This is a genomic window from Pseudomonas sp. ADPe, from assembly GCF_014843515.1.
Classification (GTDB): domain Bacteria; phylum Pseudomonadota; class Gammaproteobacteria; order Pseudomonadales; family Pseudomonadaceae; genus Pseudomonas; species Pseudomonas citronellolis.
The window spans coordinates 5,718,702-5,776,372 of sequence record NZ_CP062122.1; the positions used below are offsets into that span (position 1 = coordinate 5,718,702).

24 protein-coding genes and 1 other RNA gene (2 of these 25 cut by a window edge) are annotated in these 57,671 nt (G+C 67.1%); 19 read left to right on the plus strand and 6 right to left on the minus strand.

The window, feature by feature from the left end:
* A protein-coding gene (locus IG194_RS26060) for a DUF1302 domain-containing protein (protein WP_058489168.1) crosses the window boundary here: on the plus strand, nt 1-1,167 show its 3' portion. Its footprint begins 807 nt before the window's first position; only the last 1,167 of its 1,974 coding nucleotides appear in the window; the start codon falls outside the window, past its left edge; it ends in the stop codon at nt 1,165-1,167.
* Nucleotides 1,168-1,190: 23 nt separating this feature from the next.
* Entirely contained in the window at nt 1,191-2,561 is a 1,371-nt protein-coding gene (locus IG194_RS26065) for a DUF1329 domain-containing protein (protein ID WP_043266710.1), read from the plus strand.
* A 773-nt stretch (nt 2,562-3,334) separates the two neighbouring features.
* Here IG194_RS26065 and guaD read toward each other — a convergent pair.
* The 5 genes from guaD to IG194_RS26090 all read right to left on the minus strand — a co-directional run bounded on the left by guaD (nt 3,335) and on the right by IG194_RS26090 (nt 11,057).
* On the minus strand, nt 3,335-4,633 hold the full coding sequence (gene guaD / locus IG194_RS26070; RefSeq protein WP_058489169.1) for a guanine deaminase: 1,299 nt from the start codon (nt 4,631-4,633) through the stop codon (nt 3,335-3,337).
* Between the two features lie 63 nt (nt 4,634-4,696).
* Entirely contained in the window at nt 4,697-5,548 is an 852-nt protein-coding gene (gene xdhC, locus IG194_RS26075; protein WP_058489170.1) for a xanthine dehydrogenase accessory protein XdhC, read from the minus strand.
* A gap of 91 nt (nt 5,549-5,639) precedes the next feature.
* The gene (gene xdhB / locus IG194_RS26080) at nt 5,640-8,030 is read right to left on the minus strand and encodes a xanthine dehydrogenase molybdopterin binding subunit (RefSeq protein WP_058489171.1); all 2,391 of its coding nucleotides are present in this window, start codon (nt 8,028-8,030) and stop codon (nt 5,640-5,642) included.
* The gene (xdhA, locus tag IG194_RS26085) at nt 8,023-9,486 is read right to left on the minus strand and encodes a xanthine dehydrogenase small subunit (protein WP_058489172.1); all 1,464 of its coding nucleotides are present in this window, start codon (nt 9,484-9,486) and stop codon (nt 8,023-8,025) included. The genes xdhB and xdhA overlap by 8 nt, the downstream gene beginning before the upstream one ends.
* 437 nt (nt 9,487-9,923) lie before the next feature.
* A complete protein-coding gene (locus IG194_RS26090) occupies nt 9,924-11,057 on the minus strand; it encodes an alkane 1-monooxygenase (protein ID WP_058489173.1) in 1,134 nt (377 codons plus the stop codon).
* Between the two features lie 173 nt (nt 11,058-11,230).
* Here IG194_RS26090 and IG194_RS26095 point away from each other — a divergent pair, with 173 nt between their 5' ends.
* The 6 genes from IG194_RS26095 (at nt 11,231) to IG194_RS26120 (ending at nt 19,789) form a co-directional block, all read left to right on the plus strand.
* The gene (locus tag IG194_RS26095; protein ID WP_043266695.1) at nt 11,231-11,890 is read left to right on the plus strand and encodes a GntR family transcriptional regulator; all 660 of its coding nucleotides are present in this window, start codon (nt 11,231-11,233) and stop codon (nt 11,888-11,890) included.
* A gap of 10 nt (nt 11,891-11,900) precedes the next feature.
* Nucleotides 11,901-15,389, plus strand: a complete 3,489-nt coding sequence (gene smc, locus IG194_RS26100; RefSeq protein WP_058489174.1) for a chromosome segregation protein SMC — start codon at nt 11,901-11,903, stop codon at nt 15,387-15,389.
* Between the two features lie 299 nt (nt 15,390-15,688).
* The gene (zipA, locus tag IG194_RS26105; protein WP_043266692.1) at nt 15,689-16,585 is read left to right on the plus strand and encodes a cell division protein ZipA; all 897 of its coding nucleotides are present in this window, start codon (nt 15,689-15,691) and stop codon (nt 16,583-16,585) included.
* Nucleotides 16,586-16,702: 117 nt separating this feature from the next.
* Nucleotides 16,703-19,087: an NAD-dependent DNA ligase LigA gene (gene ligA / locus IG194_RS26110; protein WP_009619416.1), complete on the plus strand. Its 2,385-nt coding sequence runs from the start codon at nt 16,703-16,705 to the stop codon at nt 19,085-19,087.
* A gap of 33 nt (nt 19,088-19,120) precedes the next feature.
* Nucleotides 19,121-19,399, plus strand: coding sequence for an HU family DNA-binding protein (locus IG194_RS26115; protein ID WP_009619418.1), 279 nt, complete (start codon nt 19,121-19,123; stop codon nt 19,397-19,399).
* A 12-nt stretch (nt 19,400-19,411) separates the two neighbouring features.
* A complete protein-coding gene (locus IG194_RS26120; protein WP_058489175.1) occupies nt 19,412-19,789 on the plus strand; it encodes a cbb3-type cytochrome c oxidase subunit 3 in 378 nt (125 codons plus the stop codon).
* 41 nt (nt 19,790-19,830) lie between these two features.
* On the opposite strand, the gene IG194_RS26125 is transcribed toward IG194_RS26120, so the two are convergent.
* Entirely contained in the window at nt 19,831-20,205 is a 375-nt protein-coding gene (locus tag IG194_RS26125) for a hypothetical protein (RefSeq protein ID WP_058489176.1), read from the minus strand.
* 234 nt (nt 20,206-20,439) lie between these two features.
* Between IG194_RS26125 and ffs the strand changes: the two genes are divergently transcribed.
* The 11 genes from ffs to IG194_RS26180 form a co-directional block, all read left to right on the plus strand.
* Nucleotides 20,440-20,536: signal recognition particle sRNA small type (ffs, locus tag IG194_RS26130), an RNA gene on the plus strand.
* A 325-nt stretch (nt 20,537-20,861) separates the two neighbouring features.
* Nucleotides 20,862-21,491: a response regulator gene (locus tag IG194_RS26135; RefSeq protein WP_009619421.1), complete on the plus strand. Its 630-nt coding sequence runs from the start codon at nt 20,862-20,864 to the stop codon at nt 21,489-21,491.
* A 336-nt stretch (nt 21,492-21,827) separates the two neighbouring features.
* On the plus strand, nt 21,828-33,176 hold the full coding sequence (locus IG194_RS26140) for an Ig-like domain-containing protein (protein WP_058489177.1): 11,349 nt from the start codon (nt 21,828-21,830) through the stop codon (nt 33,174-33,176).
* A 288-nt stretch (nt 33,177-33,464) separates the two neighbouring features.
* A complete protein-coding gene (locus tag IG194_RS26145) occupies nt 33,465-36,251 on the plus strand; it encodes an Ig-like domain-containing protein (protein WP_058489178.1) in 2,787 nt (928 codons plus the stop codon).
* Nucleotides 36,252-36,692: 441 nt separating this feature from the next.
* Complete coding sequence (locus tag IG194_RS26150; protein WP_058489179.1) at nt 36,693-45,842, plus strand: Ig-like domain-containing protein; 9,150 nt, start codon at nt 36,693-36,695, stop codon at nt 45,840-45,842.
* A 911-nt stretch (nt 45,843-46,753) separates the two neighbouring features.
* On the plus strand, nt 46,754-50,842 hold the full coding sequence (locus IG194_RS26155; protein ID WP_058489180.1) for a VCBS repeat-containing protein: 4,089 nt from the start codon (nt 46,754-46,756) through the stop codon (nt 50,840-50,842).
* Nucleotides 50,843-51,131: 289 nt separating this feature from the next.
* On the plus strand, nt 51,132-52,388 hold the full coding sequence (locus IG194_RS26160) for an HlyD family secretion protein (RefSeq protein ID WP_043314445.1): 1,257 nt from the start codon (nt 51,132-51,134) through the stop codon (nt 52,386-52,388).
* A gap of 13 nt (nt 52,389-52,401) precedes the next feature.
* On the plus strand, nt 52,402-54,546 hold the full coding sequence (locus tag IG194_RS26165; RefSeq protein WP_043266669.1) for a peptidase domain-containing ABC transporter: 2,145 nt from the start codon (nt 52,402-52,404) through the stop codon (nt 54,544-54,546).
* On the plus strand, nt 54,543-55,952 hold the full coding sequence (locus IG194_RS26170; protein ID WP_058489181.1) for a TolC family protein: 1,410 nt from the start codon (nt 54,543-54,545) through the stop codon (nt 55,950-55,952). The genes IG194_RS26165 and IG194_RS26170 overlap by 4 nt, the downstream gene beginning before the upstream one ends.
* A 318-nt stretch (nt 55,953-56,270) precedes the next feature.
* Complete coding sequence (locus IG194_RS26175; RefSeq protein WP_058489182.1) at nt 56,271-56,648, plus strand: hypothetical protein; 378 nt, start codon at nt 56,271-56,273, stop codon at nt 56,646-56,648.
* A 343-nt stretch (nt 56,649-56,991) separates the two neighbouring features.
* On the plus strand, nt 56,992-57,671 hold the beginning of the coding sequence (locus IG194_RS26180) for a TolC family outer membrane protein (protein WP_058489183.1). It continues 733 nt past the right edge of the window; only the first 680 of its 1,413 coding nucleotides appear in the window; its start codon is at nt 56,992-56,994; its stop codon lies off the right edge, out of view.

Sequence of the window (57,671 nt, forward strand, 5' to 3'; positions counted from 1 at the left end):
GACGTCGCCTACACCACCGAAGACAGCCCGGAGTTCAAGCAACTGCTGGCCGGCTACCCGCTGGTGGCCGGGCTCGGCCTGCTGGGCAACGGCCCGGCCGGCCCGAACGCCTACCTCAACCCCAACACCGGCACCTTCAAGGTCGCCAGCATCGGCAAGGACCTCGATGCCCGCGACAGCGGCGAATACGGCGTGGCCTTCCGCTATATCGCCGAGCAACTGAACTCCACCGAGTTCGGCCTGTACTTCGTCAACTACCACGCCAAGGAACCCCAGGTGGCGGTGGACCTGCGCAGCTACCAGGGCGCCGACATCGCCGCCCTCAACGGCGTGCTCGGCCCGCTGGGCCTGGGCGAGGCGGTGCCCGGCCTGGCCACCCTGGACCTGGCCAGCAACGCCCAGGCGCGCCGCGACTACGTCGAAGACATCCGCATGTACGGCTTCAGCTTCAACACCACCCTGGGCGACGCCTCGGTGGCCGGCGAGCTGGCCTACCGGCCGAACATGCCGATCAGCATCGCGGCCACCAACGACCTGCTCGGCGACCTGCTGACCCAGGGCGTGCTCGGCCTGACCAACCTCTACGACGCCAACACCCCTGCCGACCAGGCCTGCGCGGCGGTGTCCGGCAAGCAGCTGTGCCGCGGCTCGTTGTTCCAGAACTACGAGCGCGCCGAGACCTACAACGCCTCGCTGACCGGCATCTACAACTTCGGCCCGCACATGACCTTCGACTCGGTGGTGGGCGTGGCCGAGCTGGCCGGCGAGTTCATCCGCGGCAGCAGCCTGGAGTACACCGCCTGGGACGGCAGCAAGCGCCGCTTCGTCGGCGCCCAGGACAAGTCCTATGTCGGCGGTTCCGACGACGGCGACCAGATCAGCCGCGACAGCTACGGCTACACCCTGCTGCTCAGCGGCACCTGGAACGACGTGTTCGCCGGCGTGAAGCTCAGCCCCTACGTGGTCTACCAGGACGACTTCAAGGGCAACTCCGACCGCACCGGCAACTTCATCGAAGGGCGCAAGGCCTACACCCTGGGCGCCGACGCCACCTACCTGAACACTTTCCAGGTGGGCATGCAGTACACCAACTACTACGGCGCCGGGGTGAACAACTCCATGCGTGACCGGGACAACGTCTCGATCAGCGCCAAGTACTCGTTCTGATCAGCCAGGTGATGGAGACTCGCATGATCGCCAAGAAACCCATGATCGCGCTGCTGGCCCTGGCGGCCCTGGTGGCGACCGACGCCCGCGCGGCGGTGAGCGCCGACCAGGCCGCACAGCTCAAGAGCAGCCTGACGCCGCTGGGCGCCGAGAAGGCCGGCAACGCCGCCGGCAGCATCCCCGCCTGGAGCGGCGGCCTGACCCAGGCCCCGGCCGGCTACAAGGGCCCGGGCAGCCACCACGTCGACCCCTTCGCCGGCGACAAGCCGCAATTCACCATTACCAAGGCCAACCTGGAGCAGTACAAGGCGAACCTGACCCCCGGCCAGATCGCCCTGTTCAATACCTACCCGGACAGCTTCCAGATGCCGGTCTACCAGACCCGCCGCAGCGGCGCGGCGCCGCAGTGGGTGTACGACAACACCTTCCGCAACGCCACCAGCGGCAAGCTGGTGGAAGGCGGCAACGGCTTCGCCGACGCCTACGGCGGCATTCCCTTCCCGATCCCGCAGAGCGGCCTGGAAGCGTTGTGGAACCACATCGCCCGCTACCGCGGCAGCTACATCGAGCGGCGCTCGGCGCAGACCGGCGTGCAGCGCAACGGCGCCTACTCGCTGGTGACCAGCCAGGACGCCGCGCTGTTCCGCTTCTACGATCCGAAAGGCAGCTTCGAGCAGTTGGGCAACACCCTGTTCTACTACATGACCTTCACCACCGCGCCGGCGCGCCTGGCGGGCGAGGGCGCGCTGGTGCAGGAGACCCTCGACCAGGTCAAGGAGCCGCGCCAGGCCTGGGGCTACAGCCCCGGCCAGCGCCGCGTGCGGCGCGCCCCGACGCTGGCCTACGACACCCCGATCGAGGACTCCGACGGCCTGCGCACCGCCGACGACACCGACATGTATAACGGCGCCCCGGACCGCTACAACTGGACGCTGGTGGGCAAGAAGGAAATCTACATTCCCTACAACAACTACCGGGTCACCAGCCCCGAGGTGAAGTACAAGGACCTGCTCACCCCCGGCCACATCAACCCGAAATACACCCGCTACGAGCTGCACCGGGTGTGGGTGGTGGAAGGCAAGCTCAAGCCCGGCGCGCGGCACATCTACAGCAAGCGCACCCTGTACCTCGACGAGGACAGCTGGGGCGCGGCGGTGGTCGACCAGTACGACGGCCGCGGCGAGCTGTGGCGGGTGTCGATGGCCTACCTGAAGAACTTCTACGAACAGCCCATGGTCTGGACCGCGCTGGACACCTTCCACGACCTGCAATCGCGGCGCTACAGCGTGCAGTGGCTGGACAACGAGGAGCCGGGCACCGCCGACTTCAGCAAGCCCGCGCCGGACGTGGCGGAGTTCAGCCCGGCGGCTTTGCGGAGGAAGGCTTCGCGCTAGGGCGTGCTTTTTTGTAGGAGCGAGCTTGCTCGCGAATGGAGTTTCCCGGGGGCTGCTGTGCTTAGGATTGACTCCGTTCCCTCTCCCTAACCCTCTCCCTGAAGGGAGAGGGGACTGTTCGGCGTTGGGCGATAGTCAAGCGCCAGCCGGTAATTACAGGAGTACTCCGTTATTTCAGCTGGCAGAGGACAAGCCCCCTCTCCCGCTTGCGGGAGAGGGCTGGGGAGAGGGTGCTCTCGCATCGCCCAGAAGCCCCCGACAAGCGTAGGGCGAATAACCGTTCGCGGTTATCCGCCGATACACCGGGGCCACAGCCAACGCCCAGGTCAACCCCGGAGCCGCCGGGACCAAGGCCAAACGGCGGATAACGCCGTAGGCGTTATGCGCCCTACGCCAGGCCCGACCTTGACGTAGGGCGAATAACCGTTCGCGGTTATCCGCCGATACACCAGGGCCACAGCCAACGCCCAGGCCAACCACGGAGCCGCCGGGAACCAAGGCTAAACGGCGGATAACGCCGTAGGCGTTATGCGCCCTACGCCAGGCCCGACCTTGACGTAGGGCGAATAACCGTTCGTGGTTATCCGTCGATACACCGGGGCCACAGCCAACGCCCAGGCCAACCCGGGAGCCGCCGGGAACCAAGGCCAAACGGCGGATAACGCCGTAGGCGTTATGCGCCCTACGGTTCGACCCCGTCCTCCCGGGAAATGAAAAGCGGCCACACCGGCCGGCGGTCCTGAGCGAGGGCCCGGCCGGGGTGACCGTAAGCGTCAGCCGCGCTGGTGCACCGAGCGGCCGTGGGCGAAGGTTTCGCGGACCGTGCGGTCGTCGCCGAGGATGATCAGGGCGAAGAGTCTTTCCTCCAGGCTCTTCGCCTGCCGCAGGCGGTAGTCCAGCAGCGGGGTGGCCTTGTAGTCCAGCACCACGAAGTCCGCCTCGTTGCCCCGGGCGAAGCTGCCGACCTTGTCCTGCAGCTCCAGCGCGCGGGCGCCGCCGAGGGTGGCCAGGTACAGCGACTTGAACGGGTCGAGTTTGATGCCCTGCAGCTGCATCACCTTGTAGGCCTCGTTCAGCGACTGCAGCTGGGAGAAGCTGGTGCCGGCGCCGACGTCGGTGCCCAGGCCGACCTTGACCTTGTGCTTCTCCAGCTTCGCCAGGTCGAACAGGCCGCTGCCGAGGAACAGGTTCGAGGTGGGGCAGAAGGCCACCGCCGAGCCGGTCTCGGCCAGGCGCTGGCATTCGCCGTCGCACAGGTGCACGCCGTGGGCGAACACCGAGCGCGCGCCGAGCAGGCCGTGGTGGTCGTAGACGTCCAGGTAGCCGCTGCGCTCGGGGAAGAGTTCCTTCACCCACTCGATTTCCTTGCGGTTCTCCGACAGGTGGGTGTGCAGGTACACGCCCGGGTGCTCCTTGAGCAGGCGGCCGGCGGCGTCCAGCTGTTCGGGGGTGCTTGTGGGAGCGAAGCGCGGGGTCACCGCGTAGAGCAGGCGGCCCTTGCCGTGCCAGCGCTCGATCAGCGCCTTGCTGTCGCGGTAGCTGCTTTCGGCGGTGTCGGTCAGGTAGTCCGGGGCGTTGCGGTCCATCATCACCTTGCCGGCGATCAGCCGCAGGTCGAGCTTCTCGGCAGCGCCGAACAGCGCGTCCACCGACTGCGGGTGCACGCTGCCGAACACCAGGGCGGTGGTGGTGCCGTTGCGCAGCAGCTCCTTGAGGAAGATGCCGGCGACGTCGGCGGCGTGGGCCGGGTCGGCGAACTGCTTCTCGGTGGGGAAGGTGTAGGTGTTCAGCCAGTCCAGCAGCTGCTCGCCGTAGGAGGCGATCATGCCGGTCTGCGGGTAGTGGATGTGGGTGTCGATGAAGCCGGGGGTGATCAGCGCGTCGCGGTATTCCACCACTTCCACGCCGCCCAGTTGCGGCAGCAGCTCGGCGGCGTGGCCGAGGCGGGCGACCTTGCCGTCCTCCACCAGCAGGATGCCGTCTTCGAAGTACTGGTAGGATTTGTCGACGCCCACTTCGGCGGGGTCGGCGACGCTGTGCAGGATGCTGGTGCGGTAGGCTTTGCTGGTCATGTCGTTCTCTCGATCTGGGAATCGATGGGTATCGCTTCGCTCAACCCATCCTACGAATGTCGGTTACCTGCCGTTTTCGGCGGTACGGGCGCGGCGGCTGCTGGGCAGGAGTTTGGCCACCGAGTGTTCGCCGCTGGCCTTTTCCTGGCCGAAGGCGGCGTTGTAGGTGGCTATCACTTCGCCGGCGATGGACACGGCGATCTCCACCGGCAGCTTGCCCTTCACCTCGGCGATGCCCATGGGGCAGCGCATGCGTTGCACGCTCTCGCTGGCGAAGCCGCGGTCGCGCAGGCGGTGTTCGAACTTGGCGCGCTTGGTGTCCGAGCCGATCAGGCCGAAGTAGCCGAAGTCGTCGCGTTTGAGTATCGCCGCGGTCAGCTCCAGGTCCAGGGCGTGGTTGTGGGTCATGACGATGTAGTAGCCGCCCGCCGGCATATTCTCGACCTCATCGAGCACTTCGTCATTCAGCACTTTCTCGACGCCGGCCGGGATGCTTTCCGGAAACTCGGCTTCCCGCGAGTCGATCCAGCGCACCTTGCACGGCAGGCTGGCCAGCAGCGGCACCAGCGCGCGGCCGACGTGGCCGGCGCCGAACACCGCTATGTGCGCCTGGGGCTGGCCCATCGGCTCGAACAGCAGCACGGTGGCGCCGCCGCAGCACTGGCCGAGGCTGGCGCCCAGGCTGAAGCGCTCCAGGCGCGGCTGCCGGGTGCGCTGCCGGAGCATCTCGCGGGCGATCTGCAGGGCCTTGAACTCCAGGTGGCCGCCGCCGATGGTGTCGAACAGCCTGTCGGCGCTGACCACCATCTTCGAGCCGGCGTTGCGCGGCGTGGAGCCGAGCTCCTCGATGATGGTCACCAGCACGGCGGCTTCTCCGCGTTGCTGCAGGTCGGCGAGGGCGCTGATCCAGTTCATGACGTCTACCTCGGTAGATGGCTCTTCGTAGGAGCGAGCTTGCTCGCGAAGGGTGGTTGGGTTGTTCGCGAGCAAGCTCGCTCCTACAGGGTTACGCTGGTTCGGCTTGGGTTTGGGTGGTCTCGGCCTGCGCGGCTTTCAACCTGCGCATCTGCTCCACCCCCCAGAGCACCCGCTCCGGCGTCGCCGGCGCGTCGATCTGCGGCTGCACGCGGTAGTCGGCCAGGCTCGCCACCGCGTCCTTGATGGCGCAGAACACCGAGATGCCGAGCATGAACGGCGGCTCGCCCACGGCCTTGGAGTGGAATACCGTCTGCTCGGGGTTCTTGCGGTTCTCCACCAGCTTCACCCGCAGGTCCAGCGGCATGTCGGCGATGGCCGGGATCTTGTAGCTGGCCGGGCCGCAGGTCACGAGTTTGCCCTTGGCATTCCACACCAGCTCTTCCATGGTCAGCCAGCCCATGCCCTGGACGAAGCCGCCTTCCACCTGGCCGATGTCGATGGCCGGGTTCAGCGAGTCGCCGACGTCGTGGAGGATGTCGGTGCGCAGCATGCGGTACTCGCCGGTGAGGGTGTCCACCAGCACTTCCGAGCAGGACACGCCGAAGGCGTAGTAGTAGAACGGCCGGCCGGCGGCCTTGTCGCGGTCGTAGTAGATCTTCGGCGTGCGGTAGAAGCCGGTGGAGGACAGCGACACCTGGCCGAAGTAGGCCTGCTGGATCAGCTCCTCGAAGGGCACGATCAGGTCGCGGATGCGCACCTGGTTGTTGCGGAACTCGACGTCTTCCTCGGTGACCTTCCAGTGCCGCGCGGCGAATTCCACCAGGCGCTGCCTGATGGTCTCGGCGGCGTTCTGCGCGGCCTTGCCGTTGAGGTCGGCGCCGCTGGAGGCCGCAGTGGGCGAGGTGTTCGGCACCTTGTCGGTGTTGGTCGCGGTGATCTGCACGCGGTCGATGTCGACCTGGAAGACTTCCGCCACCACCTGCGCCACCTTGGTGTTCAGGCCCTGGCCCATCTCGGTGCCGCCGTGGTTCAGGTGGATGCTGCCGTCAGTGTAGATGTGGATCAGCGCGCCGGCCTGGTTGAGGAAGGTGGCGGTGAAGCTGATGCCGAACTTCACCGGGGTCAGCGCCAGGCCCTTCTTGAGGATCGGGCTGGCGGCGTTGAACGCGCGGATCTCGGCGCGGCGCTTGGCGTACTCGGCGCTGGCCTCCAGCTCGGCGGTCATCTCCTGCAGCAGGTTGTGCTCGACCTGCTGGTGATAGTGGGTGATGTTGCGCTCGTCCTTGCCGTAGTAGTTGCGCTTGCGCACTTCCAGCGGGTCCTTGCCCAGGTGGCGCGCCACCGCGTCCATCACTTCCTCGATGGCGACCATCCCCTGCGGGCCGCCGAAGCCGCGGTAGGCGGTGTTCGACGCGGTGTTGGTCTTGCAGCGGTGGCCGTTGATGGTGGCGTTGCCGAGGAAGTAGGCGTTGTCGGAGTGGAACATGGCGCGGTCGACGATGGAGCCGGAGAGGTCCGGCGAGTAGCCGCAGTTGCCGGCCAGGTCCATGTGGATGCCGTGCAGCAGGCCGTCGTCGTCGAAGCCCACGTCGTACTCGACGTAGAAGGGGTGGCGCTTGCCGGTCATCTGCATGTCTTCGACGCGCGGCAGGCGCATCTTCGCCGGGCGCCCGGTCAGGCGCGCGATCACCGCGCACAGGCAGGCCGGCGCCGCGGCCTGGGTTTCCTTGCCGCCGAAGCCGCCGCCCATGCGGCGCATGTCGATCACCACCTTGTTGAAGGAGATGCCCAGCACCTCGGCCACCAGCTTCTGCACCTCGGTGGGGTTCTGCGTGGAGGTGTAGACGATGACGCCGCCGTCCTCGCTGGGCATCACCGAGGAAATCTGCGTCTCCAGGTAGAAGTGCTCCTGGCCGCCGATGTGCAGGGTGCCCTGGATGCGGTGCGGCGCGCTGGCCAGCTGGGTGGCGGAATCGCCGATCCTGTGGGTGTGGCTGTCCAGTACGAAGTGCTTCTTGCGCAGCGCCTCGACCACGTCGAGCACCGGCTCCAGGTCCTCGTACTCGATGATCGCCGCCATGGCCGCCTTGCGCGCGGTTTCCAGGCTGTCGGCTGCCACCGCGATGACCATCTGGCCGACGTACTCGACCTTGCCGTCGGCCAGCAGCGGGTCGCCGGCCACCACAGGGCCGATGTCCAACTGGCCGGGCACGTCGTCCTTGGTGATGGCGATGGCCACCCCGGGGAAGTCGTAGCAGGGGCTGACGTCCAGCCGGGTGATGCGCGCGTGGGCGCGGTCGCTCATGCGGGCGTAGACGTGTAGCTGGTTGGGGAATTCCAGGCGGTCGTCGATGTAGATCGCCTCGCCGCTGACGTGCTTGGGCGCGCTTTCGTGCTTGACGCTGCGGCCCACGCCGGTGGTCAGGTCGGCGCGGAACAGCGCCTGGAGTTCTTCCTGGGTCTTGTTGTGCTTATGCATATGCGGTCACCCGAGTCACGGCCTGGGGCGCTTCCAGTTCGAGGAAGCATTTGCGCAGCAGGTTCTGCGCGGTGAGCAGGCGGTATTCCTTGCTGGCGCGGAAGTCCGAGAGCGGGGTGAAGTCCTCGCCCAGGGCGATGGCCGCGCGTTCGAAGGTGGCGGCGTTGAACGGCTGGCCGAGCAGCGCCGCCTCGCAGGCGCGTGCGCGCTTGGGGATCGCCGCCATGCCGCCGAAGCCGCTGCGCACGGCGCTGATGCGGCAGTCCTCGACGCTGATGCTGAAGGCCGCGCAGACCGCCGAGATATCGTCGTCCAGGCGCTTGGACACCTTGTAGGCGCGGAACGCCTGGTTGGCCTGCGGGCGCGGGACTATGACCTTCTCGATGAACTCGCCTTCCTGGCGCGCGGTGACCTTGTAGTCGATGAAGTAGTCCTCGATGGGCAGTTCGCGGCTGCTCTCGCCCTTGCGCAGCACGATGCGCGCGCCCAGGGCGATCAGCAGCGGCGGCGAGTCGCCGATGGGCGAGGCGTTGCCGATGTTGCCGCCGAGGGTGCCCTGGTTGCGGATCTGCAGCGAGGCGAAGCGGTGCAGCAGCTCGCCGAAGTCCGGGTAGTCGTGGGCCAGGGCCGCATAGCAGTCGGTCAGCGGCGCGGCGGCGCCCAGCTCGATGCGGTCGGCGAGGACTTCGACGCGTTTCATCTCCTCGACGTGGCCGACGTAGATCATCACCGGCAGCTCGCGGTGGAACTGGGTGACTTCCAGGGCCAGGTCGGTGCCGCCGGCCAGCAGGCGCGCCTGCGGGTTGGCGCTGTAGAGGTCGGCCAGGTCGGCGATGGTCAGCGGCAGCAGGCAGCGCTTGTCGCCGCTGTTCAGCTCGGCGGTCTCGCGCGGGGCGATGGCCTTGAGCTGGGCGATGGTCTGCTCCTGGGCGGCATCGAACTGGTCCGGGCGCTTCTGGCAGCAGGACTGCTCGGCGGCGTCGAGGATCGGCCGGTAGCCGGTGCAGCGGCACAGGTTGCCGGCCAGCGCCTCGTAGGCCTCGGCCTTACGTTCTTCGGGCGTTTCGCCGGCGCTGTTCTTCTGCAGGGCGAACAGCGACATGACGAAGCCGGGGGTGCAGAAGCCGCACTGCGAGCCGTGGCAATCCACCATGGCCTGCTGCACGCCGTGCAGTTCGCCGCGGTGCTTGAGGTCGTCGACCACGATCAATTGCTTGCCGTGCAGGGCGGAAACGAAGGTCAGGCAGGAGTTGAGGGTGCGGTAGCGGATGCGCTCGGCGCCTTCGGCGCCGACCAGCTCGCCCACCACCACGGTGCAGGCGCCGCAGTCGCCGGAGGCGCAGCCCTCCTTGGTGCCGGTCTTGCCCAGGTGCTGGCGCAGGTAGTTGAGCACGGTGAGATTCGGGTCGAGGCGGTCTTCGACACGCAGCTCGCGATTGAGCAGGAACCTGATCAAGGCATGCCTCCAGGCTTTCTTGTTGTTGGGCGGGGCGCGATGGAGGTGAATCTAGGAAAAGCTGACTTTTAAGTCAACAAAAATTCTGATCTTTCGGTCAGCTATTTCCGGCAAGGCGCTTTTTCGTAGGAGCGGGGCGTTGTGTTTACCGGCAGGTGTAGGAGCGGGCCCTGCCCGCGATTCGCGCGCAGGGCCCGCTCCTACATGGGTACGCCATGGCTGATGCATCGCAGTAACGTAGGGCGAATAACCGTTCGCGGTTATCCGCCGATACACCGGGGCCAGAGCCAACGCCAAGATCAGCCCCGGAGCCGCCGGGAGCCGAGGACAAACGGCGGATAACGCCGTAGGCGTTATGCGCCCTACGCTCCCGGCGGCGCAAAAAAAACGGCAGCCGGGGGTACGTGGCTGCCGCAAAGGCGTGGAACTCGGTGGGCTCAGGCGCGCTGGGTATCGCTCAGCTGGTATTCCTCGCCGGCGTAGTAGGCGCGCACGCGGGGGTTCATCACCGCACGCCACAGCGGCGGGAACAGCGCCAGGACGATCATTCCGGCGTAGCCGTTGGGTAGCTGCGGGCTGTCGTCGTAGTGGCGCAGCACCTGGTAGCGGCGCTTGGCGTAGGCGTGGTGGTCGGAGTGGCGCTGCAGGTGGAAGAGGAACAGGTTGGTCAGCAGGAAGTTGCTGTTCCACGAATGCTCGTGGGAGGTGCGCTCGTAGCGGCCGTCGTCCAGGCGCCGGCGGTGCAGGCCGTAGTGCTCGACGTAGTTGACGATCTCCAGCAGGGTGAAGGCCATGGCCGCCTGGCCGAGGAAATACACCGCGCCGAGCCAGCCGAAGGCGAGGCTGAAACCGAGCAGGAAGAGGGCGCTGACGGCGTACCACCAGATCAGCTCGTTGCGCCAGTGCAGCGCCGGCAGGCCCTTGCGCTTCAGGCGCTGGGCCTCCAGGCGCCAGGCGTTGAGGAAGTTGTGCTTGTAGGCGTGGGGCAGGAAGGCGTACAGGCTCTGGTCGTAGCGCGAGGAGGAGGCGTCCTCCGGGGTGGAAACGTGCACGTGGTGGCCGCGCACGTGCTCCACCTTGAACCCGGCATAGCACACCGCCGCCAGCAGCAGGCCGCCGGCGCGCTGCTCCAGCTGCGGGTCCTTGTGGATCAGCTCGTGGGACACGGTGATGCCGATGGCGCCCATCACCGTGCCCACTGAGAGGATCCAGCCCAGCTTGCCCACCCAGTTCCATGCCTGGTAGTGGGTGATCACCCAGCCGCCGTAGACCAGCATGCCCAGCAGCAGCGGCACGGTCATCAGGCTGAGGAAGCGGTAGTAGCCCTCGCGCTCCAGTACTGGCACTTCACTGGCCTCGTCGGGGTTGGCCGGGTCGCGGCCGACGATGGCGTCGAGCACGGGGATGACCAGGAACACCACGGCGATGACGAACCAGGCCCAGGCGTTGGGGTGGTCGCTGCCGTAGGACCACCAGTAGCTCAGCGGAATGCCGAACACCGGCACCAGCCAGATCCAGTAGCCGGCCTTCTTCAGGCGCAGCATCCAGGCAGGGGGAAGGAAGGCGAACATGGCGCGATTCTCGTTGTAGGATTGTCAGACAATCCTGCGCCCAATCCTTTCTTCGTACGCACCAACCTTCGTTCAGTCGAGCCCCTTGACCGGGGCGTTGCCGGGTAACACCCTGTGTTACACTTCGCGGCCGCAAGCCCCATTCCATCAGCCCTCCAGCGATAAGGACACCCATGACGTTCAAGGCCCCGGACAGCCTGGCTGAGCAGATTGCCCACCACCTCGCCGAACGCATCATCCGGGGCGAGCTCAAGGAACGCGAACGCATCCAGGAGCAGAAGGTCACCCAGGCCCTGAACGTCAGCCGCGGCTCGGTGCGCGAGGCGCTGCTGATCCTCGAACGCCGCCACCTGGTGGTGATACTGCCGCGCCGCGGCGCGCAGGTCTCGGAGCTGTCCGCCAGCCACGTGGAAAGCCTCTACGGCCTGGTCATGGAGCTGTACATCATGCTCGCCAGCGCGGTGGCGCGGACCTGGCGCGAGGAGGGCGACCTGCAGCCGTTCCTGGCCATCCAGCAGCGCCTGCTGGAAAGCCTGCAGCGCGGCGACATCGACGCCTTCGTCGAGTCCAGCTTCGACATCATGCGCGCGGCCTTCCCCTTCGCCGCCAACCCCTACCTGCAGGAGACGGTGGAGAACCTGCTGCCGGCCATCAGCCGCACCTATCACCTGGCCCTGGAACGGCGCAAAAGCGAGATGAGCCAGTTCCTCGACAGCTTCGCCCGCCTGCTGCAGGCGGTGATCGACCGCGACGAGGCGGTCATCCGCGAGGTGCTTCTGGACTACGGCCGCCACAACAGCCAGCTGGTGCTGGCTGCCCTGGCCGAACGCTGAGGAGAGCGGCATGCGCCTCAAATGCATCAAGCTGGCGGGCTTCAAGTCCTTCGTCGACCCCACCACCGTCAGCTTCCCGAGCAACATGGCCGCCGTGGTCGGCCCCAACGGCTGCGGCAAGTCCAACATCATCGACGCCGTGCGCTGGGTGATGGGCGAAAGCTCGGCGAAGAACCTGCGCGGCGAGTCGATGACCGATGTCATCTTCAACGGCTCGAATACGCGCAAGCCGGTGACCCAGGCGTCCATCGAGCTGATCTTCGACAACAGCGACGGCACCCTGGTGGGCGAATACGCCGCCTACGCCGAGATTTCCATCCGCCGCCGCGTCACCCGCGACGGCCAGAACACCTACTTCCTCAACGGCACCAAGTGCCGGCGCCGCGACATCACCGACATCTTCCTCGGCACCGGCCTGGGCCCGCGCAGCTACTCGATCATCGAGCAGGGCATGATCTCCAAGCTGATCGAGGCCAAGCCGGAGGATCTGCGCAACTTCATCGAGGAAGCCGCCGGCATCTCCAAGTACAAGGAGCGCCGCCGCGAGACCGAGAACCGCATCCGCCGCACCCAGGAGAACCTGGCGCGCCTGACCGACCTGCGCGAGGAACTGGAGCGCCAGCTCGAACGCCTGCACCGCCAGGCCCAGTCGGCGGAGAAATACCAGGAATACAAGGCCGAGGAGCGCCAGCTCAAGGCCCAGCTGGGCGCCCTGAAGTGGCGCGAGCTGAACGAGCAGGTGGGGCAGAAGGAACGGGTGATCGGCGACCAGGAAGTGGCCTTCGAGGCCCTGGTGGCCGAGCAGCGCAGCGCCGATGCCAGCATCGAGCGCCTGCGCGATGGCCACCACGAACTGTCCGAGCGCTTCAACCAGGTGCAGGGCCGCTTCTACTCGGTGGGCGGCGACATCGCCCGCGTCGAGCAGAGCATCCAGCACGGCCAGCAGCGCATGCGCCAGTTGCAGGACGACCTGCGCGAGGCCGAGCGCACCCGCCAGGAAACCGAATCGCACCTGGGCCACGACCGCACCCTGCTGGCGACCCTGGCCGAGGAGCTGGAAATGCTCGCGCCCGAGCAGGAAACCAGCGCCGCCGCCGCCGAGGAAGCCAGCGCCCTGCTGGAGGAATCCGAGGCCGGCATGCACGACTGGCAGCAGCGCTGGGACGCCTTCAACCAGCGCAGCGCCGAGCCGCGCCGCGAGGCCGAGGTGCAGCAGTCGAGCATCCAGCACCTGGAACACAGCCTGGAGCGCCAGGGCGAGCGCGAACGCCGCCTGAGCGAAGAGCGCGCGCAGCTGGCCGCCGACCCGGAAGGCGCGGCCATCCTCGAATTGAGCGAACAGCTGGCCGCCGTCGAGCTGCAGCTGGAAGAACTGCAGGCCGAGGAACTGGAACTGGTCGAGCGCCTGGAACAGGTGCGCCAGGGCCTGCAGGACGGCAACGCCGCGCAGCACCAGGCCCAGGGCGAACTGCAGCGCCTGAACGGCCGCATCGCCTCCCTGGAGGCCCTGCAGCAGGCCGCCCTGGATCCGGGCGCCGGCGCCGCCGACTGGCTGCGCGAGCAGGGCCTGGAGCAGCGCCCGCGCCTGGCCGAGGGCCTGCGCGTGGAGCCGGGCTGGGAGCTGGCGGTGGAAACCGTGCTCGGCGCCGACCTGCACGCCGTGTTGCTGGACGATTTCGCCGGGCTGCCCTATGCCGGCCTGGAAAAGGGCGAGCTGCGCCTGCTCGACCTGCCGCGCGGCGCCGCCAGTGCCGCCGGCAGCCTGCTGGACATGGTCAGCACCGATCACGACCTGTCGCCCTGGCTGGCCGGGGTGCGCCCGGTGGAAAGCCTGGAGCAGGCCCTGGAACTGCGCGCCTCGCTGGGCGCCGGGCAGAGCCTGGTCAGCCGCGACGGCTACTGGGTCGGCAAGCATTTCCTGCGCGTGCGCCGCGGCGATTCCGCCGAATCCGGCGTGCTGGCCCGCGGCCAGGAGCTGGAACGGCTGTACGCCGAACGCGAAGAACTGGAAGAACGCCTGGCCGCCCTGGAAGAACAGCTGGAAGCCCAGCGCCAGGCCCAGCGCCAGGCCGAGGACGGCCGCGAGCAACTGCGCCGGCGCATCCAGGAGGAGGGCCGCCGCCACGGCGAGCTGAAGGCCGCGCTCTCGGCCCAGCAGGCCAAGGTCGAACAGCTGACCCTGCGTCGCCGCCGCCTCGACGAGGAACTGGCCGAACTGGCCGAACAGCGCGCCCTGGAGCAGGAACAGCTGGGCGAGGCGCGCCTGCACCTGCAGGTGGCGCTGGACGCCATGGCCGAGGACACCGGCCGCCGCGAGGCGCTGCTGGCCGAGCGCGACGAACTGCGCGAACGCCTCGACCGCATCCGCCAGGAAGCCCGCCAGCACAAGGACCACGCCCACCAGTTGGCGGTGCGCGTCGGCTCGCTCAAGGCCCAGCACGAATCCACCCGCCAGGCCCTGGAGCGCCTCGACGTGCAGGCCGTGCGCCTGGTCGAGCGCTGCGAGCAGCTCAGCCTCAACCTGGAGGAGGGCGCCGCGCCCCTGGAAGAACTGCGCATGCGCCTGGAAGAGCTGCTGGAGCGGCGCATGGGCGTGGAAGAGGAACTCAAGACCGCGCGCCTGACCCTGGAAGACGCCGACCGCCAGCTGCGCGACGCCGAGAAGCGCCGCACCCAGGCCGAGCAGCAGTCGCAGCTGCTGCGCGGCCAGCTGGAGCAGCAGCGCATGGAGTGGCAGGCCCTGACCGTTCGTCGCAAGGCGCTGCAGGAGCAGCTCGGCGAGGACGGCTACGACCTGCACACGGTGCTCGGCACCTTGCCCCACGACGCCGCCGAGAAGGTCTGGGAAAACCGCCTGGAGGAACTGGCCGGGCGCATCCAGCGCCTGGGCGCGATCAACCTCGCGGCCATCGACGAATACCAGCAGCAATCCCAGCGCAAGCGCTACCTGGACGAGCAGAACGACGACCTGGTGGAAGCCCTGGACACCCTGGAAAACGTCATCCGCAAGATCGACAAGGAAACCCGCAACCGCTTCAAGGAAACCTTCGACCAGATCAATGCTGGCCTTCAGGCATTGTTCCCCAAGGTGTTCGGCGGCGGTCACGCCTACCTGGAACTTACCGGCGAAGATCTACTCGATACAGGGGTGGCGATCATGGCGCGCCCGCCGGGCAAGAAGAACAGCACCATCCACCTGCTGTCCGGCGGCGAGAAGGCGCTGACCGCGCTGGCCCTGGTGTTCGCCATCTTCCAGCTCAACCCGGCGCCGTTCTGCATGCTCGACGAGGTCGATGCGCCGCTGGACGACGCCAACGTCGGGCGTTATGCCCGCCTGGTCAAGGAAATGTCCGAGAAAGTGCAGTTCATCTATATCACCCACAACAAGATCGCCATGGAAATGGCCGACCAGTTGATGGGCGTGACCATGCACGAACCGGGATGTTCGCGCCTGGTGGCGGTCGACGTGGAAGAAGCCGTGGCACTGGCGGAAGCCTGACGAAGTGCCTCCTGGACAAATTTCGTACAGTATTCGCCAGCGCCGGGCGCTGACTTGTGCTGTACTGGGGGATATGCCTAACCCCTTGATTCGATTGGGGTAAGCCTGATCTTGGGCGGGCTCGGGAAAAGTTGCGATTATTGCTGCGGACAACAGCCGCAGACGGTGTAAAAGTTGTGTCGGGCATGCTAGCTTAATGCCCACTTTGTTACACGCGAACATACAACTCGAGGTTCGCGTTTTACCGGGATAGGACATCCCTTTTTCATCATCATTTTTATCAGGGGCACTGGGATTAGATGGATATCGGTCTGCGCGAATGGCTGATCGTCATTGGGCTTATCGTGATCGCCGGCATTCTGTTCGATGGCTGGCGGCGCATGCGGGGCGGAAAGGGCAAGCTGAAGTTCAAGCTGGACCGCCACTTCGCCAACCAACTGGACGACGATGACGACGGCGGCAGCGCCGAGGTGCTGGGCCCCTCGCGGGTGGTCGAGCACCACGAACCTTCGCTGGACGAGCACGACCTGCCCAAGGTCAGCGCCAAGGACCCGGCCCGCGGCAAGCGCCGTGGCGAGCCGCGCCAGGGCGATCTGGCCCTGGACGACCCGGCGCCCAACCTGCTCGGCCCGCTGGACGAGGAAGACTTCCCCGACCCCCTGGCCGAGGCGCCCAAGGAAAAATCCCGCGGCAAGGAACGCAGGAAGGATAAGGAAAAGGACAAGGAGCGCCCGGCGCCCGCCGCCGCTCCCGCTCCGGCTCCGGTGGAAGAGGTGCTGATCATCAACGTGATCTGCCGCGACGAGGGTGGCTTCAAGGGCCCGGCCCTGCTGCAGAACATCCTCGAGAGCGGCCTGCGCTTCGGCGACATGGACATCTTCCACCGCCACGAGAGCATGGCCGGCAACGGCGAAGTGCTGTTCTCCATGGCCAACGCGGTCAAGCCGGGCACCTTCGACCTGGACAACATCGACCAGTTCAGCACCCGCGCGGTGAGCTTCTTCCTCGGCCTGCCGGGCCCGCGCCATCCGAAGCAGGCCTTCGACGTGATGGTCGCCGCCGCCCGCAAGCTGGCCCACGAGCTCAACGGCGAGCTGAAGGACGAGCAGCGCAGCGTGATGACCGCGCAGACCATCGAGCATTACCGCCAGCGCATCATCGAGTTCGAACGCCGCGCGCTGACGCAGAAAAGATAAGCTGGAAGCCTAAAGCCCGAAGCCGGAAGCGACCCCTGTCCTTCCGGCTTTGCTTTTTGGCTTTCAGCTTCTAGCTTCTAGCTTCCAGCTTCCAGCCTTTCGCTTATGGCTTCTTCTATGACCACCCAGACCGCCGCCCAACGCATCGCCCAGCTCCGCAGCGAGCTGGACGCGCACAACTACCGCTACTACGTGCTCGACGAGCCCAGCGTGCCGGACGCCGAGTACGACCGCCTGTTCCGCGAACTGAAGGAACTGGAGGCCGAGCACCCCGACCTGGTCACCCCCGAATCGCCGACCCAGCGCGTGGGCGGGGCCGCCGCCTCGGCCTTCGGCGAAATCCGCCACGAAATCCCCATGCTCAGCCTGGGCAACGCCTTCGAGGAACAGGACCTGCTGGACTTCGACCGCCGCGTGCGCGAAGGCCTGGCCGACCTGCTGCCGGGCGGCGACCTGCTCGGCGGCGGCGCCGAGGTGGACTACAGCTGCGAGCCCAAGCTCGACGGCCTGGCGGTCAGCCTGCTGTACGAGAACGGCCGGCTGACCCGCGGCGCTACCCGCGGCGACGGCAGCACCGGCGAGGACATCAGCGCCAACGTGCGTACCGTGCGCAACATCCCCCTGCGCCTGCACGGCGAGGGCTGGCCGGCAGTGCTGGAAGTGCGCGGCGAGGTGTTCATGTCCAAGGCCGGCTTCGAGGCGCTCAACGCCCGGCAGATGGAAGCCGGCGCCAAGACCTTCGCCAACCCGCGCAACGCCGCGGCCGGCAGCCTGCGCCAGCTCGACCCGAAGATCACCGCCAGCCGCCCGCTGGAGTTGTGCGCCTACGGCTTCGGCCGCGTCGAGGGCGGCAGCCTGCCGGACACCCAGATCGGCATCCTCGAAGCCTTCAAGGCCTGGGGCATCCCGGTCAGCCGCGAGCTGAAGCTGGCCCGCGGGGTGAAGGGCTGCCAGGACTACTACGCCGACATCGGCGAGCGCCGCGACAGTCTGGCCTACGAGATCGACGGCGTGGTGTTCAAGGTCAACCGCATCGACTTCCAGCGCGAACTGGGCTTCCGCGCCCGCGAGCCGCGCTGGGCCATCGCCCACAAGTTCCCGGCCCGCGAGGAACTCACCGAACTGCTCGACGTGGAATTCCAGGTCGGCCGCACCGGCGCCGTGACCCCGGTGGCGCGCCTGAAGCCGGTGCAGGTGGCCGGCGTCACCGTGTCCAACGCCACCCTGCACAACATGGACGAAGTGGCGCGCCTGGGCCTGATGATCGGCGACACCGTGATCATCCGCCGCGCCGGCGACGTGATCCCGCAGGTGATGCAGGTGGTCGTCGAGCGCCGCCCGGCCGACGCGCGCCCGGTGCACATCCCCGAGACCTGCCCGGTGTGCGGCTCGCAGGTCGAGCGCACGCAACTGGTCAAGCGCGCCAAGGGCCGCGAGTCGGTCAGCGAAGGCGCCATCTACCGCTGCGTCGGCCGCCTGTTCTGCCAGGCGCAGCTCAAGCAGTCGATCATCCACTTCGTTTCGCGCCGGGCCATGGACATCGACGGCCTCGGCGACAAGATCGTCGAGCAACTGGTGGACAAGGGCCTGGTCAAGTCGCCGGCCGACCTCTACCGCCTGACCTACGAGCAGGTGATCGAGCTGGAAGGCTTCGCCGAGGTCTCCAGCAACAAGCTGCTCAAATCCATCGCCGACAGCCGCCGGCCGAGCCTGGCGCGCTTCGTCTACGCCCTGGGCATCCCCGACGTCGGCGAGGAGACCGCCAAGCTGCTGGCCCGCGCCCTGGGTTCGCTGGCGCGCATCCAGAAGGCCCTGCCGGAAGTGCTGACCTACCTGCCGGACGTCGGCGCCGAGGTGGCCTACGAGATCCACAACTTCTTCGCCGACGAGCACAACCGCAAGGTGATCGCCGAACTGCTCGACGCCGAGCACGGCGTGCAGTTGCAGGAGGAGGGCGAGGTGGCTGCCGAGTTCGCCGCCTGCGCCACCCTGGCCGGCTTCATCGACAAGCTCAACATCCCCTTCATCGCCGCCACCGGCGCGGAAAAGCTGGCCAGCCGCTTCGGTTCGCTGGAAGGCATCATCCACGCCGACTGGCTCGACCTGCGCCAGGTCGAGCGCCTGCCCGAGCGCGCGGCCAAGAGCCTGCGCGAGTTCTTCGACGACGCCGGCAATGCCAAGCGCACCCGTGAGATCGAGGAGCAACTGCGCGAGTTCGGCATGCACTGGGCGAGCGAGAAGAAGCAGGCCGAGGGCCTGCCGCTGGCCGGGCAGACCTGGGTGCTCACCGGCACCCTGGAGGCCATGAGCCGCGACGTCGCCAAGGAGAAACTGGAAAGCCTGGGCGCCAAGGTCGCAGGCTCCGTGTCGGCCAAGACCCATTGCGTGGTGGCCGGCCCCGGCGCCGGCTCCAAGCTGGCCAAGGCCCAGGAACTCGGCGTTGACGTCATGGACGAAGAAGGGCTGCTGAAGCTGCTGGCCGACCATGGCCTGAACGCCTGAACCCATTCCCAAGACCATTCGGAGAAGCAACACATGGCAATGACCAAGGAACAACTGGTACGCGACATCGCCGAGTCCCTCGACCTGACCCAGGCCTCGGTGCGTGGCGTGTTCGAGCAACTGGCGCAGATCGTCCAGGACAGCCTGGAGAACGACGGCGAGCTGACCCTGCCGGGCATCGGCAAGCTCAAGGTCAGCGAGCGCGCCGCGCGCACCGGGCGCAACCCGCAGACCGGCAAGAGCATCGAGATCGCGGCGAAGAAGGTGGTGCGCTTCGTCCCGGCCAAGGCCCTGGCCGACAGCCTCAACTGACCGGAGGCGGCGATGGACAAGGCTAGAAAGCAGCGGCTCGCGGGGCTGATCGCCCTGGTCCTGCTGTTCGCCCTCTATGTGGCCTGGACCGAGCGTCCGCAGATCCAGCTGCACTACGACGCCAACGCCAGCGCGCCGGCGAGCTACAGCTTCAAGGAGAACGGCGAGGAAACCCTCTCCGGGGAAATCCAGCCGGGCGCCGTGCTGAACTTCCCGCTGCGCCTGCTGCGCGGCGGCGACTACCGCGTGGCCTTCACCTTCCACCGCGGGCAGGAGAAGTACGCCAGCTTCAGCAGCCGGCCCGGCTTCGAGAAGAGCGACCTCTACCTGGGGCCGAACCTGGAGGTCTCCACCCAGCCGATTCCCGGCGGCATGATCCGCGCCGAATGAGGCTATCCCCCACGCCGCCGGGCGAGTGGGGGAGGGGAAACTCAGAGGTAGGTGATGTTCAGCATCAGCGGCCGCCCGTTGCTGCGGCCGTCCAGGTTGCGCAGCACCAGGTTCATGCCGCCGTCCTGCGCCTCGTTCTCGGCGCCGAGGTCGACCTTGCGGCCGTCCAGGTCGGTCACCGCCAGTTGGCGGGCCGCTTCCTGCCCGGACGGTTCGCTGAACGACAGGCGCGAGGTCTCGCCGCAGCCGGCCAGGTCCAGGCGTGCCTGTTGCGTGCTGGCCTGGCTGGTGAAGTCGATGATCTTGCACGGCGGCGAGTAGACGTGCCCGCTGAAGCTGATGGTGCCGCCATTGGCGAAGGCAGTGGAAGAGAGAGACAGGCCCAGGGCCAGAACAGCGAAAGCAGACTTGATCATCGGAATTCTCCCAAAGCGTTGAGGGCTGAAGCGCCGAGGGGGAGTCCTTCCCCTCCACCTCACCAGTGCCATGGCAGTGTGCCATCATGTCGCGGAGCAAAGTGATATCAAAATGCTATTTATGTGTATGCCATCGCGGAATTCACCGGTAAGTGCTTGAAGTGCTTGTAACTTGCGCTGGGCTCGGTACAATGTCGCCGCCCGCCACCTAGGCGGGCTTCGTTATGGTGGCCCTGTCGGTCCCCCCGCAACGATCAGCCGTGAACCCGGTCAGGCCCGGAAGGGAGCAGCCGCAGCGGTGACATCGTGTGCCGGGGTGTGGCTGGCGGGGCCACCTCCATTTTCGGGGGGCGCTTTTCCTAGCCACAATTCCCCGTGTACGCCTTCCACCTCCCCCCTTTTTGCCTTCGGGCTCGTCTGATTTTTCCCTACGGCATAGCCGACCTCTCTGTTCCTGTTGAACGAACCCGTAGCCGCGCGTCGGCCTTGGTCCGCCTTGTTTTCCGTCATCCACTGGTACTTGGGTGCCATGTGGGATTTTTCTTATATTGATTGAATAGGCGCTTTTGAGGTGCCGTTTTTCAGGAGCTTCCATTAGATTAGGCAGCCGAGAAAGTTTGCTGTTGTATCGAGTTATCGTCGTTTGTGAGGTTTCCTTGAAAAAGATCAAGATCGTTCTGGCGGATGATCACGCAGTCGTATTGATGGGAGTCCGTGGGATTCTGGAGCGCCATCCGCAATATCAAGTGGCATGTGAGGTGCGAACTTCTGGTGAGTTGGTCGAGGCATTGCGACGGGAACATTTCGATATCGCGATCATCGACTTCAGCATGCCCGGGGACGAAGTCTACGGGGACGGTGTGCGCTTCATCGGCTACCTGGTGCGCAACTTCCCCGAGGTGAGGTTCCTGGTCTTCACCATGCTGTCCAACCGCCTGGTGCTGGACCGCCTGTGCGAGCTCGGGGTGCAGGGCGTGGTGCGCAAGGATGCGGGCATGGCCCAGCTGCTGTCGGCCCTGGACGCCCTGTGCAAGGGTCGCCGGGTGCTCAACCCCTGCACGGGGGACGGCGGCGACCTGCACAGCCGCCTGACCTCGCTCTCGGTCAAGGAATACGAGGTGTTGCGGCTGTTCGTCTCGGGCTTGCGCGTGTGTGAAATAGCGCGCTTGCTGCGGCGCAGCGACAAGACCATCAGCGCGCAGAAGGCATCGGCCAAGCGCCGTCTCGGCGTGACCACGGACCAGGAACTGCTGGCCTGCTGCCTGGAGAAGCATTTCTTCGACTGATGGCCAACAACCTCCAGCCACTCGGAAAAAGCGGGCCTATGCAGCCCGCTTTTTTATTTCCATTTTTCATCCGTGGCGATGTGGCGACAGTTTGATTTTCAGAATGGGTTAAGAATTTTCCGATGGCATATCGGAATTTATCGGCTTGGGTTGGTTCAGGATAATCCTAATTATTGCCGGTGATGAATTTTTAATACTGCCCATCGCTGAAAAGGAATTTCCGAGTTCGCTATTGAATGGCCCGGGCTGGATATTACATGGCACTGGGACAATTCCTTTTCGAGCCATCCCGTGTTCACGAAATTGAAGAAATAGCCTTATCAGGCGGGAGCTCACATGGCCGCAATTCAACTGATTGCGAAAAGTTCGGGGCAGGTTACCGATGTCAGCGGCAAGAACCTGTTGTCGCTGGCGCACCCTTGCGTGGTGAAGATCGCGGCCGCGCCCGACAGCATCCAGTCCATCGGCCGAAATGGCGACAGCCTGGTGATCCGTTTGAAGAACGGCGAAGTCATCAATATTGACAATTTCTTCCAGGCCGTGAACGGCGTGCGCCACGACCTGGTGCTGGAGGCCCCCGGCGGCGAGCTGTGGCTGGCGGACCAGAACGAGCCCTGGGTGACCACCGAGTTGGACTCCATCGAGCAACTGCTGGCGGAACGCAGCGACGACACTTACGCCGTCTTCGGCGTGCTGCCGCTTGCCGGCCTCGGCGCCCTGGGTGTCGGCGGCCTGGCCGCAGCGGCGGGGGGCGGTGGTGGCGGCGGTGGCTCGGACGGCGGCACTGTTACCACCGTCGCCGATGAGAGCGGCAACTGGGCATTTCCGGAGAGTCCGCTGGAAAACGGCGAGAGCGGCAGCATCACCGAGCCCCCGGGGAATGTCGGCCCGCCGATCGTGACCGAGCCGGCCGATGTGATCGCGCCGGAACCGCCAGTCATCACCGACAACAACGGCAATGGCCTGAGCGGCACCGGCGAGCCGGAAGGCATCGTCACCGTCGAGTTGCCGGATGGCAGCACCGTCACGACTGTCGTCGACGAAAACGGTAATTGGGAATTCCCGGAGAACCCGCTGGAGAACGGTGAGTCCGGCAACATCACCATCACCGATCCCTCAGGCAACGTCAGCCCGCCGACTACTACCGAACCGGCCGACGTCATTGCACCGGAACCGCCCGTCATCACCGACAACAACGGCGACGGCCTGAGCGGCACTGGCGAGCCGGAAGGCATCGTCACCGTCGAGCTGCCGGATGGCAGCACCGTGACCACCGCCGTCGACGAAAACGGTAATTGGGAATTCCCGGAGAACCCACTGGAAAACGGCGAGTCCGGCAGCATCACCATCACCGATCCCTCGGGCAACGTCAGCCCGCCGACTACCACCGAACCGGCAGACGTGATCGCGCCGGAACCGCCGGTCATCACCGACAACAATGGCGACGGCCTGAGCGGCACCGGCGAGCCGGAAGGCATCGTCACCGTGGAACTGCCGGATGGCAGCACCGTGACCACTGTCGTCGACGAAAACGGTAATTGGGAGTTCCCGGAAAACCCGCTGGAGAACGGCGAGAGCGGCAGCATCACCATCACCGATCCCTCGGGCAACGTCAGCCCGCCGACCATCACCGAACCCGCGGATACCTCCGCCCCCGATATCTCCCAGGCCGAGGCGGGCCTCAGCCTGATCGACGATGTCGGCGCCATCACCGGGCCTATCGCCCAGGGCGGCCATACCGACGACGACCAGCCCGAGTTCAAGGGCCAACTGGTCGGCGGCGATGCCGTGCTGGTGAACATCTACGACAACGGCGAGCTGATCGGCAGCAGCCTGGTCGCCGCCGACGGCAGCTGGAGCTTCATTCCCACCCAGCCTTTGACCGATGGCGAGCACAATCTGCAGGCCAGCGCGATGGATGCCGCCGGCAATGTCAGCGAGCTGCTGCCGGCCGACGGCTGGCGCTTCACCGTAGACACCCTCGCGCCCGTCGAGCTGCCGGAGGAGGGCGGCTCGCTGAGCCTGCTCGACGACGTCGGCAGCGTCACCGGCGAGATCGTCCGCGGCGGCGTGACCGACGATGCCAGGCCGACTTTCGGTGGCAGTGGCATACCGGCCGACATCGTCAGCGTGAACGTCTACGACAACGGCGTGCTGATCGGCAGCGCCAGCGTCAGCGACGGCCAGTGGAGCTTCGAGCCGGCGCTGCCGCTGCTGGCCGGCGAGCACAACTTCCAGGCCGCGCTGGTGGATGCCGCCGGCAACGAAGGGCCGAAGAGCGCCGACTGGCCCTTCAGCCTCAAGCTGACGCCGCCGGCTGCGCCCTCCATCGAACACGTCATCGACGACCAGGCGCCGATCACCAGCGGCCACCTGCAACCGGGCGCGCAGACCGACGACCGCAGTCCGACCGTCAAGGGCACCGCCGAGCCGGGCACCGTGGTGCATCTTTACGTCAATGGCAGCGAGGTCGGCAGCGTCGCCACCGACGCCGAGGGCAACTGGTCGATCGACCTGGCCGACCTCGGCGCCGACGGCCTGAAGACTCTGACCGCCAAGGCCGTGGATTCGGCCGGGCAGTGGAGCCCGGCCACCGGCGGCTTCGACATCCTGCTGGACACCAGCGCGCCGGCCATCCCGGACGCGCCAAGCGCCCTGGACAACGTCGGCGCCGTCACCGGCCCCATCGCCGGCGGCGTGACCGACGACAGCACCCCTACATTCGGCGGCAGCGCTGAGCCGGGCGCCACCGTCACCATCAAGGATGGCGACAACGTGCTGGGCACCGCCATCGTCGACGGCGACGGCAACTGGAGCTTCACCCCGGCCGAGGCGCTGGGGGAGGGCGAGCACAGCATCAGCACAGTGGTCACCGATGCCGCCGGCAATGCCAGCGAGCCCAGCGACGCGCTGGTGCTGGTGGTCGACACCCGGCCGCTGCAGGTCAGCGTGGCCAAGGCGCTGGACGATGCCGGCAGCCTGACCGCCGAGCTGGGCAACGGCGCGGTGACCGACGACCGCACGCCGACCCTGGTGGGCAGCGCCACCGCCGGCGCCCTGGTCACCGTCATGGACGGCGCCAGCGTGCTCGGCTCGGTCGTGGCCGATGCCGCCGGCGCCTGGAGCCTGGAGCTGCCGGCGCAGGCCGATGGCAGCTACCTCTACAGCGTCACCGCCAGCAACGGCGCCAACAGCGCCAGCACCCGCTTCGAACTGACCATCGACGGCAGCGCGCCGGAGAAGCCCGGCGCGATCCTCGCCGTCGACAACCAGGGCGACGTCACCGGCCCCATCGACAACGGCGTGACCGATGACAGCACCCCGACCTTCAGCGGCAGCGCCGAGCCGGGCAGCGTCATCACCATCAAGGACGGCGACGAGGTGCTGGGCACCGCCACGGTCGATGGCGACGGCAACTGGAGCTTCACCCCGGCGCAGCCGCTCACCGACGGCGAGCACGCCATCAGCGTGAGCGCCAGCGACGCGGCCGGCAACGTCAGCGAGCCGAGCGACGTGCTGACGATCCTGGTCGATACCAGCGACGTGGTGGTCAGCATCGAGGCGGCCATCGACGACGTGGGCGAAACCCAAAGCCTGAGCAACGCCGCGCTGACCAACGACACCACCCCGACTCTGGTCGGCAAGACCCTCGCCGACGCGCTCGTGATCATCTCCGCGGGTGGCGTCGAGATCGGCAGCGTCAGCGCCGATGCCGAGGGCAACTGGAGCTTCCAGTTGCCGGAACAGGCCGACGGCGAACACAGCTATACCGCCAGCGTCTCCAACGGCGCCAACAGCGGCAGCGCCGAATTCAGCCTGACCATCGACGGCAGCGCGCCGGCGTCCGCGGAAGTGGTAGTGGCCACTGACGACCAGGGCCTGGTCCGCGGCCCGATCGCCGTCGGCGGCATCACCGACGACGCCCTGCCGGTGTTCTCCGGCAGGACCGAGGCCGGGGCTATCGTCACTCTCTTCGATGGCGCCGAGGTGCTGGGCAGCGTCACCGCCGACGCCAATGGCGACTGGAGCTTCACCCCGGCCCAGCCGCTGGCCGATGGTGAGCACAGCATCCGCGCGCAGGTCGCCGATGCCGCCGGCAACGCCGGCGAGCCCGGCCCGGCGCTGGCGTTCAGTGTCGATACCGCGCCGGTCAGCGTCAGCGTGATCAAGGCCAGCGACAACGTCGGCGCCAAGCAGGGCGACCTGGCCGACAAGGCGCTCACCGACGACAACCGCCCGAGCCTGGCCGGCACCGCCAGCGCCGGCGCCATCGTCAGCATCCTCGACGGCTCGACGCTGCTCGGCTCGGTGCTCGCCGACGCCGCCGGCCAGTGGAGCCTGGAGTTGCCGGAGCAGGCCGACGGCAGCCACGTCTACGACATCCTGGCCACCGCCGCCAACGGCAACGAGGCCAGCACCCGCTTCGAGCTGACCATCGACACCCAGGCCCCGGACGCCCCGGCGCTGGTCGTGGTGACCGACAACGTCGGCACGCAGCAGGGCGCCCTGGAGGCGGGCGCCGCCAGCGACGATAGCGCCGCGGTGATCAGCGGCAGCGGCGCCAACCCCGGCGACCTCATCACCATCCACGACAACGGTAGCCCGATCGGCAGCGCCATCGTCGACGCCAACGGCAACTGGAGCTACAAGCCGGAAACCCCGCTGGCCGAAGGCGAGCACGCGATCAGCGCCTCGGCCACCGACGCCGCCGGCAACGAAAGCGCGCAGGGCCCGGCGCTGAGCTTCGTGGTCGACACCACCGCGCCGGGCGCCATCACCGACCTGGCACTGCTCGACGACGTGGAAGGCGGCGCCTTCGGCGGCATCGTCCAGGGCGAGCCGAGCAACGACGCCACGCCGACCTACAGCGGCCATGTCGAGGGCGGCGCCGTGCTGGTGCGCATCTACGACAACGGCGAGCTGATCGGCACGGCCAGCGTGGACGAAGCCGGCAACTGGCGCTTCGAGCCGCAGACGCCGCTGGCCGATGGCGCGCACAGCTTCCAGGCCGAGGCGCTGGACGCCGCCGGCAACCTCGGCCCGCGCAGCGAGGCCTGGGACTTCGTGGTCGACACCGCGCTGCCCGAGACGCCGCGCATCACCCGCGTGCAGGACGACTTCGGCCCGCAGCAGGGCGACCTCGACAAGGGCGCCAGCACCGACGACGCCAACCTGAGCCTCAGCGGCACCGGCAGCGCCGGCGCCACCCTGTTCCTCTACGTGCGCCTGAGCGACGACCCGCAGGCGCCCAGCGAACTGCTGGGCTCCACCGTCATCGACGCCAACGGCGAATGGAGCCTGGCCACCGGCGACCTCGCCCGGTTCGGCGGCGACGGCATGAAATACTTCTGGGCCAGCTCGCAGAGCCCTTCGGGGCAGATGAGCGAGACGCCCAGCGAGGACTTCCCGGTCGAGTTGCACACCGCGTTGCCGGAAGCCCCGCAACTGCTGGCGCTGCAGACCGAGGCCTTCACCAGCCAGGTCTGCGGCAACCTCACCAGCGACGCCACGCCGAGCATTTCCGGCAGCGGCGCCCCGGGCTCGCTGGTGCTGGTCTACGACAACGGTGAGGCGCTCGGCTCGGCGCTGGTGGACGAGGCCGGCAACTGGAGCTTCACCCCGCAAGAGCCGCTGGCCGACGGCCCGCACGCGCTCACCGCGACCCTCACCGACGCGGTGGGCAACGTCACCGAGCCCAGCGCGCCCTGGCTGTTCGTGATCGATACCCTGGCGCCGAACGTCGGCCTGGACATCAACACCGCCGAGCAGTTGGCCGGGCAGACCGAGCCGGGGGCGATAGTCACGGTGATCGACAAGGCCGGCACGGCGCACAGCGTCACCGCCGACCAGAACGGCCGCTGGAGCCTGCAGCCTAACCCGCTGGGCCTGGGCGAGGACGGCAGCATCTCGGTGGCGGACGCGGCGGGCAACCAATCGCAGCCCATCGTCATCCAGGGCGACGTGCTGGCCAGCTACGACCTCACGCGCTACACCAGCCAGGTGAACACCACCGAGGCCGGCCCGCAGGCCAACCCCAGCGTCACCACCCTGGCCGACGGCAGGATAGCGGTGGTCTGGCAGGGCGGCGACACTGCCAGCAACAATGCCGAGGTTTACATGCAGCTGTTCGAGGCCGATGGCGTGACGCGCATCGGCGGCGAGCAGCAGGTCAACCAGCGCAGCAGCTACAACCAGGACAGCCCGCAGGTGGTGGCCCTGGCCGATGGCGGCTACCTGGTGGTCTGGGAGTCCTGGCTGGCCGGCCCGGACACCAGCAACGACGGCATCATGGCGCGCCGCTACGGCGCCGATGGCAGCCCGCTGACCGACGAATTCGCCGTCAACCAGCTGACCGCCGGCGGCCAGCTGTCGGTCTCCGTGGTGGCGCACCCAGGCGGCGGCTACACCATCTCCTGGATCAGCGATCCCGATGGCGGTTCCACCGACAGGATCGTCCAGCGCAGCTTCGATGCCGACGACCAGCCGCTCGGCGGTGACGTGGTGGTGGGCAGCGGCACCGGCTATGGCGCCGAGGGCGCGCCGGCCATGGCGGCGTTCGTCGATGCCGCGCACCAGGGCATGTACGTGACCGTGTGGAGCGGCCGCAACGGCCCGGGCGACAGCTCCGGCACCGGCGTCATCGGCCAGCTCCACGCGGCCGACGGCACCTCGCTGGGCGGCAACTTCCAGGTCAACACAGAAACCGGCAACAACCAGGACTACCCGGACGTGATCGTCCTCAAGGACGGCAGCTTCGTGGTGATCTGGGAGGGCAACCCGCCGGGCAGCAGCGGCTTCGACGTCTACATGGCGCACTACAGCGTCGACCCGGCCATCGGCGCTGTGCAACTGATTGGCATGGGCGACGTGCGCGTCAACACCGGCATCGCCGGCGACCAGTACAAGCCCACCGCTGTGGCGCTGGACGACGGCGGCTACCTGGTCATCTGGGGCTCGGCCGGCGGCGACGGCAGCGGCTCGGCGATCTTCGCCCAGCGCTACGACGCCCAGGGCCACAAGCTGGGCCGCGAGTTCCTGGTCAACCCGACCACCGAGGGCAACCAGGGCTGGGCCGGCGACAACGTCGACATGAAGAACCTGCTGGACGCCACCCTGATGGCCGACGGCAGCGTCTACGTGACCTGGCAGAGCGACAAGGCCGACAACAGCGGCTGGGGCATCGAGGCCACGGTGATCGACATCGACGCCGGCTACTACTCCGAATTCCGCGTCAACGGAACCCTCGGCGGCGCCCAGGACCATTCGGCCACCGCGAGCCTGCCCAATGGCGGCTTCGTGGTGGTCTGGGAGTCGGCCTCGGGCGATGGTTCCAGCGACTGCGTCATGGCCCAGCTGTTCGATGCCAGCGGCATGCCGCTGGGCGGCGAGTTCGTGGTCAACACCAGCACCGGCGACTTCCAGGGCAAGCCGGCGGTGGCGGTGCTGGCCGACGGCAGCTTCGTGGTCAGCTGGACCAGCTACGCCGGCGGCAACGACGCGATCATGCAGCAGAAGTTCGGCTACACCTACGACCTCGACGGCAACATCAGCGGCGCGCAGCCCCAGGGCGGCGAGTCCAGGGTCAACCTCAACGATGCCGACAGCCAGCGCTATTCCAGCATCACCGCGCTGGAAGACGGCGGCTACATGCTCAGCTGGAAGTCCTGGGAGGGCGGCGGCTGGCGCATCTACGCCCGCCAGTACGACGCCGACGGCTCGCCGGCCAGCGGCGACCTGCTGGTCAGCGCCACCCACTACACCAGCGACATCATCGGCGCCTCCATCAGCACCCTGGCCGATGGCCGCGTGGTGTTCACCTACGCGCGCAACCTCGGCGGCGGCGACGCCTACTTCCGCATCTACGATCCGAACACCCAGAGCTTCGGGCCCGAGATCGTCGCCAACCAGACCACCGCCAACAGCCAGGCCTCGCCCAGCGTGTCGGGGCTGGCCAACGGCAACTTCATCGTCACCTGGGATTCCAACGACCACAGCGGCCCGGACCAGTCCGGCTACGGCATCTGGGGGCGGATCTTCGACGCCGCCGGCGTGCCGGTGGGCAACGAGTTCCTGCTCAGCACCAGCACCCTGGGCGACCAGGCCATGCCGGTGGTGGTGCCGCGCGCGGATGGCAGCTTCGTCGTGGTCTACCAGTCGGCCACCGACGCGGCGCCGGGCGCCGGCACCTGGGGCATCTACGCCCAGTACTTCGACGCCGCCGGGCGCAAGGTCGGCCAGGAACTGCACATCAACCAACTGGTGAGCGGCGACCAGATGCAGGTCGACGCCACCTTCCTCGACAGCGGCAAGCTGTTCGTCAGCTGGACCGACAATGGCGTCGGCGATGGCAGCGGCAGCGCCATCAAGGGCAGCCTGGTGGACCTCGACGAAACCCTCGGGCTGATTCCGCCGCCGCCACTGGGCGAGGGCGCCACCGGCCTCGACTACGTGCCGGCCAGCCCGCCGCAGATCAGCGTGCTCAGCGTCGGCCTGGACACCAACAGCGCCGAGCGCCTGGGCGGGCGCACCGAGCCGGGGGCGACCGTCAGCGTGGTCGACGCCGAGGGCGTCACCCACACGGTGGTCGCCGACGAATACGGCCGCTGGGACTTCTACCCCAACCCGCTGGCCCAGGGCGAGCAGGGCAGCCTGTCGGCCCATGACGCGGCCGGCCACCAGGCACCGCCGGTGGCCATCCAGGGCGCGGCCCTGGCCGACTACCAGCTGGACCGCCACACCGTGGAAGTGAACACCACCGAGGCCGGCCCGCAGACCAACCCGAGCGCGGCGACCTTGGCCGATGGCCGGATCATCGTGGTCTGGCAGAGCGGCACCGGCACCGACGTGTTCATGCAACTGTTCGAGGCCGACGGGGTGACCCGCGTCGGCAGCGAACAGCAGGTCAACCAGCGCAACAGCGGCGACCAGGACGGCCCGCAGGTGGTGGCCCTGGCCGATGGCGGCTACCTGGTGGTTTGGGAGTCCTACCAGGCGGGCCCGGACACCAGCGGCGACGGCATCATGGCGCGCCGCTATGGCGCCGACGGCACGCCGCTGACCGACGAGTTCGCGGTCAACCTGGGCACTGCCGGCGACCAGCGCCACCCCAGCGCCGTGGCGCACCCGGACGGTGGCTACACCATCAGCTGGACGAGCAACCCCGACTCCGGCTCCACCGACCTGGTGGCGCAGCGCACCTTCGATGCCGACAACCAGCCACTCACCGGCGATGTGCTGGCGGGCAGCGGCCAGGCCTATGGCGCCGAGGGCGCTCCGGCCATGGCGGTGTTCGGCGATGCCGCGCACCAGGGCATGTACGTGACCGTGTGGAGCGGCCGCAACGGCCCGGGCGATGCCTCCGGCACCGGCGTCATCGGCCAGCTCCACGCGGCCGACGGCACCGCGCTGGGCGGCAACTTCCAGGTCAACGCCGGCGCCGGCAACGACCAGAACAACCCGGACGTGATCGTCCTCAAGGACGGCAGCTTCGTGGTGGTCTGGGAAGGCAACCCGCCGGGTAGCACCGGCTTCGACGTCTACATGGCGCACTACAGCGTCGACCCGGCCACCGGCGCCGTGCAGCAGATCGGCCCGGGCGACGTGCGCGTCAACACCGGCATCGCCGGCGACCAGTACAAGCCCACCGCGGTGGCGCTGGACGACGGCGGCTACCTGGTCATCTGGGGGGCTGCCGGCGGCGACGGCAGCGGTTCGGCGGTCTTCGCCCAGCGCTACGACGCCCAGGGCAACAAGCTGGGCCGCGAGTTCCTGGTCAACCCGACCACCGATGGCAACCAGGCTTCGAACGAGGCCGGCTCGAACGTGCTGGATGCGACGCTGATGGCCGACGGCAACGTCTACGTGACCTGGCAGAGCGACAAGTCCGACAGCAGCGGCTGGGGCATCGAGGGCACGGTGATCGACATCGACGCCGGCTACTTCTCCGAGTTCCGCGTCAACGGCACCCTGGGCGGCGCCCAGGACCATCCGGCCACCGCGAGCCTGCCCAACGGCGGCTTCATAGTCGTCTGGGAATCGGCCACGGGCGATGATTCCAACGACTGCATCATGGCCCAGCTGTTCGATGCCGCCGGCATGCCGGTGGGCGGCGAGTTCGTGGTCAACGCCACGACCGGCGACTTCCAGGGCAAGCCGGCGGTGGCGGTGCTGGCCGACGGCAGCTTCGTGGTCAGCTGGACCAGCCATACCGGTGGCAGCGACGCGATCATGCAGCAGACGTTCGGCTACACCTACGACCTCGACGGCAACATCAGCGGCGCGCAGCCCCAGGGCGGCGAGTCCGGGGTCAACGTCAACGACGTCGGCCAGCAGCGCTTCTCCAGCATCACCGCGCTGGAAGACGGCGGCTACATCGTCAGCTGGAGCGCCAACATCAGCGGTACCAGTGGCAAGTGGCAGATATTCATGCGCCAGTACGCCGCCGATGGCTCGCCGGTGGGCGGCGACCGGCTGGTGGGCGACGCCACCTACCACACCACGGCGGGGCCGGACGCGGCGTCCCTGGCGACCCTGCTGGACGGCACCGTGGTGATCGCCTACAACCGCGATATCGGCGGCGCAGCGGGGGTGGAGTCCTACTTCCGCCTCTACGACCCGGCGACCGGGCTGCTGGGCGAGGAAATCCGCGCCAACCAGACTTCGGCCAACAAGCAGTCCTCGCCGGCGGTGTCGAGGCTGGCCAACGGCAACTTCATCGTCACCTGGGATTCCAACGACCACAGCGGCCCGGACCAGTCCGGCACCAGCACCTGGGGGCGCATCTTCGACGTCACCGGCGCGGCGCTGGGCAGCGAGTTCCTGGTGTCCAACAGCACCACCGGCGACCAGTCCGAGCCCATGGTGGTGGCCCGCGAGGGCGGCGGCTTCGTGGTGGTCTACGTGTCGCGCAGCGAGGCGGCGCCGGGCTCCGGCAGCTATGGCGTGTATGCCCAGTTCTTCGACGATGCCGGGCGCAAGGTCGGCCAGGAACTGCACATCAACCAACTGGTGAGCGGCGACCAGATGCAGGTCGACGCCACCTTCCTCGACAGCGGCAAGCTGTTCGTCAGCTGGACCGACAGCGGCGTCGGCGATGGCAGCGGCAGCGCCGTCAAGGGCCGCCTGGTGGACCTGGACGAGACCCTCGGGCTGGCCCCGGCGGTGGCCGAGGGCGGCGCCACCCACGTCGACTACCTGCCGGTCTCCGACGCCGTGGGCACTGCCGCCGACGACATGCTCGACGCCCGTGGCTACACCACCGCCAGCGGCGGCGAGGGCAACGACGTCATCCTCATCGACGGCACCGGCTTCGCCCACATCGACGGCGGCGCCGGCTACGACATCCTGGTCTGGGCCTCGCGCAATGCGCTGGACCTGGGCCAGGTCGCCGACAGGCTGGAGGGCATCGAGGCCATCCGCCTGAGCGAAGGGCTGAGCCAGTCGCTGACGCTGAGCCTGGCCGACCTGCTGAAGGTCACCGAGCCCGACGGCGAGGCCCGGCACAGCCTGAGGATCACCGGCGACAGCGGCCAGAACGGCGTGGTCGACAGCGTCGACATCGACCTTACGGACTGGGTGCGGCAGGCGCAGCAGGTCACCGAGGGCGCCGTCACCTACGACGTCTACACCTCGAAGAGCGCGTCCTATGCGCATCTGCTGATCCAGGAGGGCCTGTACGTGGTCTGAGCGGCCCGGCGCCGGGGCGGCCGCTCCCGGCGCGCTGGCTCCCACCTGCGGCGCGAACCTCGTTCGCGCCGTTTTTCATTGCGGCCGGCGCGCCGGCCCGAGTCCGAAAAACAGCGGGCGGCTTGAGGAATTTCCTAAAAGCCCGTCCCGGGCGTCGGAGTTCCTACGGCTTTAGGGAGTTTCCTAACCCATGCGCCGGCCCGCTGCTCTAGTCTGCCCGCGGTTCGTGGCGAGTACCCATGGCGCATGGGCGATGTCACTTCATTCACTTCGGGGAGAAATTACCAGATGGACGCAATTGAACTGATCGCGAAAAGCTCGGGGCAGGTGACCCCCGTGACCGGCAATGGCCCCCTGAGCCTGTCGCGGCCCGGCGTGGTGAAGATCGCCGCGGCGCCGGAGGACGTCCAGTCCCTCAGCCGCAACGGCGACCACCTGCTGGTGCGCCTGAAGACCGGCAAGGTCATCACCGTCGAGAACTTCTTCCAGGGCTTCGATGGCGTACACAACGACCTGGTGCTGCAGGCGCCGGACGGCCAGCTGTGGCAGGCCAGCTACGAGGAGCCCTGGGACGGCATGGAACTGACCCGCCTGGACTCCGTCGACGAACTGCTGGCCCTGCAGTCGGACGACCACAACGTCGCCTTCGGCCTGCTGGTGCCGGCGGCGGGGCTGGGCGCCATCGGCGTGGGCAACATGCTCACCCAGCGCGACGGCGGTGGCGGCGGCAGCCCGCGCTCGGTGGGCCCGTTGCCGGAAGGACCGGCGCCGGGCGCGCCGCAGATCCTGTTCAACAACCAGCAGGGCCTGACCGGCACCGCCGAGCCCGGCAGCCTGATCACCCTGACCCGCCCGGACGGCAGCACCGAGACCGCCACCACCAATGCCGATGGCACCTGGAGCTTCCTGCCCAACCCGCTGGAGGACGGCCAGTCCGGCAGCGTCACCGCGTCCAACGGCAACGGCACTGGCCCGGCGGTGGACACCGGCCCGGCGGACCTGACGCCGCCGAAGGATCCGGTCGTCACCGGGAATAACGCCGACGGCCTGTCCGGCACCGGTGAGCCGGGCGACACCATCATCCTTACCAAGCCCGATGGCAGCACTGTCACCACCCAGGTGGACGAGAACGGCAACTGGAGCTTCCCGGAGAACCCGCTGGGCAATGGCGAGTCGGGCTCGCTGGTGGAAGTGGACCCCGCCGGCAACCACAGCGGCAGCGTCGATACCGGCCTGGCCGACACCATCGCGCCGGAACCGCCGGTGGTCACCGAGAACAACGGCAACGGCCTGGGCGGCACCGGCGAGCCGGAAGGCATCGTCACCGTCGAGTTGCCGGACGGCAGCACCGTGACCGCCATTGTCGACGAGAACGGCAACTGGGAATTCCCGGAAAACCCGCTGGAGAACGGTGAGACCGGCAGCGTCACCATCACCGACCCTGCGGGCAACGTCAGCCCGCCGACCATCACCGACCCGGCTGACACTATTGCACCGGAGCCGCCGGTGGTCACCGAGAATGGCGATGGTTTGGCCGGTACCGGCGAGCCGGAAGGTATCGTCACTGTCGAATTGCCGGACGGCAGCACCGTCACCACCGTCGTCGATGGAAACGGCAACTGGGAGTTCCCGGAGAACCCGCTGGAAAGCGGCGAGGAAGGCACTGTCACGGTGACCGACCCCGCCGGCAACATCAGCGGGGAAACGCCGACCGGCCCGGCCCCGACCGATCCGGGCGAGCCGGGCGATCCGGGCGATCCGCCGTCGGCCCCCAGCATCGACTGGATCCGCGACGACCAGGAACCGCTGGTGGTCGATCTGCAAGCCGGGGACAGCACCAACGACCGCAGCCCCACCGTCGGTGGTAGCGGCATTCCGGGCAGCCTGCTGACCCTGTACGTCGACGACCAGGCCGTGGGCAGCGTGACCGTGGGCGAGGATGGCAATTGGGAAATCGCCATCGCCGACCTGGGCGCGGATGGCGCCAAGCGCTTCACCGCCGAGCAATCCGTGGGCGGGCAGAGTAGCCCGAAGAGCGAGGCGTGGGAGATAGTGCTGGATACCCAGGCGCCCGGACGGCCGCTGATTGAGGACGTGTACGACGACTACGGCAAAGACGAGGGCACGATCGCCAATGGTGGCCAGACCGACGACTTCTGGCCGACCGTCAGCGGCCGCATCGAAGGTGACGATATCGCCTACGTGAAGCTCTTCGACAAGGGCAGGCTGGTCGGCTCGGCCGCGGTCGACGCATCTGGCACCTGGGTATTCGAGAACCCCCTGCTGGGCGCTGGCGAGCATAACCTGCAGGTGTCGGCGGTGGACAAGGCCGGAAACGAAGGGCCGCTGAGCGCATCCTGGAGCTACTTCGTCCCCTCGCCGATTCTTCCTTATCCGGTTATCAAGGAGGTCGTCGACGACTTCGGCAACGAGATCGGCACGCTGCAGAAAGGCGACTTCACCGACGACCGCACGCCCACGGTGAAAGGCACCGGTATGCCGGGGCACACCATGGAGTTGTACCTGCGGCTGCAGGACGACGGTGGCGAGCTGGACATCGGTACGGCCATCCTCCTGGGCTCGGTCACGGTCGGTGCCGATGGCACTTGGGAGATCGCTTGCCCGGACCTGTTCGAGCATGGCGGCTACGGTGAGAAGTTCCTCTATGCATCGTCCTACGACGCCCAGGGAGACCGCGGGCCGGCCACCGGTGCCTACGACATCGTCCTCGAGCCGGAAGCGGAGAGTGGCGTGCGTGCATTGTCCGGCGAGTCGACGCAGGCGCCGGCCCATGCGCCGGATGAGGGCAGCCTGGTTCTCCAGTTGCTGACGCAAAGTGCCGGTGTGGAGGCTATCCAGCCGCGCGGGCAGGCTGCCTGGGAACAGGAGCGGGAGATCGACCTGGCCGGGCTGCTGGAGGGCACGGGGCAACCGGTCGAGGGACTGCTGGCGAGCCTTGCCGACACAGACGGTGACAGCGTTGGCGGCGTCGCATCGGCCGTCGATGTACCGGTGCCGGCGGTGCCGCGCATCGATCTGCTCGAACTGCTGCACAGCCAGCAACTGGTCCTCTGAGACCTGCCCGGCCGCCGTTGGCGGCCGGTCTTTTCATCGAGGGCGCGAACCGGGTTCGCGCCCTTTTTTCATCCGCGCCCGAAGTGGCCGAAAGGCGTATTACGCCTGCCGGTCGCGTGCTTTAGGGGGTTCCCTAGATACGTTTCCGGGCAACTTTCCTAGCATCGCCGATGGGCTTTAGCACATAGCCAGCACTGCCAGAAGTGAGCGTGCCCACGCTGGAGGCGATCTTCCCGAGGCATTCGGCCTCCCGCCTCGTGGTGCTATTTCAACATCACTGAACAATCAAGGAGCTTTCGGCCCATGACCGAGAAAAACTGGAGCGACGATCAGGACAGAATGCAGGCCAACACGTTGGCGGCTCAGGCAACATCGGCGGGGCAAGCCGCGCCCGCTCCGCGTGCCGAGGAGCCCGCCCAGGCCAAACCCACATTCCAGATCATGGATGACTATGGCTACCTCAAGGGAGAGGTGAAGGCGGGGCAGCGCACCGACGACCTCGACCTGACCTTCAAGGGTCAGGGGTTGACCAAGGATCAGGAGGTGATCGTCAAGGCCGTGCTCGAGTCCGGCGACGTGGTGGCGCTGGGTACTGCGACAGTACGCAAGAACGGTAGCTGGTCCATCAGTCCGAACCTTTCTTTCCTGCAGGAAGGCATGGAAGGCGTGGTGGACTTCTTCATCACCGTCGTTGACGTCGATGGCGTCGATTCCGTCGATTCCGACCCTATCAAAGGGGTGGTCGTCGATCGCGCCAGGCCGGAGATCGAGCTGGAGTCGATGCAGGTGCTGGGCGGTGTCCAGCCGGTGACCATCGATGGCGCCCAGGGCCAGGCCCATGTCAATGCCCAGCGTCCGGTCTTCGAAGGGAAATTCAGCGAGCCGGCCAGCCCTGAGAATCTGCAGCATGTGAGGATCGTCATCAAGCAGGGAGGCAGAACGATCTTCAGCTTCTTGGAGTCGGTTGGGGAAGATGGCTCATGGCGTTACACGTGGCCCGATGAGTTGCTCGGCCAGGCCGGCGACTACACGCTCCTCTTCTACATGATGGACGCCGCTGGTAACTCGCCCGTGAATCCGGACCTCATCGACAAGCCCTTCCAGGAGCTTACGCTGCATCTGGACTACGAGGCGCCCGATGACGTCGTCAGCTTCATCCTGCACGACGACTTCGGCCCCGTTCACGGCCCCGTCGCCGCGGGTGGCAAGACCGACGATGCCACTCCGACCCTGATCGGGAAGGTGGAGCTTTCCGAAGGCTCCGACGTCGAGTCGGTAGCAATCTACGTCGACGGCAGCGAGACCGCGTTGGGCACCGCGTTGGTGGATGGCGAGGGTAACTGGAGTTTCGAGTCTCCGGAGCTGGCCATCGGCGAGCATGTCATCACAGTGGTTCCGGTGGATGGTGCCGGCAACGAGGGCAATGAGGCATCCATCGCCTTCGAGGTGGTGGACCCGGCAGTATCGCCGGACGCGCCGGTCATCAGCGAAATCGTCGATGACCATGGCTCGGTCACTGGCCTGCTGAACGATGGCGACGTCACCGACGACAACAACCTGACCGTCAACGGCACCGCCAATGCCGGCGACATCGTGTTGCTGTACGTCAATGGCGAACTGGTCGCCAGCACCACCGCCGACGAGCAGGGCAACTGGACCGCGGAGCTGCCGCTGAACGGTGACGATGGCGAACAGGTCATCACTGCCAAGGCGCAGGACGATGCCGGCCGTCAGAGCACCGAGACCGCCCCGGTTTCCGTCATCCTCGACACCACCCCGCCGGCCAAGCCGGAAGGGCTGAGTGCCGAAGACGATGAAGGCGTGGTGCAGGGGGCGATCATCGACGGTGGCGCCACCAACGACAGCAGGCCGGAACTCAGCGGCCAGGCCGAGCCGGGCTCCACGGTGATCATCAGCGACAACGGCGAGCCCCTGGGCAGTGTGGTAGCCGACGCCGAGGGCAACTGGAGCTATACGCCCGAGACGCCGCTGGCCGATGGCGAGCACAGCATTACCGCGCAGGCCCAGGACGCCGCCGGCAACCTCAGCGAGCCCAGCGATGCGCTGGAATTCAGCGTCTGGAGCGAAGCGCCGCAAGTGCAGATCCTGCATGCGCTGGATGCCGCCGACCCCGTCACCGGGCCGGTGGCGGACAACGGCAGCACCAATGACAACCGTCCGACCCTGGTGGGGACCGCGACGGCGGGCGCGCTGGTGATCATCTCCGAAGCCGGGATCGTCCTCGGTAGCGTACAGGCGGACACCGAGGGCAACTGGAGCCTGCAGCTGCCCCTGTCCCAGGGCGACGGCCCGCATACCTACCGCGCCGAGGTCCAGAGCGCCACCGGCGAGTTCGGTCGCGACGAGATCACCCTGCTGATCGACACCCGGGCTCCGGACCAGCCGACCATCGACACCGTGCTGGACGATGTTGGCGCGGTCACCGGTGCCCTGCGCTCCGGCGATACCACCGACGACAATACCCCGACCCTGAAAGGCAGCGATGCCGAGCCCAACGGGCTGGTCATGGTCTATGACAACGGCGGCCTGGAGCCGATCGCCAGCACCACGGCCGATGAAAACGGCAACTGGAGCCTGGATCTGCCTGAACTGGCCGATGGCGAGCACCGCCTGACCGTCACCACTTCCGACGCCGCGGGTAACGAAAGCAACCATAGCAATCCGTTCGAGTTGACCGTGGACACCGTTGTGCCGGCCGACCTGCGCATCGACCGCATCGAGCTGGTCGACGATTTCGGTCCGGTCACGGGCATGATCGCCAACGGCGGCACCACCGACGACGCCACCCCGCTCGTGCAGGGCCATGTCGAAGGCGAGGCGGCGTACGTGGAGGTGTACGACGGCGAAACCCTGCTGGGCACCGCCGCGGTGGACGCCGAAGGCAACTGGAGCTTCCAGGCGCCGGAACTGGCTTCCGGTGAACACGCGATCTCGGTTCGTCCGGTGAATGCCATCGGCCAGGTCGGCGAGGCCAGCGACAGCATCGCCTTCACCCTGGTGGGCGAGGAAACCCCGCTGCCGACGTTGCCGGTCATCAGTGAAATTCTCGACGACCTGGGCTCGGTCACCGGCCTGCTGAACGACGGCGACGTCACCGACGACACCAGCCTGACCGTCAGCGGCACCGCCGATGCCGGTAATCTCGTGCTGCTGTACGTGAACGACGAACTGGCCGCCAGCGTAGTCGCCGACGAGCAAGGCAACTGGGCCGCGGAACTGCCGCTGGCCGGCGATGGCGAACAGGTCATCACCGCCAAGGCCCAGGACGATGCCGGTCGCCACAGCGACGAGACCGCTCCGGTCAGCGTCATCCTCGACACCACCGCGCCGGAACAGCCGGGCATGGTGACCGCCGAGGACAACACCGGCGCCATCACCGGCCCCATCGAGCCGGGCAGCGTGACCGACGAAACCCAGCCGACTCTCAGCGGTTCGGGTGAACCGGGCGACACTGTCAGCATCCTCGACAACGGCGAGGTAATCGGCACTGTTGTGATCGATGAAAACGGCCAGTGGGAGTTCACGCCCGAGCAGCCGCTGGAAGAGGGCGACCACAGCATCGGCGTGGTCATCACCGACCCGGCCGGCAACGCCAGCGAGCCGAGCGAGTCCCTGGACTTCAGCGTCGACACCAGCGTGGCGCCGATGGTCATCGATAGCATCGAGCTGCAGGACGACTTCGGTCCGGTAGTCGGAGCCATCGCCAACGGCAGCTCCACCGACGACGCCACCCCGACCGTGGTGGGCCATGTCGAAGGCGAGGCGACGTACGTGGAGGTCTACGACGGCGAGACCCTGCTGGGCACCGCCCTGGTGGATGACGAAGGCAACTGGAGCTTCCAGGCGCCGGAACTGGAGAGCGGCGAGCACAGCATCTCCGCCCGCCCGGTGAGCGCCATCGGCCAGGTCGGCGAAGCCAGCGACAGCATCGCCTTCACCCTGGTGGGTGAGGAAACCGATCTGCCGCAGCCGCCGGTCATCGACGAAATCCGTGATGACCAGGGGTCGGTCACCGGTCTGCTGAACGACGGCGACGTCACCGACGACACCAGCCTGAGCGTCAACGGCAGCGCCGAAGCTGGCAATCTCGTGCTGCTGTACGTGAACGACGAACTGGCCGCCAGCGTAGTCGCCGACGAGCAAGGCAACTGGTCTGCCGAACTGCCGCTGGCCGGCGATGGCGAACAGGTCATCACCGCCAAGGTGCAGGACGATGCCGGTCGCCACAGCGACGAGACCGCTCCGGTCACCGTGACCCTCGACACCACCGCGCCGGAACAGCCGGGCATGGTGACCGCCGAGGACAACACCGGCGCCATCACCGGGCCGATCGAACCGGGCAGCGTGACCGACGAAACCCAGCCGACCCTCAGCGGTTCGGGCGAGCCGGGCGACACTGTGAGCATCCTCGACAACGGCGAGGAGGTTGGTACCGCTACCGTCGACGAGAACGGCCAGTGGGAGTTCACTCCGGAACAGCCGCTGGAGGATGGCGACCACAGCATCAGCGTGGTTATCACCGACCCGGCCGGCAATGTCAGCGAGCCGAGCGAATCACTGGACTTCGTGGTCGACTCGCTGCCGGCCTTCGTGACCATAGACGCGGCCATCGACCAGGTCGGTAGCATCACTGGCGACGTGGTTTCCGGCGGCGTTACCGACGATGCGCGTCCGACCCTCAAGGGCACTGCCAACCCGGGCGCCGTGGTGATCATCAAGGAAGGCCCGGTGGCCTACGGCAGCGTGGTAGCCGACGCCGAGGGCAACTGGAGCATGCGCCTGCCTTTGGTACAGGCCGACGGTGAGCACCTGTACACCGCCGAAGTGCAGAATGCCACCGGTGGTAGCGCGCAAGCCGAGTTCACCCTGCTGGTCGATACCCGCGTGCCGGATCGCCCGGTCATCGATGCGGTGCTGGATAACGTGGGCCTGATCCAGGGGCCGCTGACCTCCGGCGCGGTCACCGACGATGCCACTCCGACCCTGAAGGGCGGCGACGCCGAGCCCAACGGTGTGGTCCGGATCTACGACGGCAAGGTCGAGATCGGCAGCACCACCGCCGACGAATTCGGCGAATGGAGCATCGAACTGGCGGAGCTGGCCGATGGCAAGCACGTCCTGAGCGTCAAGGCGGAAGACGGGGCTGGCAACCAGAGCAATCCGAGCCGTCCGTTCGAGCTGACCGTGGACACCGCGGCGGCCAACCTGGTCATCGACAGCATCGAGCTGGTGGATGACTTCGGTCCGGTCATCGGTCTGATCGCCGATGGCGACAAGACCGACGACACCACGCCGCTGCTGCAGGGCCACGTCGAAGGCGAGGCGAAGTACGTGGAGGTCTACGACGGCGAAACCCTGCTGGGCACCGCCGCGGTAGACGCCCAGGGCAACTGGAGCTTCCAGGCGCCGGAGCTGGAGAGCGGCGAGCACGCCTTCAGCGCCGTACCGGTGGACGCCCTCGGCAAGACCGGCGAAGCCAGCGAAAGCATCCGCTTCGAAGTGGTGGGCCCGGAGGTCGCACAGCCGAACGCACCGGTCATCAGCGAAATCCTCGATGACATGGGTTCGGTCAGCGGCCTGCTGAACGATGGCGACGTCACCGACGACACCAGCCTGTCGCTCAAGGGCACCGCCGATGCCGGCAACCTCGTGATGCTGTACGTGAACGGCGAACTGGCCGCCAGTGTGGTGGCCGACGAGCAGGGCAACTGGACTGCCGAACTGCCGCTGGCCAGCGATGGTGAGCACGTCATCACCGCCAAGGCGCAGGATGAGGCTGGCCGTCATAGCGATGAAACCGCTCCGGTCTCCGTCATCCTCGACACCACTGCTCCCGAGCAGCCGGGCATGGTCACCGCCGAGGACAACACCGGCGCCATCACCGGGCCGATCGAACCGGGCAGCGTGACCGACGAAACCCAGCCGACCCTCAGCGGTTCGGGTGAGCCGGGCGACACTGTCAGCATCCTCGACAATGGCGAGGTGATCGGCACGGTCGTGATCGACGAGAACGGCCAGTGGGAATTCACCCCCGAGCAGCCGCTGGAAGAGGGCGACCACAGCATCAGCGTGGTGGTCACCGATCCGGCCGGTAACGCCAGCGAGCCCAGCGAGTCGCTGGACTTCAGCGTCGACACCTCGGTCAGCGATCTGCGCATCGATCGCATCGAGCTGGTCGACGACTTCGGCGAGGTCCAGGGCCTTATCGCCGACGGCGGCAAGACCGACGACACCACGCCGCTGCTGCAGGGCCATGTCGAAGGGGCCAATGCCGCCTGGGTGGAAATCTATGATGGCGAAACCCTGCTGGGCACCGCCCTGGTGGATGCCGAAGGCAACTGGGCGTTCCAGTCGGCGGAGCTGGCCACTGGCGAATACGTCTTCAGCGCCGTGCCGGTGGACACCATCGGCAAGCAAGGCGAGCCCAGCGAGAACATTCGCTTCGAAGTGGTCGGGCCTGAAGTCGCGCCGCCGCAGCCGCCGGCCATCGACGAAATCCGTGATGACCTGGGTTCGGTCACCGGCCTGCTGAACGACGGCGACCTCACCGACGACACCAGCCTGTCGCTCAAGGGGACTGCCGAAGCCGGCCACACCGTACTGTTGTACGTCGACGGCGAACTGGCCGCCAGCGTGGTGGCCGACGAGCAGGGCAACTGGACTGCCGAACTGCCGCTGGCTGGCGATGGCGAGCACGTCATCACCGCCAAGGCGCAGGATGAGGCTGGCCGTCATAGCGATGAAACCGCTCCGGTTTCCATCACTCTCGACACCACCGCGCCGGAACAGCCGGGCATGGTGACCGCCGAGGACAACACCGGCGCCATCACCGGGCCGATCGAGCCGGGCAGCGTGACCGATGAAACCCAGCCGACCCTGAGCGGTTCGGGCGAGCCGGGCGACACCGTGAGCATTCTCGACAATGGCGAGGTGATCGGTACGGTCGTGATCGACGAGAACGGCCAGTGGGAGTTCACGCCTGAGCAGCCGCTGGAAGAGGGCGACCACAGCATCAGCGTGGTGGTCACCGACCCGGCCGGTAACGCCAGCGAGCCGAGCGAGTCGCTGGACTTCAGCGTCGACACCAGCGTGGAGCCGATGGTCATCGACCGCATCGAGTTGATCGACGACGTCGGCCCCGTCACCGGCGCCATCGTCAACGGCGACTCCACCGACGACGCCACGCCGCTGGTACAGGGCCATGTCGAAGGCGAAGCCGCCTGGGTGGAAATCTACGATGGCGAAACCCTGCTGGGCACCGCCCTGGTGGACGGCGACGGCAATTGGAGCTTCCAGGCGCCGGAGCTGGAGAGTGGCGAGCACAGCATCTCCGCCCGTCCGGTGAACGCCATCGGCCAGGTGGGCGAGGCCAGCGAAAGCATCGGCTTCACCGTGGTGGGCGAGGAAACTCCGCTGCCGCAGCCGCCGGTCATCGACGAAATCCGCGACGACCTGGGCTCGGTCACCGGCCTGCTGAACGACGGCGACGTCACCGACGACACCAGCCTGTCGCTCAAGGGCAGCGCCGATGCCGGCAACCTCGTATTGCTGTATGTCGGTGGGGTACTGGCCGCCAGCGCGGTCGCCGACGAAAACGGCAACTGGTCTGCTGAACTGCCGCTGGTAGGCGATGGCGAACAGGTCATCACTGCCAAGGCCCAGGACGATGCCGGTCGCCACAGCGACGAAACCGCACCGGTCAGCGTCATCCTCGACACCACCGCACCGGAACAACCGGGCATGGTCACTGCCGAGGACAACACCGGCGCCATCACCGGGCCGATCGAACCGGGCAGCGTGACCGACGAAACCCAGCCGACTCTCAGCGGTTCGGGTGAACCGGGCGACACTGTCAGCATCCTCGACAACGGCGAGGTAATTGGCACGGTCGTGATCGACGAGAACGGCCAGTGGGAGTTCACCCCGGAGCAGCCGCTGGAGGAGGGCGACCACAGCATCAGCGTGGTGGTCACCGATCCGGCCGGCAATGCCAGCGAGCCGAGCGAGTCCCTGGACTTCACGGTGCAGGCCCAGGTGCCGACCCTCAGCCTCGATTCGGTGTACGACGATGTCGAAGGCATCCTCGGCGAGATCGCCCAGGGCGGGCTGACCAACGACGCCCAGCCGACACTGTCCGGTACTGCCGGCAACGGCGCGGTGCGGGTGCTCATCCATGATGGTCAGACGCTGCTGGGCAGCGCACTGGTCGATGGCAATGGCAACTGGCAGTTCGAGCTGCCGGAGCTGGCCGACGGCGAGTACAGCCTGAGCCTGGTGGCCGAAACCGCCAGCGGCACGCCGAGCGAAAGCCTCGAGTGGAGCTTCACCGTCGACACCCAGGCACCGGATGCCGTCACGGCTCTGGACCTGGTCGACGACGTGCCGCTGATCACCGGCAGCATCGAGCAGGATGGCCTGACCAACGACGCGACGCCGACCTTCAGCGGCCAGGCGCCGGGCGCCAAGTGGGTGAACGTCTACGACGGCGATACCCTGCTGGGCAGCGCCGCGGTGGACGCCGAGGGTAACTGGAGCTTCACCCCGGACGAGCCGCTGTCCGAAGGTACGCACCAGTTCATCGCCGCCGCCGTGGATGAGGCCGGCAACGAGGGCGAGCGCAGCGCCGGCTGGAACTTCACCGTGGATGTCACCGCTCCGGGCCGGGTCACCAACCTGGGGCTGTACGACATGATCGGACCGAACCCCGAGACGGACTGGGGCGATATCCCGAACGGTGGGAAGACCGACGACCCCTGGCCGAACTTCTATGGTCAGGTGGACACCTTCGGCGTCGAGTACATCTACATCTACGACAACGGCACCTTCCTCGGCTCGGCCACGGTCAACCAGCTCACCCTGGAGTGGGCCTTCGAGCCCTACATGCAGTTGGCGACCGGCAGCCACAGCTTCCAGGCCTGTGCCGTGGATGCGGCTGGCAACATGGGGCCGCTCAGCGATGCCTGGGACTTCACGGTCGCCATTCCGGTGTCGCCATACCCGTCGATCATCAACGTGCATGACGATGTGGCGGGCGTGTACCTGCAGAAGGAAGACTTCACCGAGGACACCAACCTGACGGTCAAGGTTTCCTGCGCCCCGGGCAACCTGGTGACGCTCTACGCCAATGGCGTGGCGGTGGGCTCCCATGTGGTGGACGAGGATGGCTACTGGACCTTCTCCACCGGGGAACTGGCCCACCTGGCCAACGCCGATGGTTCGGTGGACCTGGTGGTCGGCGCCGAGGACCTGCCGTCGTCCGGGCCCTACACCATCTTCCTGGAAGACAGTGTGTTGCAGCCGCAACTGCTGGCCGAGCCTTACGAGGCCGGCGACGCAGCGGTGGCGGGGCTGCTCGGTGCCCTGGCAGTGGGGCAGGAAGCCCGCGCCGAGGCGAAGCCGTTGTCGCTGGCGGACCTGCTGCAGGCCCGTGAGCCGGCGGCCGAAGCCACCGCGCCGGAGCTGCTGAGCGCAGCGGCGGCGCCGGCGGCTCCCGCGGCCGAGCCGGTGGTCTTCGACAACCCGCTGGTGAAACAGGATCTGCTGGCGCTGCAACAGCAGCAGCTGGTCTGACCGACCCGGCCCGCCCCGGCGCTTCGGCGTCGGGCGGGTCGATTTTCCAGGCGGCATGGGCGCAAGCCCATGCCGTTTTTTTTTCGCCTGAAAAACGCTGCGCCCATCACCGAGCGGGCCCGCTCCTACCGGAGCAGGGAAAACACCGTCGTAGGATGGGTTGAGCGAAGCGATACCCATCGCCATGGTTGGCCGGCAGACGGAGGTTCAGCGATGGAGCATCGGCGAAGTCCGTTGCCCTCACCCCAACCCTCTCCCGGAGGGAGAGGGGGCTAGTCCGTGCCGAGAGAGGGAATGGTTTCAGCTGGAAACCGCCGGAGCTGCCGGCTAACTCCAGAATACCCAACTCTGCCCAACGGTCCCCTCTCCCTTCAGGGAGAGGGTTAGGGAGAGGGCGTTCTTCGAAGCCACGCCAAGCCGTTCCGACAGAACTCCATTTGCGAACAACGGCGTCAAGTTCAACTCCGGAGGTGTGTTGATGTCCGCAACCCTCTCCCCAGCCCTCTCCCGCAAGCGGGAGAGGGGGCCGTTCGGAGCGGGCGGTGAATTCGGAGTCATCCTGAGACTCCCAGCCCCCTCGTCACTCCCGCGAACGCGGGACACGCCACGACCATGCGCCCCTGGAACCACCGGCCAGAACACCGCTCCCCATGGGGGCACCGGGGCTCCCCCCGTCCCGCCATGAACGCCCCGCCCCCTCCGCGAACAGCCTTTTCCGCCCCCCCACCGACAGCCGCCGACCAATGCCGCCGGACTTTAGGGAGCGCCTTAGATACACGGCAGCGATGGCCTTTTAGCATCCTCCCTCGCCTGCCGGACGCCCGCACAGACGGGGCCAAGCGGCAGGCCTGCCAAACGAACGGCGGCGGGCCCGGCCCGCCGCCGTTCGACACTAGACTCAGGAGTACCACATGACTGTCAGCAAGAACCTGTCCCGCGAGACGGCCGCTTTCGTGTTCGCCCAGAACGACCCGCTCGAAGTGCCCGTAGCGCCACCCGCCCCGCACATCCAGTACCTGCTCGACGACACCGGGACGCTCGAGTACCAGGGCATGATCCAGCTCAACGGCTACACCGACGACACCACCCCGACGCTGATCGGCAACGGCGCGGCGCCGGGCGACCTGATCAAGATCTACCATGGCGACCGTCTGCTCGGCAGCACCACCGTCCAGGGCAACGGTTCCTGGCGCTTCACCCCGAACGAGCCGTTGCTGGACGAAGGCATGCAGGTGCTGCGCGCCACCGCCACCGATAGCAAGAATGGCCTGGAGAGCGGCTACAGCTCGCCCTTCACCTACATCCTCGACCGCACCCCGCCCAGCGCCGAGGCCAGCATCCATAGCCTTTCCGAAGCCCTGCCGGAGCAGCCGCTGGTCACCGCGGACTCCACGCCCATGCTGTTCGGCAGCCTGAGCACCGCCCTGGCCGCCAACGAGAAGCTGCAGATCAGCCTGGACACCGGCGCCACCTGGCAGGACGTCACCTCCGTCAGCGGCGCCTACTGGCAATACCAGGACGTGCGCGAGCTGCAGAACGGCAACTACACCTACCTGCTGCGCGCCATCGACGCCGCCGGCAACCTGGGCGCCATGACCGCCCAGCAGATCACCATCAGCCGCGAGGTGACCCCGCAGCCGGTGGAAGGCATCAAGGTCAGCATCATCGGCATCACTCCGGATACCGGCGTGGAAGGCGACTACATCACCAGCGCCTCGAAGATCACCCTCATGGGCACCCTCAGCGAGGAACTGCCGGCCGGCGCCAAGCTGCAGGTCAGCGTCGATGGCGGCAACAGCTGGAAGACCGTGCAGGCCTTCGGCACCGACTGGATCTACATCGACCCCAGCGTGCACAACCTCGGCACCCAGGTGCGCTACGAAATGCGCGTGCTGGACGCCCAGGGCAACCCGGTGGCCAGCAGCTACGCGGCCCAGGACGTGATCTTCGACGCCGGCAACCCGCTGCCGGACATGTACTCCAGCATCGAACTGGGCACCGACACCGCGGTGGAGATCGTCGGCCAGTACAGCAACGCGCAGAGCGCGCAGAACAACGACTTCATCACCCGTGACAACAGCGTCACCCTGTCCGGCAAGCTCAGCGCCGCGCTGCAGATCGGCCAGCACCTGCAACTGTCCCTGGACGGCGGCAAGACCTGGGAGACGCTGATGTCCAACGGCGGCCAGCTGTGGAGCTACACCAGCGAACCGCTGTCGGCCAGCCAGCAGCTGGGCGTGAAACTGCGGGTGGCCGACAACGCCGGCAACAGCGTCGAGCTGGGCGAGCGCACCCTGGTCGTCGACCTCGACTCGCCGGTGCCCTTCGCCTTCGCCCCGCAGATCGGTGCGCAGACCCTGAGCGGCGAGCGCGCCTACTACTCCAGCGCCCAGTACGGCCTGGCCGAGGCCGGCGCCACCGTGGCCCTGGTGCAGGACGTCAACCGCGACGGCCGCTACCAGGAAGGCCTGGACAAGATCGTCGGCTACGCCGTGGCCGGCAACGACGGCCGCTGGAGCTTCGACGCCATCCTGCCCGAAGGCCAGCAGCAACTGGGCTTCATCACCTGGGACGTGGCCGGCAACAACTCCGGCTTCGGCCCGCAGGTACTGACCGACGCCTACCGCCCGGTCAACGAGGCCGGCTTCAGCGTCCATGACACCAGCTGGGGCGGTTCGGTCGCCTCGGTGCGCGGTTCCAACACCGCCGCCATGGCCATGAGCGCCGACGGCACCTGGTCGTTCTTCCAGAGCACCGGCTACGCCCTGAGCTCCACCGCCTACAAGAACGCCGGCCACGTATACAGCGGCCTGGACCGTGACGAGTACCGCGCCAGCTACCTGAGCGAGCCGCTGAAGGTCACCTCGGACGGCAACGGGCACATGATCTCCAAGGCCACCTTCGCCGACTACAACCGCGACGGCCTGATGGACGTCATCGCCAATGTGAGTGGCAACTCCGCGGACCTGCCGGTATGGACCGCCAAGGCGGACGGCACCTACACCGCAGGCTCGGTCAACAACCCCAACCGGCTGAACATCGGCGGCGTGATCGCCTGGGACGGCAATGGCGACGGCTACACCGACTTCATCGTGGTCGACAACACCATCGGTAGCTGGGGCTTCAACCTCATCCGCAACGACAACGGCGTGCTGAAAGGGGAGCGGAAGGGCAATACCTGGTGGGGTTCCGAGATCAGCGGCGTCGACCTCAACAACGACGGTGCCGTGGACCTGGCCGGTCACAACGACCAGTACGGCAACACCGCCCTGGGCGTATTGCTGACCCAGAGCGACGGCAGCTTTGGCAAGGAGCAGACCTTCGGCAGGATGTTCCGCAGCGATAGCGCCAGCGGCACGGAATACAGCAACCTGGCCACCTCCATGACCTGGGCCGACTTCGACGGCGACGGTGACCTGGACCTGTTCCTGGCCCGCGGCAGCCGCAGCTCCACCGGCCACAATGGCAACTCCGACGACAGCCGCATCTACCTGAACAAGGGCAACGACGCCAGCGGCAAGTGGCTGGGGATGGACAACGACAATCCGCTGTTCTTCAACGACGCCCTCGGCGAGGACCAGCGCGGCAACCTGGTGCACTTCGACGGCGGCCCGTCCTTCGCCGTGGACTGGAACCACGACGGCAAGATGGACGTCATCGAGGCGCCGCGGCAGCATGCCGAATGGTCCGGCACCAACGCTGCCATGACGCCGGTGCTGTTCATCAACCAGGGCAATGGCGACTGGCTGAACAGCGGCCAGCTGCTGGGCAACGAGGCCTACGACAACGTCACCGGCGCGGTGGCGGTGGACTACGACTTCGACGGCGCCGTGGACCTGCTGCTGTACCGCACCTCCGGCAAGGACCACCTGGGCATGTACACCAACTCCTCGCCCTCGGTGCTGATCCGCAACGAGAACCACGTGGTCGAGGGCACCAGCCTGATCCTGCGCATCCTCGACAAGAACGGCGTGAACAGCTACTTCGGCAACACCGTGCAACTGTTCGACGCGGCGGGCCGCCTGGTCGCCAGCCAGATCCTCAACCCGCAGTCCGGGGTGACCAACGACAGCTCCGGCCTGGTGTACTTCTACGGCCTGGACCCGAACCAGGTCTACAGCGCCAAGCTGCTGGCCGTGCCCGCCATCGGTAACGGCAACATGGTTCCGGGCCGCTTCGAAGAGGACCTGGGCCTGATCAACCCGACCTGGGGCAACCTGGTCACCGGCGCCGCCGAGCACGCCTACGTGCTGACCGCCGGCAAGCCGACCGTGAGCTTCGACAGCCAGGGCGCCGGCACCGTGGGTACCGGCTACAACGACAGCTTCATGGCCACCGAAGGCAACGACATCATCAACGGCGGCGGCGGCTGGAACCTGCTGACCGACGGCAGCAAGGTGTGGAGCGCCACCCAGGGCCTGGACGAGGTGGACTACCAGTTCGCCAAGCAGGGCGTGCAGGTCAACCTGCAGAGCGGCCAGTCGCTGGGCATGGGCAACGACACCCTGATCGGCATCGAGGCCGTGAAGGGCAGCTGGTACGCCGACGCCTTCATGGACAACGCCGCCAGCAACCGCTTCGAAGGCCGTGGTGGTGACGACGTCTACTACCTCTTCGGCGGTGGCAACGACACCCTGGTCTATCGTCCGGTCGATGCCTGGGACGTTTCCGCCGACGGCGGCAACGGCCACGACATCGTCTTCGGCTTCGGCCTGGGCAACGTGCTGAACAACAGCAACGCCGACATCATCGACCTGCGCGGCATGCTCGGCTACGGCGGCCCGGTCAGCCTGGTCAGGGACGACGGCGTGCTGCAGCTGGACGCCTCCTCCCAGGGGCTGCTGGACTACCTGTCGACCCGAGTCGAGGGCAACAACACCATCATCAGCGTCGACCGCGACGGCATCGGCCAACAGGTCGGTTCCACCGACCTGATCACCCTGATGGGTGTGCGTACCGACCTGCTGAACCTGATCCAGAACCACCAGATCATGGTCTGAGGCCCTGAACCGCCCCGGCGCTTGCGCCGGGGCACCGATTCGTTTTCAGCGGCGCCGAATTTTCTCCCCCTTGGTGGCGCCGCTTTTTTCTTTCCGGGCGCGAGCAGGCTCGTGACCCCACATCGGCCTGGCGGCCTTTCTTCGAAGTTCAGAAAAATCTGGCTGATGTAGGTCGTTTTGCTTCCCCAGATTCGGACATCCCCGGTGTTTCCGCCCGGGCTCCATCGGTAGAAAGACCCATCGCCGAACGACAACCCAAAGGCTCCTGATCTTGAGTACCGAAACACCCCTGTTCCGCACCGAGGCCCTGCAAGGGCAGGGCGCCCACTGGCTGGGCCCGATCATCCTCATACGCCCGCTATCCTTCAGCGTGCTCACCGCCCTGGCCACCCTGTTCGCCCTGCTGGTGGCGGGTCTCTTCATCTGGGGCAGCTACACCAAGCGCAGCACCGTGGTCGGGCAACTGCTGCCGGTCAACGGCCAGGCCAAGGTGCACGCGCCGCAGATGGGCGTGATCATCGAGAAATCCGTCCGCGAAGGGCAGAAGGTCGAGCGCGGCCAGACCCTCCTGCGCCTTTCCAGCGAACGCTACAGTGGCCAGGACCAGGCGGTGCAGGCCGGCATCAGCCATCAGCTGGAGGCCAGCCGCGAGTCCCTGGAACAGCAGCTGGAGAAGCTGCAGCGGCTGCAGGCCGACGAACGCCGCAGCCTGCAGGCCAAGGTCGTCAGCCTGCGCGAGGAGCTGGCCACCCAGGCCGCCCAGCTGCAGAGCCAGCGCAAGCTGCTGGCCATCGCCAGCGACGCCGAGGGCCGTTACCGCGGGCTGATGGAGAAGGGCTACATCTCCATGGACCAGTTCCAGCAGCGCCAGGCCGAGCTGCTCGGCCAGCGCCAGACCCTGCAGCGCCTGGAGCGCGAGCGCACGGCGCTGCAACAGCAACTGCGCGAACAACAGGCCACCCTCGACGGGCTCGATGCGCGCCACGCCAACCAGCGCGCCGAGCTGCAACGCCAGCTCAACGGCGTGCGCCAGCAACTGGGCGAGAGCGAGGCCAAGCGCACCCTGCGCATCGTCGCGCCGGAAGCGGGCATCGCCACCGCCGTGCTGGCCGAGGTCGGCCAACTGGTCGACCCCTCGCGGCCGCTGCTGAGCATCGTCCCCGAGAATGCCGAACTGGTCGCCGAACTCTATGCGCCGAGCCGCGCGGTGGGCTTCATCAAGGTTGGCGATACAGCGCGGATCCGCTACCAGGCCTACCCCTACCAGAAATTCGGCCAGTACAACGGCAAGGTGCTGTCCATCTCGCGCACCTCGCTGCCGTACAACGAGCTGGCGGCCATGGCCGGCAGCGTGCCGGGCGTCGGCCAGAGCGGCGAGCAGTACTACCGCATCCGCGTGCGACTGGACGAACAGCAGGTGCGCGCCTACGGCCAGCCGCGCCCGCTGCAGAGCGGCATGCTGCTGGAGGCCGACCTGCTGCAGGAAACCCGCAAACTCTACGAATGGGTCCTCGAACCCCTCTACAGCCTGTCCGGCAAACTCTGAGGTATCGCGCCGTATGGCTATCTTCGACTCCCTCGCGCTGCGCTTCGGCCGGCGCCTGCCCAGCATCCAGCAGACCGAGGCCGCCGAGTGCGGCATCGCCTGCCTGGCCATGGTCGCCGGCTACCACGGCAGCCACCACGACCTGCGCGAAATGCGCCAGCGCTTCAACGTCTCGCTCAAGGGCATCACCCTCAAGCAACTGATCGAGGCGGCGCAGCAGATGGGCATGGCCACGCGCCCGCTGAAGCTGGGCCTGGCCGACCTGCCCAAGCTGCGCACCCCGTGCATCCTGCACTGGGACTTCAAGCACTTCGTCGTGCTCAAGTCGGTGAGCCGCCGCGGCGCGGTGATCCACGACCCGGCCCACGGCATTCGCAAGGTGGGCGTGGAGACGCTGTCGCGTTCCTTCACCGGCGTGGCCCTGGAGCTGTGGCCCGACGCCGCCTTCGAGAAGAAGGAGGCCAAGCCGAACCTGCGCCTGCTCGGCATGCTCGGCAAGGTCAGCGGCCTGTACCGCTCCCTGGGCCAGGTGCTGCTGCTGTCGCTGGCCCTGGAGGTGTTCGCCCTGGTCAGCCCGTTCTTCATGCAGTGGACCATCGACAACGTCATCCCCAGCAACGACCGCGACCTGCTGACCACGCTGCTGATCGGCTTCGGCCTGATGATGCTGATGCAGCAGATCATCGGCGCCGTGCGCCAATGGGTGGGCATGCACATGGGTACGCTGCTCAACGTGCAGTGGCGGGCCAATGTCTTCACCCACCTGCTCAACCTGCCCACGCAGTATTTCGAGAAGCGCCACCTGGGCGACATCGTCTCGCGCTTCGGCGCCGTCGACAGCATCCAGTCCACCCTGACCTCGGCCTTCCTGGTGGCGGTGCTCGACGGCCTGATGACCATCGCCACCCTGGGCATGATGCTGGTCTACAGCCCGCTGCTGGCCAGCATCGCCATCGTCTGCATGGTGCTCTACGCCCTGGTGCGCTGGGTCTCGTACCAGCCGCTGCGCAACGCCACCGAGGAAGAGATCATCCATGGCGCGCGGCAGCAGACGCACTTCCTCGAAACCATGCGCGGCGTGCGCCCGCTGAAGCTGTTCCAGCGCCAGACCGAGCGCCGCGCCACCTGGCTGAGCCTGCTGGTGGAGCAGGTCAACGCCGGCCTGCGCACGCAGAAGCTGGGGCTGCTCTACGGCCAGGTCAACGGCCTGCTGTTCGGCATCGAGAACCTGCTGGTGATCTACCTGGGGGCGAACATGGTGATGGACGGCCACTTCACCGTGGGCGCGCTCATGGCCTTCCAGTCCTACAAGGGCCAGTTCGACAGCCGCGTGGGCAGCCTGATCGACAAGTTCTTCGAGCTGCGCATGCTGCAGCTGCAGGGCGAGCGCCTGGCCGACATCGTCCTCGAAGCGCCGGAGCAGGGCGGCAGCGGCATCGACCCCGACCTGCTGCGCCAGCGCGAGTTCGGCATCGAGCTGCGCGGCCTGCGCTACCGCTACTCGGAACACGAGCCCTACGTGCTCGACGGCATCGACCTGGACATCCGCGCCGGCGAGTCGGTGGCCATCGTCGGGCCCTCCGGCTGCGGCAAGAGCACCCTGGTCAACATCATGCTCGGCATCCTGCCGCCATCCGACGGGGCGATTCGCGTGGCCGGCATGGAACTGTCGCAGATCGGCCTCGACGGCCTGCGCAGCGTGGTCGGCACGGTGCTGCAGGACGACAGCCTGTTCGCCGGCTCGCTGGCGGAGAACATCGCCTTCTTCGACCCTGCGATGGACATGGAGTGGGTGATGGAGTGCGCGCGCCTGGCGGCCATCCACGACGAGATCATGATTGCGCCCATGGGCTACAACACCCTGGTCGGCGACATGGGCACGGTGCTCTCCGGCGGCCAGAAGCAGCGCATCCTGCTGGCCCGGGCGCTGTACAAGCGGCCGCAGATCCTGTTCCTCGACGAGGCCACCAGCCACCTCGACGTGGACTGCGAACGCCGCGTCAACGAGGCCATCCGCTCGCTGAACATCACCCGGGTGATGGTCGCCCACCGTCCCGAGACCATCGCCTCGGCCGACCGCGTGGTGGTCATCGCCGGCGGCAAGGTGGTGGGCGAGCGGGCCGTCGACCCCGGGCTGCTGGAGGGCGAGCCGGCATGAAGCGCATCCTCCCGTTCGCCCTGGCGCTGGCCGCGGGCCCCGAGGCCCTGGCCGGGCCGGACGTCTTCCGAACCGAGCGCACGCTGCCCCAGGCGCCGGTCAGCGAGGCGCGGCACGGCGGCGTGCCCTGCCTGTTCAACGGCGTCCAGGCGGAACTGGCGCTGGACGAGGCCATCGAGCGCATGCTCTGCCAGGACCCGCAGACCCGCCAGGCCTGGGCCGAGGCCAAGGCCCAGGCAGCGCAGATGGGCGTCGCCTGGTCGGCCTACCTGCCGCGCCTGGGCGCCAGCGTCGGCGCCAGCGACGGTCGCAGCCGCACCGACTACCTGGACTTCGACGGCGTCGAGACCTCGACCCGCCAGAAGAGCCTCGATGCCCGTCTCGACCTGAGCTGGGTGCTGTTCGACTTCGGCAAGCGCCGCGCCGCGCTGCGCAGCGCCCGGCACCTGCTGGTGGCGGCCAACGCCAGCCACGACGCGATACTGCAGAACGCCTTCGTCAACGCCGCCCAGGTCTACTACGACGCCCTGGCCGCCCAGGATGCCCTGGCCGCGGCGCAGCAGGTCAAGGACATGGCCGAGGAGAACTTCCAGGCCGCCGACGCCAAGTACCGGGCCGGCGCGGCGGCGCTTTCCGACCGCCTGCAGGCGCAGACCGCCGCGTCCCAGTCCGAGCTGCGCCTGGTGCGCGCCCGCGGCAACCTGGACAACGCCCTGGGCACGCTGGCGTTGCGCATGGGGCTGGCGCCGGACAGCGAGCTGAAGCTGTCCAGCGAACTGACGCCGATGCCCGATACCGGCTTCGTCGGCGCCATCGACCGGCTGCTGGCTCAGGCGCGCAGCCACCATCCCGAGCTGATCGCCGCCCAGGCGCGGCTGGACGCGGCCCAGGAAAAGGTCCGCGAGGCGCGCGCCGAAGGCCGGCCGACCCTGGCCCTGACCGGCAGCCTCAGCCATTCGCGCAACGACCTGCCGCTGGCGCTGAACGGCGACACCCGGCAGCGCGATTCGAGCCTGGGCCTGCAACTGAACATCCCGCTGTTCGAGGGCTTCGAACGCAACTACCGGGTGCGTGGCGCGCGGGCCCAGGTCGAGGCCAGCCGCGCGGCCCTGGCCGGCGCCGAGCAGCAGGTGTCGCTGCTGGTGTGGGGCAGCTACCAGCGGCTGATGGTCGATACCCGCAGCCTGAAGAGCACCGACGCCCTGGTCGAACAATCGCGCCAGGCCCTGGAGGTGACCCGCGGGCGCTACCGTTCCGGGGTCGGCAGCATGATCGAACTGCTCAACGCCCTGAGCGCCTACGCCGATGCCCAGGAGCAGCACATCCGCGCCCTGGCCGACTGGCAGAGCGCCCGCCTGCAACTGGCGGCGGGGCTGGGGCGCCTGGGGTTCTGGGCGTTGCAATGAGTAGGTACTTGTCTTCCCGCGTTCGTGGCTGTGGTGAAGACCTTTGGTTTTCGATGGGGCGCCGCGGGCTTTTGCCCGACCATGGGTCTGGTAAAGCAGGAAAAAGCGGAAACTATGTGGCAGTTCAGATAAGGATTGAATTTGAGATGTGTCTGAAGGACGGTGCGGAGTTCTTATTGTTTGTCTGAATGCTGGTTGTTGTCTGCTGGTTAGGGTTGCCCAATTTGAACAAGAGTATGAAACTTATTAAAGTTGTTTTCTCGGAGTGATGAAAGCAACTTCGTTATTAATAGAAACTAAAACTGTAAAGAGGCAATCATGCAAGAGCTCAATATGCAAGAAGTTGAAATGGTCGCCGGTGGCGCCACCACTGGTTTCTTCGACAGCATCGGCGGTGCGCTGCTGGGCATTTTCGCCGGCGCGATGGGCGTGGCCTGGCGTGGCTCGACTCAATCGATGATCGTGGGCCAGGGCGGTCTGGGTGCGCTTATCAACCCTGTTCTGGGCTTCATGATCGGTTCCTTCGGCACCATCTGGGGCGCGGTCTATGGTCTGGTCAATGGCCTTGCCCAGGGTACCGGTTCGCAAGTTCAGGCGCTGGGTGACGTGTGGAACGACATCATGGGGATGCCGGGTTCGCAGACTGGTCAGGGCTACACTGGCGGCCTTCTTGGCGGTGGCCAGGGCCCGCGTTAATCCGCAAGCCCCGTTGGGGCGAAAGCCACTATCTTCGATAGTGGCTTTTTTTTCGCCTGTGATTCGGTGTAACGCGCATGAATGTAAATGCCACTGCACGGGTAACAGTAGTTTTTTTGCGGTGATCATTAATGAAAGATGTGCCGATTGGTTCTTTCTTGGTTTGAGATTATATAAGAATTTTCCTACGGCTTGAGTTGGGTTTTGCTGCTGCCTGTTAATTCGATTCACGTAATAACCTGATGTCCGTTGGTTCGAGCACCTCGGGATTTTCAGGAAGTTCCCAAAGATTGTTCAGGATTTGATTCGTAGCATTGCGGCTCGATTTTTCAGGGTGGTTCAGATGTTTCTCAACAAGTTGCACTGGGGTGCGCTGGCCTGGCTGGCATTCACCCCGCTGGTGGTCCTCGGCGCCGAGCCGGAGGGCAAGGGCGGCAAGCGCCTGCTCTGCCAGCCCGAATGCGGGTGGCAGGACGCCCCGCGGAAGAAACTTGACCTGTCGGTCGACCACTTGACCCGCGACTGGCAGTCGTCGGACGCCGGAGCGGGGCAGGGCGGTACCCTGGACCTGTGGCATGCGGTCAGCCTGGCGGTGCAGACCTACCCGTCGATCCGCGATGCCGCGGCCCAGCTCGACCAGCAGCGCGAGGCCATCAACGTGGCCAGGGCCGGCTACCTGCCGACCATCCAGACCGGCCTGAACACCGGCAAGCAGGGCGCCTACGGCAGCGGCCAGAACCTGTCGCTGTCCGCCTCGCAGATGATCTACGACTTCGGCAAGGTGGCCAACGCGGTCAAGGGCGCCGAAGCCGGCGTGCAGGTGCAGCGCTTCCAGCTGATGAGCGAGGTGGACGAGGTCGCCCGGCAGTCGGCCCAGGCGCTGATCGAAGTGGCCCGCTACCGCGCCCTGCGCGACAGCGCCCGGACCCTGGTGGACGGCCTGCAGCGCCTGCGCCAGTTGGCCCGGCAGCGCGCCAGCGAAGGCGCCAGCACCCAGGCCGACCTGATCCAGGCGCAGTCGCG

Bases quoted from the DNA above. Each gene is read 5' to 3' on its own strand.
- IG194_RS26175 (WP_058489182.1), top strand. From the start codon at position 56,271: ATGCAAGAGCTCAATATGCAAGAAGTTGAAATGGTCGCCGGTGGCGCC.
- IG194_RS26170 (WP_058489181.1), top strand. From the start codon at position 54,543: ATGAAGCGCATCCTCCCGTTCGCCCTGGCGCTGGCCGCGGGCCCCGAG.
- IG194_RS26120 (WP_058489175.1), top strand. From the start codon at position 19,412: ATGGACAAGGCTAGAAAGCAGCGGCTCGCGGGGCTGATCGCCCTGGTC.
- guaD (WP_058489169.1), bottom strand. From the start codon at position 4,633: ATGACCAGCAAAGCCTACCGCACCAGCATCCTGCACAGCGTCGCCGAC.
- xdhC (WP_058489170.1), bottom strand. From the start codon at position 5,548: ATGAACTGGATCAGCGCCCTCGCCGACCTGCAGCAACGCGGAGAAGCC.
- zipA (WP_043266692.1), top strand. From the start codon at position 15,689: ATGGATATCGGTCTGCGCGAATGGCTGATCGTCATTGGGCTTATCGTG.
- IG194_RS26065 (WP_043266710.1), top strand. From the start codon at position 1,191: ATGATCGCCAAGAAACCCATGATCGCGCTGCTGGCCCTGGCGGCCCTG.
- IG194_RS26090 (WP_058489173.1), bottom strand. From the start codon at position 11,057: ATGTTCGCCTTCCTTCCCCCTGCCTGGATGCTGCGCCTGAAGAAGGCC.
- IG194_RS26115 (WP_009619418.1), top strand. From the start codon at position 19,121: ATGGCAATGACCAAGGAACAACTGGTACGCGACATCGCCGAGTCCCTC.
- IG194_RS26165 (WP_043266669.1), top strand. From the start codon at position 52,402: ATGGCTATCTTCGACTCCCTCGCGCTGCGCTTCGGCCGGCGCCTGCCC.
- IG194_RS26095 (WP_043266695.1), top strand. From the start codon at position 11,231: ATGACGTTCAAGGCCCCGGACAGCCTGGCTGAGCAGATTGCCCACCAC.
- IG194_RS26145 (WP_058489178.1), top strand. From the start codon at position 33,465: ATGGACGCAATTGAACTGATCGCGAAAAGCTCGGGGCAGGTGACCCCC.
- IG194_RS26125 (WP_058489176.1), bottom strand. From the start codon at position 20,205: ATGATCAAGTCTGCTTTCGCTGTTCTGGCCCTGGGCCTGTCTCTCTCT.
- xdhB (WP_058489171.1), bottom strand. From the start codon at position 8,030: ATGCATAAGCACAACAAGACCCAGGAAGAACTCCAGGCGCTGTTCCGC.
- IG194_RS26150 (WP_058489179.1), top strand. From the start codon at position 36,693: ATGGATGACTATGGCTACCTCAAGGGAGAGGTGAAGGCGGGGCAGCGC.
- IG194_RS26140 (WP_058489177.1), top strand. From the start codon at position 21,828: ATGGCCGCAATTCAACTGATTGCGAAAAGTTCGGGGCAGGTTACCGAT.
- ligA (WP_009619416.1), top strand. From the start codon at position 16,703: ATGACCACCCAGACCGCCGCCCAACGCATCGCCCAGCTCCGCAGCGAG.
- smc (WP_058489174.1), top strand. From the start codon at position 11,901: ATGCGCCTCAAATGCATCAAGCTGGCGGGCTTCAAGTCCTTCGTCGAC.
- IG194_RS26155 (WP_058489180.1), top strand. From the start codon at position 46,754: ATGACTGTCAGCAAGAACCTGTCCCGCGAGACGGCCGCTTTCGTGTTC.